This is a genomic window from Micromonospora sp. CPCC 206061 (assembly GCF_036906915.1).
Taxonomy (GTDB): domain Bacteria; phylum Actinomycetota; class Actinomycetes; order Mycobacteriales; family Micromonosporaceae; genus Phytohabitans.
The window spans coordinates 1-57,671 of sequence record NZ_JBAKHX010000001.1; the positions used below are offsets into that span (position 1 = coordinate 1).

At 71.7% G+C, this 57,671-nt stretch carries 50 protein-coding genes and 2 pseudogenes (1 of these 52 running past the window's edge); 15 read left to right on the plus strand and 37 right to left on the minus strand.

From position 1 onward, the window contains the following. Window positions 1-92: 92 nt before the first annotated feature. Window positions 93-665, minus strand: coding sequence for an HAD family acid phosphatase (locus V6V89_RS00005; protein ID WP_334616730.1), 573 nt, complete (start codon window positions 663-665; stop codon window positions 93-95). Between the two features lie 82 nt (window positions 666-747). After that, window positions 748-909: a GNAT family N-acetyltransferase gene (locus V6V89_RS00010; protein ID WP_334616731.1), complete on the minus strand. Its 162-nt coding sequence runs from the start codon at window positions 907-909 to the stop codon at window positions 748-750. A gap of 173 nt (window positions 910-1,082) precedes the next feature. On the opposite strand from V6V89_RS00010, the gene V6V89_RS00015 reads away from it, so the two are divergent. The 3 genes from V6V89_RS00015 to V6V89_RS00025 all read left to right on the plus strand — a co-directional run bounded on the left by V6V89_RS00015 (window position 1,083) and on the right by V6V89_RS00025 (window position 2,595). Further along, entirely contained in the window at window positions 1,083-1,517 is a 435-nt protein-coding gene (locus V6V89_RS00015) for a DUF1707 SHOCT-like domain-containing protein (RefSeq protein ID WP_334616732.1), read from the plus strand. Further along, on the plus strand, window positions 1,496-1,813 hold the full coding sequence (locus V6V89_RS00020) for a hypothetical protein (protein ID WP_334616733.1): 318 nt from the start codon (window positions 1,496-1,498) through the stop codon (window positions 1,811-1,813). Before V6V89_RS00015 ends, V6V89_RS00020 begins: the two co-directional genes overlap by 22 nt. 134 nt (window positions 1,814-1,947) lie before the next feature. Then, window positions 1,948-2,595 (plus strand): hypothetical protein, encoded by a 648-nt coding sequence (locus tag V6V89_RS00025; protein ID WP_334616734.1) that lies wholly within the window; start codon window positions 1,948-1,950, stop codon window positions 2,593-2,595. Here the strand turns inward: V6V89_RS00025 and V6V89_RS00030 are convergent. After that, complete coding sequence (locus V6V89_RS00030; RefSeq protein ID WP_334616735.1) at window positions 2,584-3,150, minus strand: hypothetical protein; 567 nt, start codon at window positions 3,148-3,150, stop codon at window positions 2,584-2,586. The two genes, V6V89_RS00025 and V6V89_RS00030, sit on opposite strands and share 12 nt — an antisense overlap. Window positions 3,151-3,291: 141 nt before the next feature. On the opposite strand from V6V89_RS00030, the gene V6V89_RS00035 reads away from it, so the two are divergent. Next, on the plus strand, window positions 3,292-4,437 hold the full coding sequence (locus V6V89_RS00035; RefSeq protein WP_334616736.1) for an ATP-binding protein: 1,146 nt from the start codon (window positions 3,292-3,294) through the stop codon (window positions 4,435-4,437). Between the two features lie 119 nt (window positions 4,438-4,556). Here V6V89_RS00035 and V6V89_RS00040 read toward each other — a convergent pair whose 3' ends face one another. Together V6V89_RS00040 and V6V89_RS00045 are read right to left on the minus strand one after the other, a co-directional pair. Beyond that, on the minus strand, window positions 4,557-5,180 hold the full coding sequence (locus V6V89_RS00040) for a response regulator transcription factor (RefSeq protein WP_334616737.1): 624 nt from the start codon (window positions 5,178-5,180) through the stop codon (window positions 4,557-4,559). A gap of 681 nt (window positions 5,181-5,861) precedes the next feature. Next, window positions 5,862-9,533 carry an AfsR/SARP family transcriptional regulator gene (locus V6V89_RS00045; protein WP_334616738.1) on the minus strand — a complete coding sequence of 1,224 codons (3,672 nt, stop codon included), beginning with the start codon at window positions 9,531-9,533 and terminating at the stop codon, window positions 5,862-5,864. Window positions 9,534-9,717: 184 nt separating this feature from the next. Between V6V89_RS00045 and V6V89_RS00050 the strand changes: the two genes are divergently transcribed. Then, window positions 9,718-11,964, plus strand: a complete 2,247-nt coding sequence (locus V6V89_RS00050; protein WP_334616739.1) for an ATP-binding protein — start codon at window positions 9,718-9,720, stop codon at window positions 11,962-11,964. A gap of 30 nt (window positions 11,965-11,994) precedes the next feature. On the opposite strand, the gene V6V89_RS00055 is transcribed toward V6V89_RS00050, so the two are convergent. The 3 genes from V6V89_RS00055 to V6V89_RS00065 form a co-directional block, all read right to left on the minus strand. Continuing rightward, complete coding sequence (locus tag V6V89_RS00055; protein ID WP_334616740.1) at window positions 11,995-13,347, minus strand: alginate lyase family protein; 1,353 nt, start codon at window positions 13,345-13,347, stop codon at window positions 11,995-11,997. Window positions 13,348-13,425: 78 nt separating this feature from the next. Then, window positions 13,426-14,595, minus strand: a complete 1,170-nt coding sequence (locus tag V6V89_RS00060) for a CPBP family intramembrane glutamic endopeptidase (protein WP_334616741.1) — start codon at window positions 14,593-14,595, stop codon at window positions 13,426-13,428. Window positions 14,596-14,616: 21 nt separating this feature from the next. Further along, complete coding sequence (locus V6V89_RS00065) at window positions 14,617-14,883, minus strand: dihydrofolate reductase family protein (protein WP_334617195.1); 267 nt, start codon at window positions 14,881-14,883, stop codon at window positions 14,617-14,619. 26 nt (window positions 14,884-14,909) lie between these two features. On the opposite strand from V6V89_RS00065, the pseudogene V6V89_RS00070 reads away from it, so the two are divergent. After that, window positions 14,910-15,320, plus strand: a pseudogene (locus V6V89_RS00070) (AAA family ATPase); the annotation flags it as partial. 1,018 nt (window positions 15,321-16,338) lie between these two features. Beyond that, entirely contained in the window at window positions 16,339-17,649 is a 1,311-nt protein-coding gene (locus V6V89_RS00075; protein ID WP_334616742.1) for a helix-turn-helix transcriptional regulator, read from the plus strand. An 18-nt stretch (window positions 17,650-17,667) separates the two neighbouring features. Here V6V89_RS00075 and V6V89_RS00080 read toward each other — a convergent pair whose 3' ends face one another. Both V6V89_RS00080 and V6V89_RS00085 read right to left on the minus strand, forming a co-directional pair. Then, a complete protein-coding gene (locus V6V89_RS00080) occupies window positions 17,668-18,582 on the minus strand; it encodes an SMP-30/gluconolactonase/LRE family protein (protein WP_334616743.1) in 915 nt (304 codons plus the stop codon). A 72-nt stretch (window positions 18,583-18,654) separates the two neighbouring features. Continuing rightward, window positions 18,655-19,050 (minus strand): VOC family protein, encoded by a 396-nt coding sequence (locus V6V89_RS00085; RefSeq protein WP_334616744.1) that lies wholly within the window; start codon window positions 19,048-19,050, stop codon window positions 18,655-18,657. Window positions 19,051-19,175: 125 nt separating this feature from the next. Between V6V89_RS00085 and V6V89_RS00090 the strand changes: the two genes are divergently transcribed. After that, on the plus strand, window positions 19,176-20,072 hold the full coding sequence (locus V6V89_RS00090) for an alpha/beta hydrolase family esterase (protein WP_334616745.1): 897 nt from the start codon (window positions 19,176-19,178) through the stop codon (window positions 20,070-20,072). Window positions 20,073-20,262: 190 nt separating this feature from the next. Here V6V89_RS00090 and V6V89_RS00095 read toward each other — a convergent pair whose 3' ends face one another. Then, window positions 20,263-21,552 (minus strand): SPFH domain-containing protein, encoded by a 1,290-nt coding sequence (locus tag V6V89_RS00095; RefSeq protein ID WP_334616746.1) that lies wholly within the window; start codon window positions 21,550-21,552, stop codon window positions 20,263-20,265. Beyond that, window positions 21,549-23,159 carry an SPFH domain-containing protein gene (locus V6V89_RS00100; protein ID WP_334616747.1) on the minus strand — a complete coding sequence of 537 codons (1,611 nt, stop codon included), beginning with the start codon at window positions 23,157-23,159 and terminating at the stop codon, window positions 21,549-21,551. Before V6V89_RS00100 ends, V6V89_RS00095 begins: the two co-directional genes overlap by 4 nt. Window positions 23,160-23,634: 475 nt before the next feature. Between V6V89_RS00100 and V6V89_RS00105 the strand changes: the two genes are divergently transcribed. Continuing rightward, window positions 23,635-23,898: a hypothetical protein gene (locus V6V89_RS00105; protein ID WP_334616748.1), complete on the plus strand. Its 264-nt coding sequence runs from the start codon at window positions 23,635-23,637 to the stop codon at window positions 23,896-23,898. 145 nt (window positions 23,899-24,043) lie between these two features. Here the strand turns inward: V6V89_RS00105 and V6V89_RS00110 are convergent, their stop codons facing one another. The 4 genes from V6V89_RS00110 to V6V89_RS00125 are packed head-to-tail and all read right to left on the minus strand — an operon-like array spanning window position 24,044 to window position 28,916. Next, the gene (locus tag V6V89_RS00110) at window positions 24,044-25,015 is read right to left on the minus strand and encodes an ABC transporter substrate-binding protein (RefSeq protein WP_334616749.1); all 972 of its coding nucleotides are present in this window, start codon (window positions 25,013-25,015) and stop codon (window positions 24,044-24,046) included. 34 nt (window positions 25,016-25,049) lie between these two features. Further along, complete coding sequence (locus tag V6V89_RS00115) at window positions 25,050-26,051, minus strand: ABC transporter permease (RefSeq protein WP_334616750.1); 1,002 nt, start codon at window positions 26,049-26,051, stop codon at window positions 25,050-25,052. Between the two features lies 1 nt (window position 26,052). After that, window positions 26,053-27,624 (minus strand): sugar ABC transporter ATP-binding protein, encoded by a 1,572-nt coding sequence (locus V6V89_RS00120; protein ID WP_334616751.1) that lies wholly within the window; start codon window positions 27,622-27,624, stop codon window positions 26,053-26,055. Then, entirely contained in the window at window positions 27,621-28,916 is a 1,296-nt protein-coding gene (locus V6V89_RS00125) for an enolase C-terminal domain-like protein (protein ID WP_334616752.1), read from the minus strand. The genes V6V89_RS00120 and V6V89_RS00125 overlap by 4 nt, the downstream gene beginning before the upstream one ends. A gap of 374 nt (window positions 28,917-29,290) precedes the next feature. Between V6V89_RS00125 and cpt the strand changes: the two genes are divergently transcribed. Continuing rightward, the gene (cpt, locus tag V6V89_RS00130; RefSeq protein WP_334616753.1) at window positions 29,291-29,824 is read left to right on the plus strand and encodes a chloramphenicol phosphotransferase CPT; all 534 of its coding nucleotides are present in this window, start codon (window positions 29,291-29,293) and stop codon (window positions 29,822-29,824) included. 206 nt (window positions 29,825-30,030) lie between these two features. Continuing rightward, window positions 30,031-30,303: a hypothetical protein gene (locus tag V6V89_RS00135; RefSeq protein ID WP_334616754.1), complete on the plus strand. Its 273-nt coding sequence runs from the start codon at window positions 30,031-30,033 to the stop codon at window positions 30,301-30,303. On the opposite strand, the gene V6V89_RS00140 is transcribed toward V6V89_RS00135, so the two are convergent. Beyond that, window positions 30,300-31,127, minus strand: coding sequence for an alpha/beta fold hydrolase (locus V6V89_RS00140; RefSeq protein WP_334616755.1), 828 nt, complete (start codon window positions 31,125-31,127; stop codon window positions 30,300-30,302). The two genes, V6V89_RS00135 and V6V89_RS00140, sit on opposite strands and share 4 nt — an antisense overlap. A 68-nt stretch (window positions 31,128-31,195) precedes the next feature. Here V6V89_RS00140 and V6V89_RS00145 point away from each other — a divergent pair, with 68 nt between their 5' ends. Continuing rightward, window positions 31,196-31,768 (plus strand): hypothetical protein, encoded by a 573-nt coding sequence (locus V6V89_RS00145; RefSeq protein ID WP_334616756.1) that lies wholly within the window; start codon window positions 31,196-31,198, stop codon window positions 31,766-31,768. Between the two features lie 11 nt (window positions 31,769-31,779). On the opposite strand, the gene V6V89_RS00150 is transcribed toward V6V89_RS00145, so the two are convergent. The 13 genes and pseudogenes from V6V89_RS00150 to V6V89_RS00210 all read right to left on the minus strand — a co-directional run bounded on the left by V6V89_RS00150 (window position 31,780) and on the right by V6V89_RS00210 (window position 45,086). Further along, window positions 31,780-32,145, minus strand: coding sequence for a PH domain-containing protein (locus V6V89_RS00150; RefSeq protein WP_334617196.1), 366 nt, complete (start codon window positions 32,143-32,145; stop codon window positions 31,780-31,782). Between the two features lie 135 nt (window positions 32,146-32,280). Beyond that, a pseudogene (locus V6V89_RS00155) lies at window positions 32,281-32,532 on the minus strand (FGGY-family carbohydrate kinase); the annotation flags it as partial. Beyond that, complete coding sequence (locus V6V89_RS00160) at window positions 32,525-33,502, minus strand: 2-hydroxyacid dehydrogenase (RefSeq protein WP_334616757.1); 978 nt, start codon at window positions 33,500-33,502, stop codon at window positions 32,525-32,527. The pseudogene V6V89_RS00155 and the gene V6V89_RS00160, both read right to left, overlap by 8 nt. A gap of 76 nt (window positions 33,503-33,578) precedes the next feature. Further along, window positions 33,579-34,367: an IclR family transcriptional regulator gene (locus tag V6V89_RS00165; RefSeq protein WP_334616758.1), complete on the minus strand. Its 789-nt coding sequence runs from the start codon at window positions 34,365-34,367 to the stop codon at window positions 33,579-33,581. 42 nt (window positions 34,368-34,409) lie between these two features. Beyond that, entirely contained in the window at window positions 34,410-35,459 is a 1,050-nt protein-coding gene (locus tag V6V89_RS00170) for an L-idonate 5-dehydrogenase (RefSeq protein WP_334616759.1), read from the minus strand. 1 nt (window position 35,460) lies between these two features. After that, complete coding sequence (locus tag V6V89_RS00175) at window positions 35,461-36,213, minus strand: SDR family oxidoreductase (protein ID WP_334616760.1); 753 nt, start codon at window positions 36,211-36,213, stop codon at window positions 35,461-35,463. After that, a complete protein-coding gene (locus V6V89_RS00180) occupies window positions 36,210-37,091 on the minus strand; it encodes an NAD(P)-dependent oxidoreductase (RefSeq protein WP_334616761.1) in 882 nt (293 codons plus the stop codon). Before V6V89_RS00180 ends, V6V89_RS00175 begins: the two co-directional genes overlap by 4 nt. Then, window positions 37,088-37,960 carry an NAD(P)-dependent oxidoreductase gene (locus tag V6V89_RS00185; protein WP_334616762.1) on the minus strand — a complete coding sequence of 291 codons (873 nt, stop codon included), beginning with the start codon at window positions 37,958-37,960 and terminating at the stop codon, window positions 37,088-37,090. Before V6V89_RS00185 ends, V6V89_RS00180 begins: the two co-directional genes overlap by 4 nt. Then, the gene (locus V6V89_RS00190; RefSeq protein ID WP_334616763.1) at window positions 37,957-39,132 is read right to left on the minus strand and encodes a substrate-binding domain-containing protein; all 1,176 of its coding nucleotides are present in this window, start codon (window positions 39,130-39,132) and stop codon (window positions 37,957-37,959) included. The genes V6V89_RS00185 and V6V89_RS00190 overlap by 4 nt, the downstream gene beginning before the upstream one ends. Beyond that, window positions 39,129-40,217: an ABC transporter permease gene (locus V6V89_RS00195; RefSeq protein ID WP_334616764.1), complete on the minus strand. Its 1,089-nt coding sequence runs from the start codon at window positions 40,215-40,217 to the stop codon at window positions 39,129-39,131. The genes V6V89_RS00190 and V6V89_RS00195 overlap by 4 nt, the downstream gene beginning before the upstream one ends. Before the next feature lie 17 nt (window positions 40,218-40,234). Continuing rightward, a complete protein-coding gene (locus tag V6V89_RS00200; protein ID WP_334616765.1) occupies window positions 40,235-41,698 on the minus strand; it encodes a sugar ABC transporter ATP-binding protein in 1,464 nt (487 codons plus the stop codon). Further along, window positions 41,695-42,585, minus strand: a complete 891-nt coding sequence (locus V6V89_RS00205) for an SMP-30/gluconolactonase/LRE family protein (protein WP_334616766.1) — start codon at window positions 42,583-42,585, stop codon at window positions 41,695-41,697. The genes V6V89_RS00200 and V6V89_RS00205 overlap by 4 nt, the downstream gene beginning before the upstream one ends. A 230-nt stretch (window positions 42,586-42,815) precedes the next feature. Then, window positions 42,816-45,086: a rhamnogalacturonan lyase family protein gene (locus tag V6V89_RS00210; RefSeq protein ID WP_334616767.1), complete on the minus strand. Its 2,271-nt coding sequence runs from the start codon at window positions 45,084-45,086 to the stop codon at window positions 42,816-42,818. Between the two features lie 147 nt (window positions 45,087-45,233). Here V6V89_RS00210 and V6V89_RS00215 point away from each other — a divergent pair, with 147 nt between their 5' ends. Next, a complete protein-coding gene (locus tag V6V89_RS00215) occupies window positions 45,234-46,175 on the plus strand; it encodes an alpha/beta hydrolase (protein WP_334616768.1) in 942 nt (313 codons plus the stop codon). A gap of 70 nt (window positions 46,176-46,245) precedes the next feature. On the opposite strand, the gene V6V89_RS00220 is transcribed toward V6V89_RS00215, so the two are convergent. Beyond that, window positions 46,246-47,157 carry an NAD(P)/FAD-dependent oxidoreductase gene (locus V6V89_RS00220; protein WP_334616769.1) on the minus strand — a complete coding sequence of 304 codons (912 nt, stop codon included), beginning with the start codon at window positions 47,155-47,157 and terminating at the stop codon, window positions 46,246-46,248. A 78-nt stretch (window positions 47,158-47,235) separates the two neighbouring features. Between V6V89_RS00220 and V6V89_RS00225 the strand changes: the two genes are divergently transcribed. Then, window positions 47,236-47,820, plus strand: coding sequence for a helix-turn-helix domain-containing protein (locus V6V89_RS00225; RefSeq protein WP_334616770.1), 585 nt, complete (start codon window positions 47,236-47,238; stop codon window positions 47,818-47,820). A gap of 12 nt (window positions 47,821-47,832) precedes the next feature. Here the strand turns inward: V6V89_RS00225 and V6V89_RS00230 are convergent, their stop codons facing one another. From V6V89_RS00230 to V6V89_RS00245, 4 genes are all read right to left on the minus strand, one after another. After that, window positions 47,833-48,474 (minus strand): hypothetical protein, encoded by a 642-nt coding sequence (locus V6V89_RS00230; RefSeq protein ID WP_334616771.1) that lies wholly within the window; start codon window positions 48,472-48,474, stop codon window positions 47,833-47,835. A 29-nt stretch (window positions 48,475-48,503) separates the two neighbouring features. After that, entirely contained in the window at window positions 48,504-48,881 is a 378-nt protein-coding gene (locus tag V6V89_RS00235; protein WP_334616772.1) for a VOC family protein, read from the minus strand. Window positions 48,882-48,985: 104 nt separating this feature from the next. Continuing rightward, window positions 48,986-50,005, minus strand: a complete 1,020-nt coding sequence (locus V6V89_RS00240; protein WP_334616773.1) for a 1-aminocyclopropane-1-carboxylate deaminase — start codon at window positions 50,003-50,005, stop codon at window positions 48,986-48,988. Beyond that, window positions 50,002-50,655, minus strand: coding sequence for a GntR family transcriptional regulator (locus V6V89_RS00245; RefSeq protein WP_334616774.1), 654 nt, complete (start codon window positions 50,653-50,655; stop codon window positions 50,002-50,004). The genes V6V89_RS00240 and V6V89_RS00245 overlap by 4 nt, the downstream gene beginning before the upstream one ends. A 116-nt stretch (window positions 50,656-50,771) precedes the next feature. On the opposite strand from V6V89_RS00245, the gene V6V89_RS00250 reads away from it, so the two are divergent. Continuing rightward, the gene (locus tag V6V89_RS00250) at window positions 50,772-55,970 is read left to right on the plus strand and encodes a fibronectin type III domain-containing protein (RefSeq protein ID WP_334616775.1); all 5,199 of its coding nucleotides are present in this window, start codon (window positions 50,772-50,774) and stop codon (window positions 55,968-55,970) included. Window positions 55,971-55,974: 4 nt separating this feature from the next. On the opposite strand, the gene V6V89_RS00255 is transcribed toward V6V89_RS00250, so the two are convergent. Both V6V89_RS00255 and V6V89_RS00260 read right to left on the minus strand, forming a co-directional pair. After that, window positions 55,975-57,237, minus strand: coding sequence for a WD40 repeat domain-containing protein (locus V6V89_RS00255; protein WP_334616776.1), 1,263 nt, complete (start codon window positions 57,235-57,237; stop codon window positions 55,975-55,977). Window positions 57,238-57,260: 23 nt separating this feature from the next. Next, a protein-coding gene (locus V6V89_RS00260) for a MarR family winged helix-turn-helix transcriptional regulator (RefSeq protein ID WP_334616777.1) crosses the window boundary here: on the minus strand, window positions 57,261-57,671 show its 3' portion. It continues 63 nt past the right edge of the window; only the last 411 of its 474 coding nucleotides appear in the window; its start codon lies off the right edge, out of view; it ends in the stop codon at window positions 57,261-57,263.

The window sequence follows — 57,671 nt, forward strand, 5'->3', positions numbered from 1 at the left end:
AGCGACGCCACCACGAGTTTCACCCACCTGCGGGTGGCCCGAAGGGCCAGGGTTTCTTGATCGACGCTACGGGGGACGACACGCCCACCGCGCTACGAGAGTTGGCCGTTGTAGTCGGGGAGTTTGAAGGTGCGCTCGGCGTGGCCGCCCACGAGGTCGGTGTCGTTGTTGCCGATATTCGCCACGATCGTGTAGCCGCGCTGCTCGATGGCGGTCCGGGCGCTGGTCTTCAGGCTCTGGACGGGCCGGAAGTCGAACGTGGGCCGCGTGTACAGCCCGTCGACCGGATACTCGGCCTCGTCCAGGTTGTACTCCGTCCAGGGCTCGATGATCTCCGGCCGGTTGGTTACGAAGAACACCGCCGCACCGGCCGCCTTGGCCTGCCGCGCGACCTCCAGGATCGGCGTGGTCGCCGGGAGGAGCAGTCTGTCCGAGTACTCGTCGACGAGCGCGGTGTTGTCGATGTCCAGCACGATCGCGGCGCGTACGCGGGGATCGGGTAGGCGCGTGGCCAGGTACGACTCGGCGGTGTCGGCGACCACCGTGACGTCCGCGATCCACGTCTCGTACGACGGCAGGGCCGCGGCTTGGGCGGCGGTGGCGGGCGTCACCAGGGTCAGGATCGCGGCGACGACCACCGCGCCACGGCGAAGTCCAGAGCGCATCACATGTCCCCTCTCCACACTCAGAAAAGCGAGTGTTTCTCATTATTGGCGGGAACGTGCTCGCTGTCGATGAGCGGGCCGATCAGATTTCGCCGCGCGGCACGCTGTAGAGCAGCGTGTCGTCCCACGCGCCGTCACGGAACGCGTGGCCGCGCATGACGCCCTCACGCTGGAAGCCGACCTTCTCCAGCGAACGCTGCTCGGCGATGTTCGCCACGTCGATGGCGGCCTCGATCCGGTGCACCTGCGCGTGCGCGAACTGGTAGGGGCCCGCGACATCGGGCTCCGAGAGAAAACCGCTCGATCACCTTCAGATCGCCTCGGGCACCGACCGCAGCTCGACCTCGTCGCCCATCACGCCACACGGTAGCCGCCCGCCAGTACCATCCTCAGCCATCCGACTACTCCCGCGATCCGGTGCGGCGCGGGCCAGCGGCCCTGCTGGCGCGCGCCTTCGCCGCCGGAAGACTCGATCACGCGGAGTACGAGGATCGCCTGACGGCCACCCGCGACGATGGCCGGCTGGGCGTGGCCGAGTACGCCGAGCGCGCGCAGCGAGCAGCCGAGGCGAAGACAGACGAGGAACTCGCCGGGCTGGTCGCCAACCTGCGGCGGCCTTCGTCCGCGCGTACCGGACGGCGCGAGGCCCGCGCGTCGGCGCAGGACCGACAGGACACCGCCGACGGGCTCAAGCAGGCGCTCCATGACGGGCAGCTCGACCTGGACGAGTTTGACGAGCGGGTACGCGCCGCTCACGGCGCCCACACGCTGGCCGACCTGGCGCTCCGGTGCGAACGTCCTCCCTGCCGGAGTCCTCCACTGTGGATGTCGTGGACCGCCTCAGCGACCTGACCCGCTGGGGCAAGGTCGACACGCTGGGGCGCCGGGATCGACCGGCCTCCGCGCCGGTCGAGGCGCTGCTGACCAAACGAGTGTGGCGTGCCGGCATGCTGCTGCTGTGGGGGTTGCCCGCGGCCGCGTTGGTGGCGCTGTGCGCGGCGGGCCAGGGTGCGCTGGTGCTCGTCGGCGCCGCCGTGCCGTTCCTCATGCTCGGCGCGCTCTACACCGAGGCGACGGTGCGCCGTGAGATCCTGCGCCGTGAGGGCCGGATACCGGGCTTTACCCGCCGGGTACACCCGGCCGGATGACGATAGCTAGATCCATTGGCGCAGATCTATATTAGCTGTTAGCCTGGCGCCCCGTAAGGCACCGACGCCGCCCGTCCCGACACGGGGGTGGAAGGGTCGGGCAGCGCGACGAACCTCTCGCAGGGAGTCCGCTCGTGTCACATCAACGCCGGCTACGCCTCACCCTCGTCATCGCGGGCGCCGTCCTAGCGGCGGTCGCGTCTACACAGGTAGGTCCGGCCTTCGCCACCGGAATCGCGAACACCGGTACATCCCCGTCCCCATCACCGACGAAACTGTCCCCGTCTCCGACGAAGGTCTCCCCCTCGCCGACCAAGGTCTCGCCGTCTCCGACCAAGATCTCACCGTCTCCGACCAAGGCCTCACCATCGCCCACGAAACCACCCAACAAGCCACCGGTCTGCACCGCGGTGACGGTCAGTCCTGACACGCTGTGGCCGCCGAACCACAAGTTCGTCGTGGTCACGCTCGCCGGCGCCACCGACCCGGACGGCGACAAGACCACCCTCACCGTCACCGGCGTCACACAGGACGAGCCGCTCGACGGCCTGGGCGACGGCGACACCGCACCCGACGCGGTACGGGTAACCGGCCGCTCCGACCAGGTACAGCTACGCGCCGAGCGCAGCGGCACCGGCGACGGCCGGGTCTACCGGATCTCCTTCACGGTCTCCGACGGCAAGGACAGCTGCACAGGCACCGTGTACGTAGCCGTGCCACATGACCAGTCCGGTGACCCAGCGGTCGACACCTCCTCCGTCGTGGTCAACTCATTCGGATAGCCCTCGCATCGATAAATCGGGGCCGGCGGCGCGCAAGCACCGCCGGCCGCGGGTCTGAACTTCACCACCAACAGCTACTCGGTCTCGTTCAGCTGATCCTCGCCGCCACCAACCCGCGGGCTGGCGGTCGGGGTCGTCGACGGGCTCGGGCCCGGTGACGGCAAGGTGGTTCGCTCGGGGTGCGGCCCGGTGGGCGCCGGCTGCGTCGGCCGGGCCGTGGCCCGAGTGGTGATGTCCGGTGACGGCACGACCGGCGCGGGCGGCGCCGGTTCGGGTGCCGCGGCGTTGCCGACGTCGGTCCGGCCAAGGTGGGCCGCCGGCGGGAACGTACCCCCGCTCCCCCGCGTAGTAGCCGCGCACCGCGCCCGTCGACGGCTGCACGGCCACGGCCGCCGCGCCCGGTGTGGAGGTCGCCCGGTCAGCGGCGCTCACGGCGGCGCGGGACTGTGCCACGAGCTCGCGCTGTACGCCCGCGTCGATCGTGGTGACGACGCGCAGCCCGCTCGTATGCAGCTGCTGCGCGGTGACGCCGAGCAGGCTCAGCTCATGCTCCACCCTGGCGACGACGGCGCCGGTCGGCCCTCCCACGCCTGGCCAACGAGCGGCACCGCCGGCGTTGACGGCCGTGTCATGCTGTCGACACCGACATCGATCGGGGTCCTCCCAACGAGGGCTTGATTTCGGGAGAATCGACGAGTGCCGCTAGAGCAGGATCAAGGCGCCGCCGTCGAGCGGGCCCGCCGCGGGGTGCGGGCGTGGGTGCGCAGTGCCGGGCGGCAGGCGGGCCGCACCACGCCCTACACCGTCCTGGCCCTGCTCGTGGCGGCCGCCGTCGCACCGGTCGCCGCCGTGACGCTGGGCGCCAGCGCGGCGTACACGGCGCTGCTCGGGCAGATCGGCGCGATGGGCGCGGGGCACTTCGGCGCGATGCTGTCCGAGACCGCCAACCGCTTGCGGCGCCGCACACCGCAGCCGTCCGACGAGCAGTGGCGAGAGGCGGTCGCGGAGGCGCTGGCGCCGTTGCTCGCCGCCAACGACGAGCGGGCGCATGCGCTGCGCGCCGAGGTGGGCCAGGTGCTGCGCGGCGTCGACGCGGTCGCGGTGGCCTTCGCCGAGTCCGGTGAGGACAGCCAGGAGCTGCGGCAACAGCTTGCCGCGGCGGTGGCGGTGCTCGGCGTCGAGATCGACGAGCTGCGGTGGATGGTCCGCGACGCGGTGACGGCGCTCGACGGACTCCAGGAGGACGTCGCGGTACAGAACAGCGTGCACCGCGAGCAGGTCGACCTGACCCGCCGGGTGTACGTCGCCGTCACGCAGCTGCGGCAGGAGGTGCTGCGCGCACCGGTCGTCGCCACCTCCGAGACGCTGGCCCTGCCGTCCACCGTCGACGTGCCCCCCGACCCGCTGGCTGCTTCGCCGTTCCCCGGCCTGGCCAGCTTCCAGCCCGAAGACGAGGAGTGGTTCTTCGGGCGGGACAGGTCCACAGCGGAGCTGCTGGCCCGCCTGGCCGAGCAGGTGACGGGAGGCGCGCCACTCGTCGTCACCGGTGCCTCCGGCGTCGGCAAGTCCTCCTTGGTACGCGCCGGCCTGTTGCCGGCTGTGGCGCGCGGCGGGCTGCCGGTGGCCGGTTCGCAGTCGTGGCCGTGGCTGCTCATGACGCCCGGCGCGAAACCCTTGACGGAGCTGGCCGCGCGCACGGCGGCGCTCGCCGGCTCGGCAGACAAGCACATGCGCACGGAGACGCGCGACATCGCCGAGGCGATACGTTTCCTCGAAGAGTTCCTCGCTGGAGCGGAAACCTGGAGACGCCGTCATGTATGGCAACCGTTGACACCGCAGTAGCGCACTGCGGCACGACCGGGACCTCGCCTTATTGCTGTCACTCTAGGTAGCGCCGCTGCTCGACGTCCACATCGCCTCCCAGTCGCCCCTCTGACCCTCACCACCGGCCGATGGTGAGGTCAGGGCTGGAACTTGTAGCCGACGCCGCGCACGGTGAGCAGGTGGCGAGGCCGTGCCGGCTCGGGCTCGATCCTGCCGCGCAGGCGTTTGACGTGCGTGTCGACCGTTTTGCTGTCACCCACATAGGACGGTGACCACACCCGGTCGATCAACTGGCGGCGTGTCAACACCCGGCCGGAGTTGCGCACCAGCAGCTGCAGCAACTCGAACTCCTTCAACGGCAGCGTGACGGCACGGTCGCGGACGGACACGGTGTGCCGGTCCAGGTCCGTCCGGACCGGCCCTGCGACCAGCGTCGTATCCGCAGGTGCCGGCGCTGCCGCACGCCGCCGCCGCATCACGGCCCGGACGCGGGCCAGCAGTTCCCGTGGCGAGTACGGCTTGGTGACGTAGTCGTCGGCGCCTACCTCGAAGCCGACCACTTTGTCAATTTCGCTGTCACGGTCCGTCACCATGATGATCGGGACCTCGGACCTGTTCCGCATCTCGCGGCACACCTCGGTGCCCGGGATCTCGGCCAGGACCGCGTCGAGCAGCACCAGGTCGGCGCCGGTCGTACCGAACAGGTCCAGGCCGCACGCACCGGTCGGCGCCACCGACACCTCGAACCGTTCATGGCACACCTTGTTCTTAACCTCTGACGCTGGGCGCCGTTCGCATGATCCTTTGTGGACTCGGCGTGTCGGCGAAACAGTGGACGGTCACCGTCTGATGATCCTTCGGTTTCCTGCAAGGACGCGAAGAACAGGACGGTGGCCGTACGGGTGAGCACGACGCGGCGGCGTCGGGTCATGCCGGTTTGCCAGGACGGACGCGCAGGAACAACGCCGCGATGACGACCGAACCAGCCGCGCCGAGCAGGCTGCCGATGCCGATCGGTCGTCTACCGCGTACGAGGCGGCGGCGGTGACGAGCACCCCGCCGGAGAAGCAGTAGGCGGCCAGGAGCGCCGAGACGGCGATCCGTCCTGGCAATGCGGCGGCGACGAGCAGCGCCGCGCAGAGGATCAGGTCCGGGACGAGGAAGAGGTTGTCGGCGTGCCACAAGTCCGTGGGGAACAGGAACCCGAACTACGCACCGCGATCTCCGAACTGCCCGGCGCGCTACCCGACGACGCCCTGCCCGTCACTGGGTCCGCTGACCAGTTCGCATATGGGCTCCGGCTACTTATCGCCGGCGTCCGAGCCGAAGCGGCAAGCCGTGGCTCGGGCGGCGGCCTCAGCGGACGGGGTAGTAGTTGGCGGCAAACGCGATCATGAAGTCACCGTAGAGCGGCCGGCTCTCACCGGCGTGACAGCTGCCTTTCAGTCATCGGTGCGGGACCGGTGCGCGGCCTGGCGGAGCGTCAGCGCGGTGCGCGCCTCGGCCAGCCGCCGCCCCGCCTCCCGATGAGTGCGCAACGCCGCCGTGGCGTCTTCGACGGCCTGCCGCACCCGCCCGAGCCCGAGGGCGGAAAGCGCCCGGGCCTGGCGGGCGTCGGCGACCGCGATCGGCGAGCCGGCCCGCTCGGCGATCGCGAGAGCCTGCTCGGCGTGACGGTGGGCGGTCTCGTACTCGCGCTGCTCGCAGTGCGCCTCCGCGAGGGCGAGCTCCACGTCCAGGTGGCCGCGGTAGTACCCACCCTGGCCGGCCAGCCGGCGCGCGGCGTCGAGCCGGACTATCGCGTGGGCCACCCGGCCCGCGCGCAGGTCGACGACCGCCAGGCGGGTGTCGGCGACGGCTCGCAGGCGGCCCTCGCCGAGCGCCACGGCGAGGGCCAGCGCGTCGGTCAGCGCCGCCGTCGCCTCCGCGTACCGGCCGGCCTCGCCGTGCACGACACCGATCTCCAGCAGCGCCGCGGCCTCTTGATGGCGCGACCCGCTCTCCCGAGCGATGGCCAGCGACCGGTCGAGCAGCTCCAGCGCCTCGTCGAGGCGGCCCTGCTCGCGGCGGATGATGCCGAGGTTCTCCAGCGCGATCGCCGCGCCGTGGCGCTGGCCGTTCTCGTACAGCAGCGGCAGCGCCTGCTCGTGGAAGTGCGCCGCCCGGGTGAGCTCGCCGAGCTCCTGATGGACGGCGGCGAGGTTGTTGAGGCTGGCCGCCTCGCCGTGCCGGTGGCCGATCCGCCGGTCGAGGGCCAGCGACTCCTGCAGCCGGTCGATCGCCTCCCGCGGCTGGCCCATGGTGATCAGGGTGACGGCGAGGCTGCGCAGCACGGACGCCTCGCCCTGCTCCCACGGGATCCGGCGGTACAGGTCGAGCGCCCGCTCGTACTCCGAAAGGGAGGTCCGGTAGTCGGCCATGCGCCAACGGGCGAGCCCCAGGCAGAACCGCATCGCCGCCTCGGCCCGCGCGTCGCCGTGCTGGCAGGCGGCGGCGAGCCCGCGCTCGGTGACCGCCAGCCACTGCGACGCGGTCCCGCGCAGGTACATGGGGCCGCGCAGCGCGTCGGCAAGGTGCCAGGCCGCGTCGGCGGGGCCGCAGCGGGCCGCGTACTCGACCGCGGCGGTCAAATTGTCCCACTCGGCGGTGGTCCACGCCGTCGCCTCGGCCGCGTCACCCAGCGCGATCTGCGGCACGCCCGGCACCGGCGGCGGCCGCGTCAGCAGCACGGTCGGCGAAAGCATCACGGCGGCGGCGCGATCGGTGGCGGACACGTAGTGGTCAAGCAGGCGCCGCACGGCGGCGGCACGCTCCGCGGGCGGGTCCTCCTCGGCTGCCAGCTCGACGCCGTACTCCCCCAGCAGGTCGTGGCTGCTGAACCGGCCGGGAGTGCGGTCGCGGACCAGGTGCACGCGGGCGAGCGTGTCGAGCAGGCGGCCGGCGTCCGCCACGGAGGTCGCCGCCAGTGCGGCGGCCGCCGCACTGGTCAGCCCGGCGGGGCTCGGCACGAGGCTGAGCAGCCGGAACAGGCGGCGCGCCGGCTCCGGCAGGGCACGGTACGACAGGTCGAACGCGCCGCGCACGGTCGCCCGGTGGTCGCCCGCGAACTGGAGCCCGTCCATCCGGCCGTGCCGCAACTCGTCGACGTGCTGGCGGATGGTGTGGTGCTCCCGGTCCGACAGCCGCGCACTGGCGATCCGTAGCGCCAGCGGCAGGTACCCGCACAGCCGGGCGAGCTCCTCGGCGGCGTCCAGCTCGGCGTCGAGCTGCGCGGCGCCGGCCTGCCGGAGTACGTCGATCGCGGCATCCGGCGCCAGCACGTCGAGCGTGACGCGGCGCGCCCCGTCCAGCGCGACGAGGCCGCCGAGCCGGTCACGGCTGGTGGCAAGGACGAGGCAGCCCGGCTCACCGGGCAGCAGCGGGCGGACCTGCTCGGGGTCGGCGACGTCGTCGAGCACCACCAGGATCCGCCGCCCCGCGACGAGGGACCGGTAGCGGGCCACCTGCCGTTCCAGGTCGACCGGGATGTCACCGGCCGGCACCCCGAGGCCGTACAGCAGCTGCGGCAGCGCCTCGGCCGCGGACGCCGGCGGCCCGTGGTCGAACCCGCGCATCTTCAGGAAGAGCTGGCCGTCCGGGAAGTCCCGAGCCCAGCGGTGCGCACACTCGGTGACCAGCGCGGTCTTGCCGACCCCCGCGGTGCCGACCACGAGCAGCAGGCGGTCGGGTCCGGCGCGGAGCTCCTCCAGCGCCGCGAGCTCCGCGCCGCGCCCCACGACCCGGCCGGACGCGGCCGGCAGCGAACGCGGCGCCGGGCTCGCGGCCGGCGCAGGCTCGCCGGCGAGGTCGCGCAGGCGCTGGCGGCGCTCCGCGGCCGCCGACCGCAGCCCCTCCAAACGGGCGGCCTCCGCGGTGGCGAAGGAGCCTCGGGTACCGGCCAGAGCCGCACCGCCCCACAGCGCGAGCGCCTCGTCGTAGTGGGTGAGCGCGACGCCCGGCCGCCCATCCCTCGCCGCCTGCTCGGCCTGGTCGACGTGGCGCTGGAAGACCTCCAGGTCGAGCTGGCCGGGCTCCAGCCGCAGCCGGTAGCCCGATCGGTCGGTGGTGATCAGCCGAGGCGAGCCCAGCGCTTTGCGCAGCGCGGCGACCAGCGTGCGGACACGCGCCTCGTACGCGGCCGGCAGCGGCTCGCCCCACAGCGCCGCGGCCAGGCAGCCGGCCGTCATCGGGTGGTGCGCGTTGAGCAGCAGCACGGCCAGCAGCGCCCGCTGCAACGGGCTGAGCCGCACCGGCTGGTGGCCGGCCAGCGCCTCGACGGGCCCCAGCAGGCGGAACCGCACCGCCGACGCCGGCTCGTCCGCAGTGGACACTTCCACTCGGCCGGCATCCGGCGAGGCCTCACTCAGCAGCAGGTCCTGGTGCAGCCGTTGCAGCTCGGATCCGGGAAGCACGCCGAGGTGCTCCCGAAAGCGCCGGTACGCGTCGCGGTACTCGCGCAGCGCGTCGACCCGGCGGCCGGCCCGGTCCAGGCACACCATCAGCTGGTGGATGAAGCGCTCCCGGAAGGGGAACTCGACCACCAGGCTGCGCAGGTCGCCGACCAGGTCGGCGGCCTGGCCCCGGTCGATGAGCAGGTCGCTTCGCCGCTCCACGGCGAGTAGCCGCAGCTCGGTCAGGCGGGTCCGCTCGGCGTGCACGGCGTCGGTCGTCGGGATGTCGGCCAGAGCGGGGCCTTCCCAGAGCGCCAGCGCGGTGCCGAGGCGGCGTTCGGCGTCGGCACTGGACATCCGCTCGACACCCGCGACCAGGTCTTCGAACCAGAGCGCGTCGACCGAGGCCCGGTCGACCTCCCACACGTAGGCGCCGGTCAGCGTGCGGATGGGCGGCATGCCGGCGAGGTTGCGGCGCAGCCGGCTCACGTGGGTGCGGATGGCCGCCTCGGGACTGTCGGGCAGGTGGTCGTCCCACAGCCAGGCCGCGATCTGCCCGGTCGTCACCGCACGACCGGCATGGAGTGCCAGGCCAGCCAGAAGGGCGCGCGGTCGTGGCTGGAGCGGCTCGGCCGGGCCGGCACCGAGGCCGAACGTCCCCAGCAACCGCACGGTGACGTCCACGCGCAAAGCCTAGTAGCGCCAACTCCCTACACCGTAGGTGAGGTCCGGCGGATCACCGGCCCCCGTGTCCCGGAGATCCGCCGGACGCCACCTAGGATTCATCCTGGCGAATGCTGGTGCCCCAGACCAGGAACGGCACCGGTACTTTGGCGGTACTTGGTGCCGCAGGGGTGGGAGGCCCGGGGTGTTCGGTCGGCTGCTGCGCGGGCATCGCCGCCGGCACGGCTGGACCCAGGAGGACATGGCCGCCAAGGCGGGGCTGAGCGTCCGGGCGATCGGCAAGCTGGAAGCCGGCCGGATCGCGGCGCCCCGGCCGCAGACCGTCAACCTGCTCGCCGCGGCGCTCGGTCTGACCGGCGCCGACCGCGACGAGTTCCTCGCCGCCGCCACGCTGAGCGTCGACCAGCCGCCGGCCGCCGGCGCACCCGCGCAGTTGCCGCCCGACGTCAGCGCGTTCGCCGGGCGGGAGGCGCAGCTGGCAAGGCTCGACGCGCTGCTCGACGGCCCGACCGGCCGGGCCGTCGCCGTCGCCGTGCTGTCCGGCACCCCGGGCGTCGGCAAGACCGCCCTCGCGATCCACTGGGCACACCGCGCCGCCCGTCACTTCCCCGACGGCCAGCTCTATGTCAACCTGCGCGGGTTCGACCCGGGCGGGCGGCTGACGCCACCGACCGAGGCGGTGCGCGGCTTGCTCGACGCGCTGGGCGTGCCGCCCGACGCCGTCCCGGCCGGTCTCGACAGCCAGGTCGGCCTGTACCGCAGCAGGGTCGCCGGCAAGCGGATGCTGATCGTCCTGGACAACGCCCGCGACGCCGACCAGATCCGGCCGCTCCTGCCCGGTACCCCATCCGCGGTCGTGGTGGTGACCAGCCGCGACCGCCTCACGGGCCTGGTCGCCGGCGTCGGCGCCGAGCCGGTCATGCTCGACCCGCTCTCCACGGTGGAGTCCCGCGACCTGCTCGCCCAGCGACTCGGCCCCGACCAGGTCGCCGGCGATCCCGACGCGGTCAGTCGGATCATCGCCGCCTGCGCGCGGCTGCCGCTCGCGCTGACGATCGCGGCGGCGCGGGTGCGGCAGTCCGGGTTCGCGCTGCACGACGTCGCCGACGAGCTGAACGAGGCCGGGCAGCGCCTGGACGTCCTGGACACCGCCGACCGGACCAGCCAGGTGCGCGCGGTGTTCTCCTGGTCGTACGCGTCGCTCAGCCCGCCCGCGGCGCGGTTGTTCCGCCTGCTAGGCCTGCACCCCGGGCCAGAGGTGTCGGTGCCCGCGGCGGCGAGCCTCGCCGGCCACCCGCCGTCCGCGATCCGTCCCCTGCTGCTGGAGCTGGTCCAGGCGAACCTGCTGGCCGAGCAGGCACCCGGCCGGTACGTCCGGCACGACCTGCTGGGCGTCTACGCCGCCGAGCGGTGCCGGGTCGAGGACGGCGACGGCGAGCGCGCCACCGCCGTACGGCGGATGCTCGACCACTACACGCACAGCGCGTACCACGCCGACCGGGTCGTGTACCCGCTGCGCGACCCCATACGGCTCGCGCTCGACCCGCCAGCGCCGGGCACCACCCCGGAGCGGCCGGCCAGCGAGGACCAGGCGCTGGCCTGGTTCGACACCGAGCACGCCGTGCTGCTCGCCGTACAGCGCCGGGCCGCCGAGGACGGCTTCGACGTGCCGGTGTTGCAGCTCGCGTGGGCGCTGCGCACGTTCCATGTCTACCGTGGACACCGGGCCGCGATGGCCACGGTGTGGCGGACCGCCATCCCCGCCGCGCGGCGGATCGGGCGGCTGGACGAGGAGGCCGAGGCGCACCGCTGCGTCGGCCTCGCCGCCACCTACGTCGACGACCACGCCGAGGCGCTCGCGAACTACCAGCGCGCGCTGCGGCTGTTCGCCGAGGCGGGCGACGATGTCGGCCAGGGCTACACCCACCAGAGCCTCGCGCTGCTGGGCGAGCGCCGCGACGACCCGCGGGGCGCGCTGCACCACGCCGAGCGAGCGGTCGCCGGCTTCCGGTCCGGCGGCCACGACCGCGGACGGGCCAAGGCGCTCAACGCGGTCGGCTGGTACCACGCCCTGCTGGGCGAGCACGACCAGGCGCTCGTCCACTGTGAGCAGGCGCTGGCGCTGCTGGAGCGGTTCGCCGACCCGTACGGGCAGGCGCACACCTGGGACAGCCTCGGGTACATCCACCACCGCGCGGGCCACGCCGACCGGGCCGTCGAGTGCTACCAGCGGGCGGTCGCGCTGTTCGACGAGGTCGGCGACCGCGGCGATGGCGCGCTGACCCTGGTACGCCTCGGCGACTCGCACGAGGCCGCGGGCGACCGGGAGGCGGCCGTGGCGGCGTGGCGGCAGGCCCTGGACGTCTTCACCGCCCTTGGCCACCCCGAAGCCACCGCCGTGGCCGCCAAGCTCGCACTCCCCCCGCCCTGACCCCCCGTACCCCGCGCGGCGGCGGGTCTCTTAGCGGGTGTAGGCCAAGGTGCCGAAGCCGAGGGCGTCGTAGCCGCCGCTGTTGGGGCCGTAGTCTCCGCCGCCGCCCTCCGGGCCAACGCGCCTGGCGTACGCCTCGATGCTGGGCACGCGCAGGCCCTGCCGCACCCCGTAGTGGTTGTAGAGCAGCGCCCACACCGGTGTGTTGATGCCCCGGCCGGCCTCCGACACCACGGTCTGCTCCCGCCCCGCGCAGTTCTGGCCGGTGCCCCACCGGTACGTCGTGAACGGCACCTGCTGGCCCAGGTTGTACCGGGCGACGTACTCCGCGGTCTTCATGAAGCGGTTGTCGGCGTACCCGAAAAGGTCGTGCCCCTGGTTCCACGCCATCTGGCAGATCGCGCCCAGCTGGCCTATACCCATCAGGGTGTGCCCCTGGTCGCGCCCGCTCTCCTGCCACTGGCCGAGCCCACCGGGGTGCAGGAACGGCACCGCGTGCATGATGGAGCCGTTGCCGGCGCCTGTCTTGACATAGGTGACGGCCTGGTCGATCTTCTTCTGGTCGTCGCAGAAGATGCCGATGGCGAGCACGGACGCCACCGTGCACAGGTCCCAGTTGGCCCAGTAGTTCGTGATGCAGGCGCCGTTGTGCTTGGCGAGGAACTGGTTGTTGATCGGGTAGAAGACGCCGGTCAGCATCGCCGCGAAACGCTCCTGGGCGAAGCCGGGATACCCCCGCATGATCTCGCCGGCGTTGGCCAGCTGCCACCCCTGCAAACCCGCGAGCAGGAACCGGTCGGCGTTGCCAGCGAGCGCCTTCAACGTGGCCGACCACGCGTTCAGGATGTCGCGCGCCTTGTCGCCGTGCTCCTGGCTGCCGGCGATCTTCCAGCGCAGGGCGTTCTGGTACGCGGCGGCCGCGTCCTTGAACAGCAGCGCGTAGTTCTGCCCGGTGCCGCCCCGGACGACGGTCGCCACCGGACGCGGCTGGTATCCGCTCTGCGCGTGCGGGTTGGCGACGAGGCGGTCCCAGCCGGCCTTCCACGGCTGCGCGCCGGCCTTCACCTTGGCGGCCATGCGGTCGAAGTCGGCCTTGGTATGCAGCGCGCCCGGGTGGTTGATGCCCGCGCGCCTGGTGGCTGAGACCGTGGGCGTGAGCGATGACGACGGGGATGGGAACGGGGATGGGGATGGAGAGGGCCCGGGCGTAGCGGGAGCGGATGTGGTCGGCGGGCGCCGTAGGAACGCACCCGGCCGCCCGTCACGCATGCCCGCGAGCGCGGCGGCCGACCCGCCCACCACGCTCAACGTGCCCGCGCCGAGCACCGCCGCCGTCAGCAGCCGCCGCCGGTTGATCGCCTTGCCGTCCTTCTGCGATGACACTCCGTGATCTCCTTGATCTCTGTGTCCACCCGCATAGGAGGCGGCGCTGGCATCGCGCCGATAACGCTTTTCCGATTCCTACCCGATGACGAGTGCCATCACGATCGCGACCACCACCACGCTCTGGGCGGAGTGGATCGCGATGCCCATCCACGCGCTGCGGAACCGGCGGGTCGGGTAGGCGAACAGCAGCCCCGCTATCACCGCGCCGGGAATCGACCACGGCATGTGCACGTGGTACAGCCCGAACAGCACGCCGTTGGCCACCCAGTCCGCGCGGCCGAAGGCGCCCCTCATCCGGGGCAGCAGCAGGCCGCGGAAGAGCAACTCCTCACCCACGACCGTGTTCGCCAACTGCCCGAGAACCACCAGCGCCAGCAGCCCCCACGCGCCAGGCAGCGCCTCCCGTGCCGCATCGGAGGTGAGGAACTCGCCGAAGCTGTGCCCGCTCGGCGCCGGCAACTCGACCGGCAGGACCTGGAGCACTCCGTACGCCACGAGGAACGGGACGAGCCACCACCAGAGCCTGCCCCGGCGCCGGCCGGCCCGGTCGACCGGTGCCCGCAGCCACAGCGCGTCCCGCACTCGCAGGTCCGGGGCGGCGCGGCGCTCCCACGCCACCAGCGCGAGCGCGAGTACCCCCTGCCACAGCAGTCCGGCGACCTCCACCGCGAACAGCGCCAGCGGAAATCGGGGGCTCGACGGCGAGCCCACCGCCGGCGCGACCACCCAGGCCAGCAGCGCCATCGGGGCCGCGGCGGCAACCCAGATCCCCAGCACGGTGCGGCGCCGGTACTGCCTCACCCGCCCACCGTGACACACGTGGGCCGGGCCCGCAGGCAACGGACGCCGTGCGGGTGTGAGCTCGGCGTCCAGGACGCGCACCAGCGCCGCCACGGCCGCGCCGGCTGGCCCGACGCCGTCGTCCAGCACGAGCACCAGCCCGCTGCCCTGCCGGGCCATGAGCCGCGCCGCGATTGTGGCGCCGATGCACGCCGAGGCGAGCCGCGCCACGACCGGGCGCACGACGTCGGCCACGGTGGCGTCGACCAGCCGGACGCCGTCGACGTCTTCGCGGACCGGCACGACGACAGCGATGTCGACTCCGCCGGCCGCGGCGGCCACGCCGTCCATCTCCGCCTGGACAGAGGCCTCGTCCAGCAGGTCGCCGGCAGCGCGGTACACCCGCACGCCGGCGCCCTCCAGCGTCGCGGCCCAGGCGCCAGCGGCTTCACCGGTTCCGTGCACGACCGCCGTGTGCCGCATCGGTCAGCGGCGGTCGTAGCGCAGCGCGATCGCGCCGCCGGGAAACGTGGTCAGCGAGCCGGTCTGCCACTTCGACGCCGGCAGGTCGTCGGAGAACAGCCGCAGCTCGTCACCGCCGATGACGGCCGGCACGATGGTCAGCCGCAGCTCGTCGACCAGCTCGGCGCGCAGCAGTGCCTGGATGACGCTGATGCTGGCCAGGACGATGATGTGACCGCCGCCGGCGGCCTTGAGCGCGCGTACCTCGTCCGCCGGCTCCCGCTCGGCGATCCGGGAGTTCTCCCAGGTCGTCGCGCGTGCCGCGGGGGCGCGCCGCGGAGCAGGCGACCGTCGAGGCGCTGCTGGCCGGGGCGGCCGGTGGCGCCAGCGCCGCCCTGGTCGTACGCGGTGAGCCGGGCATCGGCAAGACCGCCCTGCTCGACGACGCGGCGGCCCGCGCCGCGGCCATGGGCGGCTTGCGGGTGCTGCGCGCCGCCGGGGTCGAGTCGGAGGCGCGGCTGCCGTTCGCGGGCCTGCACCTGGTGCTCGGCCCGGCCCTTGACGGCCTGCCGGCGCTGCCCCGGCCGCAGCGGCACGCCCTGTCGGCGGCGCTCGGGCTGGCGGAGGCCGAGCGGGCCCGCGACCGGTTCGTCGTGGGTGCCGCGGTGCTGTCCCTGCTGGCCGAGGCGGCGCCCCTGCTGTGCCTGGTCGACGACGCGCACTGGCTGGATCGCGAGTCGGCCGAGGCGCTGCTGTTCGCCGCGCGCCGGCTGGCCCGGGAGGGCGTCGTCATGCTGTTCGCCGCCCGCGACCACCCCGTGCCGTTCGGGCAGGCGGAGCTGCCCGAGCTGCGGCTGGCCGGGCTCGACGCCGCCAGCGCCGCCGCGCTCCTCGACGACGGCGGCGCCGCGCTGAGCCCCGCCGAGCGCGACCGGCTGATCGCCGAGACGGGCGGCAACCCGCTGGCGCTGCGGGAGCTGCCATCCCTGGCCGCGAACCGCCGCTCGCAGCTCGACCCGCTGCCGTTGACCAGCCGTGTACTCGACGCGTACCACGGCCAGGTCCGGGCGCTGCCCGCCCGGACGCAGACCCCGCTGCTCCTGGCGGGCGCCGACGACGCGGCGGACCTGGCCTTGCTGGTTCGGGCGGGCGCGCGGGTCGGCGCCGGCCTCGACGACGTGCGACCGGCGGAGGTGGCCGGGCTCGTGGCGGCGCGCGGTCACAGCCTCGCCTTCCGGCACCCGCTGGTGCGGGCCGCCGCCTACCAGGGCGCGCCGCTGACCGACCGGATCGCCGCGCACGCGGCCTGGGCGGCCGCGCACGGAGAGCGCGGCGACGCCGACCGGCGCGCTTGGCACCTGGCCGCCGCCGCGCTCGGCCCCGACGAGGCGGTCGCCCGTGAGTTGGAGCAGGCGGCCGCACGGGCGACGGGGCGGGCCGGTCACGCGGCCGCGACCGCGGCCTACGAACGGGCCGCCCAGCTCAGCGAGGACCCCGCTGACGCCGTACGCCGGCAGGTGCTGGCGTGCGAGGCGGCGGTCGCGGGCGGCCAGCTGCCCTGGGCCGCCGCGCGGGCACGCCGGGTGGCCGCCGACGTGACCGACCCCCGGCTGCGGGCGCGGCTGACCGAGGTGCGGGCAGCGGCCGGCTTCGCCCAGGGGGGAACTGCGCGACGCGTACACGCTGCTGACGGGCGACGCGACGCTGGTGTCCCGGACGGCGCCCGAGCGCGGGTTCTGGATGCTCATGCGGGCCTTTCACGCGGTGTGGGCCGCGCCGACCGACCGGCCGCTGATGCTCGACGCCGTCAACCGGTTCGACGCCCTCGACCTCGACCCCGGCGGCGCCCTGGCGGCGCTGCGCACGCTCGTGCGCTGGTGCGCCGCGACCGGCCTCGGCCTCTCCGTGGCGGGGCTGCCGCCGGTCGACGAGGTCCTGCCGCGCGCGGTCGCCGCCGGGCGCGAGCTCGGCCCGCAGGCGCTGGTCGAGGTGGCCAGCCGGGCGCTGGTACTCGGCCGCGAGAGCGTCACCGCGGAGGTGGCCGCCGAGCTTGTCGCACGGGCCCGCGAGGAGGGCACCGTGGGCGCGCTGCCCGCAGGGCTCGGGTTCCTGACCATGGCGCAGGCGCTGCTCGGCCGGCACCGCGACGCCCGCGTCAGCGGGGCCGAGGCGGCGCGGATCGCCCGCGACACCGGCCAGCCGCTGTGGGTCAGTTACGCCGCCGGCGCCCTGGCGTACGTGGCCGCAGCCGAGGGAGACGAGCGGGAGTGCCGTGCCCGCGTCGCCGATGCCCTGCTGGAGGGCGACGCCGATGCGCCGGCCGCGTCGCTGGCCGGTGCGACGACCGCGCAGACCGCGCTGGCCTTGCTGGACCTCGGGCACGGCCGCGTCCAGGCGGCGTTCGACCGCCTGCTGGGCGTCGCCCGCGGCCCCACCGGCCACCAGAGCGCGGTTGTCCGATGTGTACCGGACCTCGTCGAGGCGGCCGTGCGCCTGGGCCGGGCCGGCGAGGTCGCGGAGCCGCTCGCCGCGTACACGGTCTGGGGTCGCACCCTGCGCCAGCCGTGGATCGACGCGCTGCTGGCCCGCTGCCAGGCCCTGATCGCACCCGACGAGCAGGCCGAGCAGCACTACAAGGACGCGCTGGCGCGGCACGACGAGCTCGCGCGCCCGTTCGAGCGGGCCCGCACGGAGTTGCTCTACGGCGAGTGGCTGCGGCGGGTCCGGCGGCGAATCGACGCGCGCGGCCACCTCGAAGCGGCCCAGCGGGCCTTTCGGGCCATAGGGTGTACGCCGTGGGCCGACCGGGCCGGCGCGGAGCTGGGCGCGACCGGCGCGAGCGCGAGTGCCCGCTCCGATGTGGAGCTTGCTGCCGCGCTCACGCCGCAGGAACTTCAGATCAGCCGGCTGGCCGCACAGGGACTGTCCAATCGCGATATCGCCGCCCAGCTCTACCTGAGCCCGCGGACGGTCGCGTACCACCTTTACAAGGCGTACCCGAAACTCGGCATCGCCTCGCGCGGCGAGCTGGCCGGTGTGCTGCGCCCCGCGCGCTGAGCGCGGGGCGCAGCCTGGCTACGCGTCGACGACGACCACCTCGTACGTGGGCGAGGTCGGCGGGAAGCCGGTGTCGAAGTGCGCGTTGACCGCCGCGAGCCGGTGGCCGAAGAGCGCCGCCGTCGTCGGGATGGCGAAGTGCGGGCTGGTGATGACCTTCTTGAGCGTGCCCTCGCTCAGGTCGCCGCTGAGCTGGAACCGTGAGATCTGGTTGTTGAAGTTCTGCACCGCCCACAGTCGACGGCCATCGAGCACGATGCCGTCCACATTGGGCACCTCGACGCCCTCGATCACCGCGCTGGCGCCGGTCACCGGGTCGACCGTGAAGATCCGCGCCGCGGCCGAGTGCGCGACGAGCAGGGTACGGCCGTCCGCCGTGGCCGCGATGCCGTTCAGGTTGAACTCGCCGCTGGTGTCGGCGGCCGGGCCGGTGAGGGTAAGCGTGCGCAGCGGACCCGGCTTGCCGTATCCGTCGACCGGCACGAAGAACAGCTTCCCCTGCGCGGAGTCCGTGAACCACGCGCCGCGGCGGGTGACCGCCACGTCGTTGATGAGGGTGCCGTTCGGGATCTGGTACGTGGCCACGGTCGCGCCGGTCCGCAGGTGGTACACGTACGCCTGGCCGGTGGCCCCGCCCGCGACGAAGAGCAGGTTGTGGCGGAGGTCGGCTCTCAGGCCGACCGCGTTCCGGCCCGCCGGCGCGTCGATGAAGAGCTCCGCGGTGCCGCGCCGGACATCGCCGCGGAAGATGTCACCGGCGAACAGGTCACCGGCGTAGAACGTCGATCCGGCGCCCGCGGCGATGCCCTCGGCAGAGGTGGCGCCCGGCAGCACGATGACCTTGTCTGCTCTGGGCTCCGCGGTGGCCGGTGCCGCGCCAACGCCGAGCATTCCCAGCGCGAGCAGCGGCACAGCCAGCCGTTTCAAAATCATGTTAGGCAATTTCCCTCCTATCGGCGGTCTCTGCCCGATTGTGCCGTATCGGCGCCGCGTTCCGGATCGCTTCTAGGATTCCGACGTTGCGAAGAACTCGATGGCGATGTTGTCGGGGTCCTTGGCGTTGAGGTGCGCGCCGAGCTGGTCCTCGACGATCGCCGAGTGCAGCACGCCCTGCTCGTCCAGGCGCCGCCGCCAGTCCTCCAACTCCGCGCGTGACTCGACGTGGATGCCGATGTGGTCGAGCCCGACGCGCGCGGGGTCGAACTCGTCCTTATCGTCGGTCGCCTGATGGGTGCGGAACCCGACCATGAGCACCGGCCCCGCGCACACCGCGAGCGGCCCGGTCTCGTCGCTGGCGGACACGAGCGTCTGCCCGTCCAGCAAGCGGTTGTAGAAGTCGGCGCTGCGCCCGACGTCGGTGACCGTCAGCATGATGTGCCCGATTCCCTGCGCCGATGGCATAGAGAACACCTCCCGACTAAAGGTGACAAAGTACCAAAATCGACGCTACGCTCGGGCGGCCTGGCTGTCCATGTCCGCATGGACGGCAGCGGAAGCGATCAATCGAAGCATGTAGCGTCGCTGGTATGACGGCTCGACGAGGGCTCCTCGCGGCGCTGGTCCTGTGCCTGCTCGCGGCGTGCGGCGACACGCGAGACGAGCCCGAGCCCGCCACCACCGTCACGCTGACCGTCGACGACCGACCGTTCCGGTTGTACGTGCCCGGCGGGTACGACTCCGCGCGTGAGGCACCCCTCGTCGTGGTGCTGCACGGCTTCGAGACCGACGCCGCGATGCAGGAGAACTACTTCAAGCTCACCGCCGAGTCCGAACGCTGGGGATTCCTGTACGCGATGCCGGAAGGCACCAAGAACCGGGCCGGCGACCGGTTCTGGAACGCGGCCGACGCGTGCTGCGACTTCGACCGCAGCGGGGTCGACGACTCGGGATACCTTCGCAAGGTGATCGACGCGGTCGAGCGGGCATACGCGATCGACGACCGGCGGGTCTACATCATCGGGTTCTCCAACGGCGGGTACATGGCGCACCGGATGGCCTGCGAGCATTCGACCAAGATCGCCGCGATCGTCTCGCTGGCCGGAGCCGCGACCAACGACCCGTCGCGGTGCACACCCCGTCGGGCGGTCAGCGTCCTGCAGATCCACGGCACCGCCGACCGGATCGTCCGCTACGAGGGCGGCCAGAACACGACCGGGTCGTACCCCTCGGTGGCCGAAACGATCGGCCTCTGGCGGCGCCTGAACGGCTGCACCGACCAGGCCGACACGTCCAACCCACCCGTCGACCTCGACTCCGGCCTGCCCGGCGCCGAGACGGTGGTGACGGCCTACGCCACAGGGTGCCGGGACGGCACGCGTGTGGAGCTGTGGTCCATCAAGGACGGTGGCCACATTCCCGCGCTCACGGGCGACTTCGGACCCGCCGTGGTCGACTTCATGCTCGCCCGCGTCGCTCCGGCTTAGGCCACGCCGTGCAGGCGGGCGTCGTCAAGGTGAACCGCCCTACCAGCGGCCTGGACCTGAACGTGCCGTTCGGCCGCGTGAAGGACTCGTCCACCAACACGTTCCGCGAGCAGGGCAGCGTGGCACCGACTTCTACACCTGGACGAAGGCGCCGTCTACATCGAGGCCCGGCCGCGATGTAGACGGCGCCTTACTGCTGCGCGCCGGTCGTGCCGGTGGTGCCGGCGGGCAACTGTGGCAGCAGTTGCGCCGCGAGCAATGTGGACAGTGCTGACGTGTCACCGCTCCCGCTGTCGGTACGGACCACGACCGGCTGCGGGGCCTTCTCCGCCAGCGCCGCTCCGACGTCGAGGCGGCGCAGGGCCAACTCGTACTGGAGCACCGCGCGGTTGTCGCGGTACGCCTGAGCGAGATGCCGCTGGGCGCGGGCCTCGTTCTCGGCCGCGATGAGGCCACTGCGTCCACGGGTCTCGATCTCGAACCGTACCCGCTGGGCGTTGGTCTCCTGCTGCTCAAGCAACTGGGCCACCTGCTCGCGCGCCTGGTTCAGCGCGGCCTTCACCTCGACGAAGCGCGCGTCGCGCACCTTCTTCGCCCGCTCGATGTCCATCTGGAGGCTGTCGATGCGGCGCTTGCGGGTCAGGCCCCACTCCTGCTCGTAGGCGGCGTGCTCCTTGGCGACACGCTCGCGCGTCGCGAGGTGCTGCTGGTACTGCGCGGGCAGTTGCACGTCGGGAATGTTGCAGCCGGTGATGCGCACCCCGTAACGGGACAGTTGGCGGTTGAGCAACTCCTGCATGTCGGCGACGTCCGAGCCGCGCAGGTCGTACGCCCGCTCGGTCTGCACCCGGCGGGCCCGCTGCCGGATCGCGTCCTGCACGGCGCTGGACAGCACCAGGTCGAAGTTGCCGGCGCCGATGGTGCGCACGAACAGCACCGCGTCGGTGATGCGCAGCTTCAGGAAGAACTCGATCGAGCGTAGCGGCACATTTTCCCGGGTCGGGCACGCCATGACCGGTGCCGAGTACGGGATCTCGGTCGCCACGTCCACCACGAAGGCCACCCGGGACCACGGATGCCACAGATAGTGACGGCCGGGATCAAGCGTGCGGGTGACCGCTCCATAGCGGGTCAGGACGCCGTGCGTACCCTGTTCGATCTCCACGATCGAGGAACGCCACCACCACAGCGCCCCGATCAGCAGCAGGAAGCCGCCGAAGGTGTAGCTGAGCGCGGCCATCGCGGTGGCGGCGGCGCCGAGCGCGCCGTCCGAATCCCGCACGCTGAACATCACGCCGGTCAGCACGGCGAGCAGGCCGAGCCACAGCGGCAGCATCCACCACACCCTGCGCCGGTGACGGGGAATGATGACCGGTATCAGGGTGCCCGCGTCGCCGCCCCGCAGGAGGCGAGCGATGTCACTCCACGGCGCCACCGACTCCGAGATGACGGACCTGTATCCCATGCGTGGGTTGCTCACCGTGCGGCCTCCTTCGACTCGCCGGCCGCGCCGTCCGAAGCGGCCGAGACGGTCGGTCTCTCGGCCGCCAACAGATTCCTGATGTCCGCCTCTCGTTCGGCGATGCGCTGGGAGAGCTCCGCGAGCCGGGTACGCACGGCGGCCATGTCGGCCTCGGTGAACAGGTCGACGCCCCGCTCCCCCACCAGCTCCTGAGCGAGCCGGAGCAGGTCAACCCCTACGGCGCCGTCGTCCGAGCCGCCGATCCGGATCAGCCGCGGTAGGTGGTCGGCCACCTCCTCCAGCGTGTCCAGCACCGCCCGCTGGTAGCGGAACTCCAGGATCTCCGGCGCTTCCGCGGCGCTCACCGCGCGAATGTCCAGAGCCTGCGCCTCCAGCAGCGCCGCGTTGGCGCGGGCCTCCGACTCCGCCATCACGTACCGCTCAGCCGCCAGCGCCTTGGCCCGGTTGGTCTCGCGCTCCACAGCCGTGTCCATCTGAGCCTGGTACTGGGCGATCTCGGCCTGGATCGCGGTGAGCGCCTCGTGCAGCGTCGCCAGCTCCTTGGTCAGGTCGCCCTCGTCCTGCTCCTTGCGCAGCTGCAGCGCGTACTCGTGGGTGTACGCCTCCTTGGCCACCCGCACCATCTCCGGTGCGGCCAGGTCCATCCGGTACCGCCGGTCGGAGGGCTCGGCGTGCGTGATGTTCGCGTTGGTCAGCTCCACCGCCGGCTGGAACTGCTGGTTGAGCTGATCGAGCAGCCGGCCGGTGTCCTCGCCCACCATGTTGTAGATCTCGGCGGCCTCCTGCTCATAGATGAGGCTCCGGATCGTCTCACTGACCGCGTTGCTCAACTTCTCCTCGAAGCCGCGCACTGCGCCCAGCGTGTACACGAACTCCACCGGGTCGCTGATCCGGAACTGGATGAACAGATCGATCGACGCCTTGACGCCGCTCTTGGTCGGCGCTTCACGCACCGGCGCGTTGAACGGGTACTCGCGCGTGGTGTTGAGGATGTACGACACCCGCTTCCACGGGTTGAGCAGGATCACCCGGCCCGACCCGACCACCTGCTCCAGTTTCCCGAAACGGGTGATCAGAGCCTGGCAGCCGTCGGGAACCATCACCATCCCCTGCCGCCACCACACGAAGCCGACCGCGAGCAGCGCCAGCACCCAGTAATGGACACCGAAGAACGGGTTGGTCAACACGCTGCCATCGCTGGCGGCCGCGACCACGACGGTGCCCAGGGCGCCGACCACGAGCAGCAGCGACACCGGAAGCATGCTCACGAGGGATCGGCCGCGCGGGATGACCATCGGACAGATGACGTGCACCTGCTCGCCGTCCACGCGTCGCTGTTCGCTGGTGCCCAGCGCCTCGCCGGCGTCGTCGAGCGGTACGGCGCGCTGCTCCATGACCGTGTCGACGCTGCCACCGAGGTCCCGGGCCGCCGGAAAGTCGACCGGGTCCATCCCGCCGTCCTGCGGCGCGGAGCCCTCGCCGGACGGCCTGTCGCCCGTAAGCCCCGCTCGCCTCCGCATCCCCTCCCTGACCATCGCCTGCGGATCGGCCCCCTCGGCCACGGCCTGGGCGACTCTCCGTAGTCCCTGCTGCACGCGCGCCACGCTGCACTCCCTAACCTTGTCAGGCTCGCAAACATTAGACCGCAGCCGCGCCACAGCCGGGACATCGGCACCGGCCCGCCCGCCGGCAGGGTGGCCGGGGGTTCCCGGTCCTTGGCGGGGCATGGCACGATCTTCGCCGTGCCCCTCACCCACCCCGCGCCATGACTGAGGCCGCTGCGGGCCTGGGGACCGGTCCTGGTCCTCTCCGTGGTGGTGATCGTGGCGGCCGTGGTCATCGCTGCCGGGCTGCGGGCGTCGCCGAGCTCGCCCGCCCGACCGGTACTGGTCTCGAGCGGCTCGTGGGCGCCGTACGTCGGCCCCGACCTGCCCGGCGGCGGGCCGGTCACGACGCTCGTCACCGAGTTGCTGCGGCGGGCGGGGTACGCCCCCGAGGTCAGCTACACGTCGTGGGCGCTCGCCGAGAGCCAGGTGGCTTCCGGCGCCAGCGTCGCGGTGTTTCACGCTGACCCCGGGCGTGCAGAGCGGGCTGGTCGAGCTGCGCGACCGCGACGGCGCGCCGGTGCTGCTGGCGCCCCAGGGCACGCGGGCGAGGGTGCTGGCCTGGCCCGCGGAGTTCGTCGGCGCCGCCAGCGAGCCCCTCGGCCGCATCCTCGTACAGGTGAAGGTCACCACCGGTCCGGCGCAGGGACGGGCGTTCGCGTTCGGGGTCTGGGCCGGCGTCGGCGTGATACTGCTGGGCATGGCCGTGCTCGGCATCCGCCGGATGCGCCCGCGCTGACCGGCGATGTGCGGTGGCGCGGGCCCGCGTGTACGCCATCTGCGCCCGCCGACGCCGCTGGAAGGCGCACCAAGGGGTCCAGCTGTCCGGTGCGGGTCCTCGACCGTGTCGAGGGCCCGCCCGTCCAGCGGTTCCGGGTGATGGGTTACTTGTAGAGGACCGCCTGGATCTCCGGCGAGTCGATGTTCGTCTTGTCGTACCAGTAGAAGCCGGTGTCGATGGTCTTCGGCAGGGTCTGGCCATTGATGGCCTCGACCGCCGCCTTCACCACAGCGGCGCCCATGCCGACCGGGTTCTGCGTGATGGCGCCCGCCTCGGTGCCGTTCTTGATGGCGTCGATCTGGGCCTGACCGGAGTCGAAGCCGACGACCACGACGCCCGACTTGCCGGCCTCCTCGATGCCCTTGATCACGCCGATGGCCGAACCCTCGTTGGCACCGTAGATCCCCTTGATGTCGGGGTTGGCGCGCAGGATCGACTTGGTGATGTCGGCCGACTTGGCCTGGTCACCGCCGCCGTACTGGGCCGGCAGCACCTGGATGCCCGGCGCGTTGGTCTTCATCCAGTCCAGGAAGCCGTCGCGCCGGTCCCGGCCGGTGACGCTGGTCTGGTCGTGCACGACGAGGGCCACCTTGCCTGAGCCGCCGATCAGCTCGGACAGGTGCTTGGCCGCCTCGCCGGCGGCCGCCTTGTTGTCGGTCGCGGCGGTGGTCAGCGGTACGTCACTGTCCACACCGGAGTCGAAGGCGATCACCGGGATGTTGGCCGACTTCGCCTGCTCCATCAGCGGCGCGGCGGCCTTGCTGTCGAGCGCGGCGAAGCCGATGGCGTCCGGCTTCTTGGCCAGCGCGTTGGTGAGCATCGTCGTCTGCGCCTCGATGTCGGCCTCGGTGGCGGGGCCCTCGAACGTGATGCGTACGCCCTGCTTGGCCGCCTCGTCCTCCGCGCCCTTCTTCACCGCCTGCCAGAACTGGTGCTGGAAGCCCTTGGAGACGATGGCGATGTACTTCTGGTCGCCGCCGCTGCCGGTGCCACCGTCACCGTCGTCTCCACATCCGGAGGCGACGAGCGCGAGAGCGGCGACGGCAATGGTTGCGAGAATTCGATTTCTTTTCATGGTGGGTGCTCCCTTGTATCCGTGGGTCGTCACGTCAGGCTTCCTTCTTGCGCACCATGTCGGCATAGACCGCCACGAGGATGACCAGGCCGAGGATGACGTTCTGCCACTCCTGGGGGATGGACATGATCTGGAGGCCGTTGTTGAGGACCGAGATGATGAGGGCGCCGATCACGGTGCCGATGATCGAGCCCTTGCCGCCAGCCAGCGAGGTGCCGCCGATGACGACGGCCGCGATGGCCTGGAGTTCGTAGCCCATGCCGGTGGCCGGCTGGGCCGAGCCGAGACGCGCAGAGATCATCACGCCGGCGAGGCCGGTGAACAGGCCGGCCAGCGTGTAGATGACGATCTTCCAGCGCCGCACGTCGATGCCGGAAAGCGCGGTCGCGGCCTCGTTGCTGCCGATGGAGTACGTGTACCGGCCGAGCAGGGTCTTGCTCAGCAGGAAGCCGGCGATCACCGCGGCCACGACCAGCACCAGGACGGCGTTGGGGATGTTCAGCGCGGGGATCAGCTCACCGGTCGAGATCTTGATGTAGCCGGGATTGTCGGTGAAGTAGATCGGCGTGCTGTTGGAGATCACCAGGGCGAGGCCCTGCGCCACCAGCATCATGGCCAGGGTGGCGATGAACGGCGGCAGCTTGAACACCGCGACGTTGACGCCGTTGACCAGGCCGATCAGGCCGCCGAACATGATGGCGAGCGGCATGCCGAGGATGACGGGCAGGCCCGCCTCGACGATGAACACACCGGACATGACCGCGCACAGCGCCATGCCGGTGCCGATCGACAGGTCGATGCCGCCGGTGATGATGACGAACGTCGTACCCAGCGCGAGCGTGCCGATCACGACGGTGCTGAACAGGATGTTGATGACGTTGGAGTACGTCGGGAAGGCGGAGTTCGCGATCGAGAAGAACGTGAAGATCACGATGAGGCTCGCGAACGCCAGCAGCTGCTGGAGGCGGTTCTTGGCGGCGGCGATCCAGGTGGCCCGGTCGGTGGCGCCTTCCGCGCGGGAGAGCAGGGACGTCATCTCATACCGCCTTCGGTTCGGTCGAGTCCAGGTCGAGCAGGCCAAGCTCGGCGGCGTCCTCGGGGTTTTCGTTGGGGCGCAGGGTGGCCAGGTGCATGACGCTCTCCTGGGTGGCCTCGTCCGCGGAGAGGATGCCGCTGACCCGTCCCTCGGTCATCACCACGATCCGATGGGACATCCGGAGCACCTCGGGCAGCTCGGAGCTGATCATGATGATCGCCTTGCCCTGCTGGGCCAGGCTGCCCAGCAGGGCATAGATCTCTTCCTTGGCGCCGACGTCGATCCCGCGCGTCGGCTCGTCGAAGATGAGGATGTCGCAGTCCTTGACCAGCCACTTCGCGATGACGACCTTCTGCTGGTTGCCCCCGGAGAGGAACTTCGTGGTCTGCCGCACCGACGGCGTCTTGATGCTCAGCCGGCCGGCCACCTCCTTGGCGGCGCGCCGCGCGACAAGCTTGTCGACCAGGCCCCACCGGCTGAACCGCTCACGCAGCGACGGCAGCGTGATGTTGTCGCTCACGTCGTGTTCGAGCAGCAGGCCGAGCTGCTTGCGGTCCTCCGACAGGTACCCGATGCGCAGCTCGGCGGCCTCGGCCGGCGTGTGGATCCTCACCTGCTGCCCGTGTACGCGGATCGTGCCACCGCTCGCCTTGTCGGCACCGACCAGCGCGCGGGCGACCTCGGTGCGCCCGGCGCCCATGAGCCCGGCGAAGCCGAGGATCTCTCCCTTGCCGAGCGTGAAGCTGACGTCCCGCAACAGCTCCTTTGTGGACAGACCCTGGACGTCGAGCACGGTCTCGCGCCCGTCTCGTACGTCCACCGGGCGCGCGTCGCTGGTGAGCGTGCGCCCGACCATCAGGGTGATGACCTCCCGCATGCCAGTCTTCGCGGTGTCCAGCGTGCCGACGTACCGGCCGTCCCGGATGACGGTGATGCGGTCGGCGATCGCCTTCAACTCGTCCATCCGATGCGAGATGTAGATGACGCCCGTGTCTTCGCGGATGAAACGGCGGATCAGCCCGTGCAGGGTGCGCACCTCGGCGTCGTTCAGCGCCGCGGTGGGCTCATCCATGATCAGTACCCGGGCGTCGTAGGACAGCGCCTTGGCGATCTCGACCATCTGCTGGTTGGCGACCGTCAGGTCGCTGACCGTGGCCCGGATGTCGAGCGGCAGCCCCAGCCGGTCGACCAGCTCAGCCGCGCGGCGGTTGAGTGCCCGGTCGGACAGCATCAGGCCGCGCCGAGGCTCGCGGCCGATGAAGATGTTCTGCGCGACCGTCAGGTGCGGCATCAGGTTGAACTCCTGATGGATGATGCTGATGCCGGACTCCAGGGCGTGCTTGGGGCTCTCCGGCTTGAACGGCTGGCCCCGCAGCCGAAACGAGCCCGCGTCCGGCACGTAGATACCCGACAGCAGCTTCATCAGCGTCGACTTGCCGGCGCCGTTCTCACCGACCAGGGCCAGCACCTCGCCGAACCGCAGGTTGATGTGCATGTCGTCGAGCGCCTGCACGCCCGGAAACGCCTTCCGTACGCCCTCGACCTCGAGCAGGTAGCCGTTCGCTTCGTTCACCCCGCCGCCCTCCCCTCGGCGTACCGGTAGCGTTCGATCGACTCCGGCAGCATCTCCGCCCCCGCGCCCGGTGAAACCGGCGTCACGTAGTTGCCGTCCCGGATCACCACCGGGTCGACGAAGTGCTCGTGCAGGTGGTCCACATACTCGATCATGCGGTCGTGGAGGGTGCCGGAGACGGCCACATAGTCGAACATCGACAGGTGCTGGACCAGCTCACACAGGCCGACGCCGCCGGCGTGCGGGCACACCCGCACCCCGAACTTCGCGGCCAGCAGGAGCATCGCGATGTTCTCGTTCACCCCGGACACCCGCGTGGCGTCGATCTGTAGCACGCCGAGCGCCCGCGCCTGCAGGAACTGCTTGGCCAGTACCCGATTGGCCATGTGCTCGCCGGTCGCCACCGGCACCGGCGCGATCGCCCGCGCGATCGCCGCGTGCGCCAGCACGTCGTCGGGGCTGGTGGGCTCCTCGACCCAGGCCAGGTCGTACGGCGCGAGCGCGCCGATCCAGTCGATCGCCTCGGCCACGTCCCAGCGCTGGTTGGCGTCCACCGCGATCCGCACGTCCGGCCCGACGACCTCGCGGGCGATCCGCAGCCGGCGGATGTCGTCGTCGCGGTCGCCGCCCACCTTGAGCTTGATCTGGCCGAACCCGCTCTCGACCGCCTCCCGGCACAGCCGCGCGAGCTTGTCGTCGTCGTACCCGAGCCAGCCCGGCGTGGTGGTGTAGGCCGGATACCCGGCGCGCAGCAGCTCAGCCTCGCGCGCCTCCCGGCCCTCCCGGGCGTCTTCGAGGATCTTCAGCGCCTCGTCCGGGGTGAGGGCGTCGCTGAGGTACCGGAAGTCGACCAGCGCGACGATCTCGGCCGGCGCCATCCTAGCCAGGAGCTGCCACAACGGCAGGCCGGCCCGCTTGGCTCTCAGGTCCCACAGCGCGTTGACGACGGCGCCGACGGCCATGTGCATCACCCCCTTCTCCGGTCCGAGCCAGCGCAACTGGGAGTCGTGCACCAGCTCGCGCCAGAACCCGCCGAGGTCGTCGAGGACGGCCTCGACGTCGCGGCCGACGAGGTAGGGGGCGAGGCTGCGGATGGCGGCGACCTGCACGTCGTTGCCGCGACCGATGGTGAAGACGAAGCCGTGGCCGGCCAGCCCGTCGTCGGCGTCGGTCCGCAGCCGCACGTAGGCGGCCGAATAGTCCGGATCAGGGTTCATCGCGTCCGAGCCATCCAATGACTGGGACGTGGGAAACCGAACGTCGTCGGTCTCCAGGGCGATGATGTGGCTCACCAGGCGGCTCCTCCCGCGAGAACGCGGTGATGTTGCGGGACGCTAGACATCGGATGTCTGTCATGTCAAGATACCGAACCAAAGTTGTTACGCGGCTGTTGAACTGGGTTGACGAACGAGGGGTCGGATGTCTCCCGTTAACCCGGCACCGATATGGCAGCTCTTCGCGCTGTACATCAACTAGGGAGAATCCCGACCATACCGCCATAGCGCCGATAGGTCGGATGTTCGACGCCCGCGCTCTTCGCGTTCTTCCCGTCGAGACCTTCCCTGATCGGTGCGGTCGACGGAGGCGGGCCAGACGCTGCGCGTCCCTCGCCGTACTCACGGGGTGCTCCGGCTCGACGGCCGCGCGCGCCCTCTAAAGTGGCGTCGTGACGACTCAGGTGATCATGCTCAATGGAGGATCCAGCTCGGGCAAGTCGGGGATCGTCCGGTGCCTGCAGGCCGTCCTGCCGGATCCGTGGCTCGCCCTCGGGGTCGACACGCTCGTCGAGGCGATGCCCGCGTCCATGCGAACCTCGGATGCGGGCATCGAGTTCGCCGCCGACGGCGGCGTGAACGTCGGGCCCCGGTTCCGCTCGCTGCAAGTGGCGTGGCAGGCGGGAGTCGCCGCGATGGTCCGCGCGGGCGCCCGGGTCATCATCGACGACGTCTTCCTCGGCGGCGCGGGCTCCCAGCGGGATTGGCAGAGGGCGCTCGCCGGACTGGACGTGCTGTGGGTCGGTGTCCGGTGCGACGCCAAGGTCGCCGAGGGCCGCGAGGTCGCCCGCGGAGACCGGGTGCGGGGAATGGCGGTGTCACAGGCGGACCTGGTCCACCAGCTCGTGGCCTACGACCTGGAGGTGGATACCACGCACACCGAGGCGCTGGCCTGCGCGCAGATCATCGCCGCCCAGCTCGACTGACCCCTCCCCCATCACCGGCACCCCTCTCTGCGCCGATCAAGGGCAACCGCACGTGGTGTGATCTCATTTCCGCGTGCATTTGCCCTTGATCGATGCGATGTCCCTTGATCGGCGGCCGGGCTACGCGACCTCCTCGAAGCCCGACCCGAAGCGCGGATGGCTTTCCCGCTCTCGGCCCCACGATCCCCTCTGAGAGCATGACGGGCGTGAGATGGTCTGTACTCGTCTCGCCGCTGCACCGCGTCGCGGCCGACGGCGGGCTGGAGTGGGCCGCCACGGTGAGTTTCGCCTACGTGGTGCCCGACCAGGCGCCAGCCTCGCGGGAGCTCCCATCGGTCGCGGACGTCCTGGCCGCCTTCCGGGCGGCCCGGTGTCCCGGCACCGCGTGGTTCGCCGTGGAGGACCTGGACGCCGCCGCGTGGCTGCCGCCGTGCAAGCGCGGCGGCCAACTCCTCGGCAACGGCATCCGCGTCCGCTAGGCGAGGAACGTCGTGGTGGTGGCTACGAAGTGGGCGGGGTCGTCTAGCCAGGGGTAGTGGCCGGCTCCGGATTGCACGATGAACGTGGCGTTCGCGAAGAGGCGCGCGAACTCGGCCGTCGTCTCAGGAGGGCTGTTCACGTCGTACTCGCCGGTGAGCAGCAGTACGGGTGCCTGGAAGCCTGCGAGCGCCGCGCGCGTGGCCGGGGGGTCGAAGGCGCCCTCGGCGCCGAAGAGCGCGACGGCCTCCATGTTGCTGGGCCGGCTGGCCGCGTGGTGCCTCTGTGCCGCGGCGTCCCACCGGCCCCAGAAGAACGGAGCTATGGCCTCCGGGCTGCCGCCCCTGCCATCGGTCAGCGCCTCCAAGGCAGCGAACGCTTCCGGGAACCATGGTTCGTCCTTGCGAAGCCGAGCGACCTCGCGCCGTGTTTCCCCGGTGATCTCGATGCCGACCGCCCTGGTACTGGGGCCGATCAGGGCGAGCTTGCGGACGCGCTGGGGGTGCCGGGCCGCGTACTGTGTCGCGACGTTCACGCTCCCCGAGTGAGCGAGCAGGTCGATGCTGGCGAGTCGGAGGTGTTCGCGCAGCGCCTCGACGTCGTCGACCAGGCGGTCGCAGCGGTACGTGGAGGGATCGTCGGGAATCGCGGACCGACCGGTGCCGCGAAAGTCCAGGACGGTGAGCTGGCGGTGTGCGGCCAGGCCGCCGAGGTCACCGAGGTAGGTGGAGTCGGCGGAGCCTCCCGGGACGCAGATGACGGGGTCGCCGTCTCCGTGTACGCGGTAGGCGAGCCGGGTGCCGTCGGGCGCGGAGAAGGTGGGCATGACAGGGATCCTGTCACTTATAACCCAGTTATACAACTCGGTTATAGCCGCTGGTGTATAACCAGCATGTGGCAAGCGAGGAGCTGACGGAGAAACAGGCGGCGCGGATGCTCGCCGGCATGAATGAGGTCATCCGTGCCGGCGAGGAGATGCGCAAGCTGCGCGCCGAGATGATCCAGATCTTCGTCGGCCTCGGCTGGACCCAGGACAGGATCGCCCGGCTGACCGACATGAGTCAGCCCGCCGTGTCCAAGCAGGTGGCGAAGTACAGGACGAGCGACGCGCCGCCCCCGATGGAGCTCTCCCTCGATCAGGGCGACATCCCCTGGCTCGAAGGGCGCCTCTGGGGTCTCGCCGAGGAAATCTCCGAGACCCTCGACGGCACGGCACGCTGCACCCGCTACGTCGACTCCCTCGCCAGGGGAAAGAAGCGCTTCACGCCCCAGAACGTCGACGAGCTGCGGCGCCTCGTCGAAGAGGACCTGAGACTGCGCGAGGCGGAGATGCCTGGCGGCTACCGGCGCGCGTACGACCAGATCAGTCGCGGTCTCGACGTCCCCGCGAAGACCACCACCACCGCATCGGCCTCCGCGCGTCGCGCCCTCGCCTACCAGATCCAGCGAGACCACCTACGAGGCTGACGCGGAAGGGCTCACGAGATGTAGTGCAGGATCACGTTGTGCGCGTGGTGGGTCTTCTGCGCGCCTCGGAACTCCACCTCGTAGGTGTGCGTGCCCACGTTGATGGCGATGGTGCCGGTGGAGAAGAACTCGCCGCCCCACGACTTGTTGCTCACCACGCTCACGCTCGTGATCTTCGAATACGGGATGCTCGTGATGGCGACCTTCTTGCCCAGAAACGACTTGTCCTGGATGATCACGCGCCGAGTCGTCAGGCCGATGAAGCCCGTCCCGGCCCCGACCGCGTCGTAGACGGCGATGATGTCCTCACCGTCCAGCAGGCCGCTCTGGATCTGTCGAAGCTGTTCGCGCCGGTCGTGGACCACCTGCTTTGCCATGCGATCGACGGTAGCCGCTAGCCGCCAGCGCGCTGAGGCCATGCGCTGGGCGGCGTCTGGATCGGGTACGACGGTGCGGGCGGGTCGGGACGGTGCCAGTTCTGCCAGTGAGCCGGCGCCGAGCGCCCGCCACCCGAGGGCGGCGGCGCCGAGACCGGAGCCCGCGTTGTCGTCGACGACCTGGATCGGGGTCTCCAGCGCGGCGGCGAGCACGTCCGTCCACACAGGAGCGCGCAGTGCGCCGCCGGTCGCGCGGATGGCCTCGATGGTGGCGCCGGCCGCGCGCGTCGAGTCGCGTACGAGGGCCAACTGCTGGGCGACGCCTTCGACGTTGGTGGCGCTGGTGCCCAGGTCGACGCCGAGCACCACGGCACGGTGATCAGCCACGGCGGGCCGGGGTGCCGGGCAGCGGCGTGAGGGCGGCCTGCCCGTCCAGTACGGCGAGGATGTTGCGGGCGGCCAGGTCGACCATGGCGGCGCGGGTGGCCTCGGTGGCGGAGCCGACGTGCGGCAGTACGACCAGGTGCGGCTCGTGGAAGAGCGGGTCGGCCGGGTCGGCGCGCGGCTCGTCGACCACGACGTCGAGGCCGGCGGAGTGCAGGGCGCCGGTGCGCAGCGCGGCGCGCAGGGCGCCCTCGTCGACGATGCCGCCGCGAGAGGTGTTGACCAGGGTCGCGGTCGGCTTCATCCGGGCTAGTTCGGCGGGGCCGATGAGGCCGCGGGTGCGCGGGGTCAGCGGTACGTGCAGGGAGATGACGTCGCTGGTGCGCAGCAGTCCGTCGAAGTCGACCGCGCGGGAACCGCCGTGGTCGTCCGGCTTGGACGGGTCGTGGTGCTGGACGCGCATGCCGAGGCCGGCGGCGCGGCGGCCCAGCGCCTGCCCGATCTGGCCGTACCCGACCAGGCCGAGGGTCGCGCCGTGCACGTCGAGGCCCAGGAAGCCGTTCATGCGGAACGTGCTCCACCCGCCGCCGCGCATGCTGTCGACGGCGGCGCCGAGCCGGCGGCGGGCCATGAGGATGAGCGCGAGTGCGAGGTCGGCGGTGGTCTCGGCGAGGACGTTGGGGGTGTGCGTGACCAGTACGCCGCGGCCGGTCACGGCGGCCACGTCGACCGCGTCGTACCCCATGGAGGCGAGCGCGACGACACGGAGCCGGGAGCCGGCGTCGAGCAGGGCGGCGTCGACCTTGTCGGTGCCGAGCACGAGGGCGGCGTCGCAGTCGCTGACCAGGTCGGCTAGTTGCGCGGGTGCGGGTGGCGCGTCGTCTTCCCAGACCTCGAGGTCGCACCGGTCGGCCAGCAGGCGCAGGCCCGGCCCGGGCAGGTCGCGCCGGGAGACGGCGACACGAGGCGACATGGTCAACTCCGTTCAGTATGTGGAACAGTGTTCCAAAAGCAGTGCATGAGTTGGCCACGAAAGCGACCGCAAGGGGTTACGAACCGGCCAGCCTGGACAGGTCCTTGGCGAGCGTGGTCAGGTCTTTGGCGAGCGAGTCCCGCAGCTCCGGTGTCACCCGGGCGGTGAGCATGGTGGCACTGACCGCGGTCGGGGTGTCAGGCGTGCCGGGCAGGGCGACGCCGACACAGGTGATGCCCTCGGTGTTCTGCTCGTCGTCGAGGGAGTAGCCGCGCTGGCGGATCTCGTCGAGATCGGCGCGCAGCTCAGCCATCGTGCGGTGCGACCGCGCCGTGTACACCGGCAGGTCGTCGACGGCGGCGAGCCGGCGGTCGAGCTCGGCGGGCGGCAGGCTGGCGAGCATCGCCTTACCCAGCGCGGTCACCACTGCCGGCAGCCGGCGGCCGATGTCGCTGGCCAGCCGCACGGGCTGGTTGCCGTCGTGGCGCGCCAGGTAGACGACGTCGAGATCGTCGAGGACGGCCAGCAGCAGGGTCTCCTGCGCCGCCACCGGCAGCACGGTCGCCGCACGGCGAAACTCCGCGACCAGGTCCGTGCCGGCGAGGAAGCCCTGGCCCAGCTCGACCACCTTGTATCCCAGCGCCCACCGCTGGTCCATCCGCCGGATGAGGTGGCTGTCTTCGAGCGCGGCACAGAGGTTGGCGACTGTGGACTTCGCCAGGTCGAGCGATCGGGCCAGCTCGGTCAGCGACAGCGGGCCGCGCCGGGCCAGCTCCTCCAGCAAAGCCACGGCCCGGGTCACCGCGGGGGCCCGGCTGTCGACGTCGCGAAGCGAGCGCGGTGCCGACTGCCTGATCTGGGTCACGGGGACTCCTTCACTCATGCGCACTGCCCGCCATCTTCGCAGTCACGGCGTACCCGCCGCGAAGTCGAGCAGCACCTTGCACGACCGGGCCGGATCGCCGGCCAACGGGAACGCGTCGGCCACCGCGTCCAGCGGTACGACCTGGGTGATGACGGGGTCAACGGCGAGCCGGCCATCCGAAAGGGCGTCCAGCACGTCGGTGGGCTCCCGGTCGAACCGGAAGGACCCGACGACCCGCAGTTCGCGGGTGACGATCAGGTTCGCGGCGATCGGACTGTCGCCGGGCGGCAGCAGGCCGAGGCCGACGACCAGGCCGCCGCGGTCGACCGCGCGCAGGCAGGTGTTGAACCCCGCCGGGCTGCCCGACGACTCGATGGCGGCATCGGCGGCCAGGGCGTCCTCACCCGTGCCGACCAGCACGGTGCGGGTCGCGCCGAGCGAGGCGGCGACCGCCAGCGGCCGCGGGTGGACGTCGGTCACCACGATCTCGGCGGCACCCGCCGCGTGCAGCGCCGACACCACGAGGCAGCCGATAGGCCCGGCGCCGGTGACCAGTACGCGTAAACCTCGCGCGTCGCCGAGCTGCCGGACGGCGTGCCATGCGACGGACGCCGGCTCGACCACCGCGGCCCGGCGCAGGTCGAGCCCGGGCGGCAGCGCGATCACCTGGTCGGCGCGCACCACCAGCACGTCGGCGAAGCCGCCCTGCACGTGCGGGAACCGGGCCGCGCTGCCCAGGTAGCGGGCGTTGGGGCAGATGTTGGGGCGACCGCCGAGGCACTGCCGGCAGGCCCCGCACGGGGTCGCGGGGTGAACTGTGACCGGCGCACCGACCGCGACGGACTCGACGCCGTCGCCGAGCGCGTGGACCGTGCCGGCGACCTCGTGCCCGAGCACGAGCGGCTCGCGCACCCGGAACTCCCCCACCGCGCCGTGCCGCCAGTAGTGCAGGTCGGAGCCGCAGATGCCGCCGTAGCGGACGGCGACCGCCACCTCGCCCGGGCCCGGCGCGGGCATCTCCCGGTGCTCCAGCCGCAGGTCACCGGCGCCGTGTACGACGACAGCGCGCACGCCCCTGTCAAGCACCGCCATCTCAGATCACCGCCGTGATGCCGCCGTCGACGGCGACGACCTGGCCGTTGACGAAGTCGGAGGCCGGCGCGGCCAGCCAGATCAGGGTGCCGACCAGATCTTCGGGCGTGGCCCAGCGGCCGGCCGGGGTACGCCCGCGGATCCACGCGTCGAACGCGGGGTCGTCGACGAGTGGCTGGGTCAGCTCGGTGACCACGTATCCGGGGGCGAGGCCGTTGGCGGTCACGCCGTGCTGGGCCCACTCGGCGCACATCGCCCGGGTCAGCATGGCGAGCGCGCCCTTGGACGCGGTGTACGCGGCGATGCCCGGACGGGCCAGCCAGGTCTGCACCGAGCACACGTTAACGATCTTGCCGTGGCCGCGCTCGATCATGCCGGCGGCGACCGCGCGGCCGACGAGGAACGCGCTGGTGACGTTGGTGTCCAGCACCCGGCGGAAGGTGTCGACGCCGACGTCGAGCATGGGCTCGCGGTGCTGCACGCCGGTGTTGTTCACGAGGATGTCGATCGGGCCGAGCCGCGCGATGCCCTCCTGGACGGCGGCGGCGTCGGTGACGTCGAAGGCCGACGCCCGCACGGGGGCGCCGGTGCGCTCGGCCAGGTCGTGCTGGGCCCGCTCCAGCGCCGCCTCGTCGCGCCCGTTGAGCACCACCTCAGCGCCGGCCTGCGCGAGACCGGTGGCCAGAGCGGCACCGATCCCCCGGCTGGACCCGGTGACCAGCGCCGTGCGGCCCGTGAGGTCGAACAGCTTCAAGAGGTCCCCTCCTCGATGACGGTGATGACGGCGCAGTGGTCCAGGTCCGGGTCGCGCGCGGCGAGCCGGTCGACGACCTCGCCGGCCGCTTCGAGCACCGGCGTACCGAGCGCCGCGTCGCCGGCCAGCTGGCGGATGATGCCCACGTCCTTGGCCAGCAGGCCGGCCTTGCCTCGCCCTTCGAAGTCGCGACTCAGCATCCGCTCCCCCTGCAGCTCCAGTACCCGGGAAGCGGCGTACCCGCCCAGCAGCGCGGTGCGGACCACGGCCGGGTCGATGCCGCTGCGCCGGGCGAGGGCGAGAGCCTCGGCGACCGCCACGAGGGTACCGGCGACGACGAGCTGGTTGCACGCCTTGGCCACCTGTCCCGCTCCTGGCGGACCACAGTGGACGACCATGCCGAGGTGGGCGAGGACCAGCTCGGCGTCTTCCAGGTCACCCGGTACCGCACCGGCCATGATGGACAGTGTGCCGGTGCTGGCGCCCGTGGGACCGCCGGAGACGGGCGCGTCGACCGCGCGGTGCCCGGCGGCGCGGAGGCGCTCGTGCAGGTCGGCCGCCTCGGCGGGCGCGGTGGTGCTCAGGTCGACCAGCAGCAGCGACCGCCCCGGTGGCAGGCCGCCGATCAGGTCGGCGGCAACGGATGTCACCTCGGCACCGCTGGGCAGGCTCGTCAACACCAGTACCGGATCCGCCGCCGCGACGTCTGCCGGCGTACACAGGACGACGAGCCCCGGCACCGCGGCCGCCGTGGCCTCGCGCGTCGCTGGCGTGCGGGAGGTGGCGACCAGCGGAAAGCCGGCCGCGACCAGGCGCGCGGCGATCGCCCGGCCCATGACGCCGAGGCCGACGAGTCCGACAGGTCCGCGCAGCGTCACGCCTCCGCACCGCCCGTGTAGTACAGCATCAGCGCCGCGTTGTCCGAGGCGCCGTGGTCCCGCGCCACCAGCCAGCGGTGCAGCTCGGACACCGCGGTGGTCATCGGCAGCGGCACGTTGCGGGTGCGGGCGAAGTCCCGGGCGATCTCCAGGTCCTTGACCATGTTGGCCACCCGGCCGGTCGGCGACAGGTCGACGGTGGCGAACTTGGTGAAGAACTCCTGCAGCAGCGCCGAATCCGCGCGCCCGCCGGTCAGCGCGGCCAGGATCTGCTCGGCGGGCAGGCCGGCCGCGCGCACCAGCGCGGCCGCCTCGGCCAGCGCCGCGAACCCGCACCCGACGAGCACCTGGTTGACGAGCTTGCCAAGCTGTCCGGAGCCGACCGGCCCGAGGTGTGTGGTGCGGGAGGCGAGCAGCCGCAGCGCTGGCAACGCGCGGGCCACATCCTCGTCCCGGCCGCCCAGCATGAGGGTCAGCTCGCCGCGCAGGGCGGCGGGCGCACCGCCGGACAGCGGGGCGTCCACCCACGCGGCACCGTGGCGCTCCGCGCGCTCGGCGAGATCCCGTGTGCTGGCCGGGTCGATGCTGGACATGTCGACGAACAGGGTGCCGCGACCGCCGTTGGAGAGCACGCCATCGCGCCCGAACACCGCTCGCTCCACGATGGTGGCGCTGTTGAGCGACAGCACCACCGGCACGTGGCGGGCCAGGTCGGCCGGGCGGGTGGCGGCCACCGCGCCCTCGGCTTCGAGCTCGTCGACGGCCTCGGGGCGAACGTCGTACACGCGGGGCCGGTGCCCGGCGGCCAGCAGCCGCCGGGCGATGGCCGAGCCCATCACGCCGAGCCCGATGACTCCGACCTCGGTCACTGGCCGGACCAGATCTTCTTGTAGACGTCGCGGTACCCGGACGGCGGGTCGAAGACGTCGCCGGAGGGCACGTTCTGCTTGGTGATCAGCGCTGGCATCGGCACGAATCCGGAGGGCTGCTGCCCGGCGATGGCCCGGTTGAGCTCGTCGACCAGCTGCCAGCCCTGCAACGGCATCGGCTCGGCGACGGTGGCCGCCTGGTAGTCGACGCTGCGGATGCGCTGGAACTCGGCCGCGTCGCCGTCACCGGCCGCGACCGCCCACGGTGGACCCGCGCCGCCCTTGCCGGCGTCACGCAGCGCGCCCTTGGCGCCGCCGAAGTAGTTGCCATTGATACCGAGCAGGAACGTGAGTTTGTCGCCGTTCTGCTGGAGCAGAGACGAGATGAGGGCCGGCATGCGGGAGTCGGCCTCGGCGATCGGCGCGTCCTCATAGGACAGCACCGAGCAGCCCGAGCACAGCTTGACGTAGTCGCGCATCGCGTCGGCCTTGCGCACCGCGATCTGGTACTGGGAGTCGGTGAAGATGGCAACGCCCGCGGTGCCCTCGGAGTTGGCGACGGCGTACGCGGCGGCCAGCCACGAGACCTGCAACGGGTCGGTGGTCACGTTGGTGAACAGCCCGGCCGAGGCGATCGGGCCGGACTCGGCGCCGGCGTGCCAGCCGACGACCGGGATCGACAGGTCGGCGGCCTGCTTGATGGTGGCGGCCTGCTCGGTGGCGTCGAACCCGCCGAGGATGATGCCGACCGGCTTGAGCGCGATCGCCTGGTTGAGCGCGTTGGTGCGGCCCTGGGCGCTGCCCTTGCCGTCGATGACGTTGACCTTCCAGCCGATCGCGGCGCCGGCCTCGGTGACCGCCTTGGCGACCGTGTTGACGCCGCCGTTGGTCAGGTCGGCCGCCACGTACGCGATCGTGCTGCCCTTCTTCTGCGCCGCCGGGCCGGTGCTGGGCGGGGTGAAGCCGGCCGAGCCGGAGAGGCTGTCGGCGACCCGCTTCTTGGCGTCGGCGAGGACGTCCGTGATGCCCTCCGGCACGAGCGCCTGCGCGGCGGCCGACGGGGACGAACTGGTTGTGGTGCTGCCGGACTGCTGGGCGGCGGTCTCGCTGGCGCAGCCGGCGAAGGCCAGCAGTATGGCGGCGGCGGTCGCTGCCGCCCGGAAGGTTCTCATACGGAGCTCCCAATAGGTGTCGAGGGGGAAGTGTCGGTTGTGGACGGTGCGGCCACCTGGTGTCGTTCGGCGCTGGCGAGCCGCTTGCGGCTGGCGAGGCTGGCGATGGTGATGGCGGCGACCAGGGTGAGCCCGTTGAAGAGCGGGTCTAGGTAGAACCGGCCGGGCAGCAGCTGTTGCAGGCCGGAGATGCCGATGGTGGTGATGACGACGCCGAGCACGGTGCCCCAGGCGTTCACCCGTCCCGGCCGGATCGTCGTCGAGCCGAGGAATGCCGCGGCGAGAGCCGGCAGCAGGAAGTCGGGCCCGATGTTGGCCTGGGCGACGCCGCCCTGGCGGGCCGAGAGCAGGATGCCACCGATCGCGCACAGCACGCCGGAGGTGACCATCGAGCCGACCACGTACCGGCGGCGCCGGATGCCGGTCAACTCCGCCGCGCGAGGGTTTGCTCCGACCGCGTACAGGTAGCGGCCCACGGGCAGGAACTCCAGTACCGCCCACAGCGCCACGGCGAGCACGACGGCGATGACGAACGGGCCGGGCACCGGGCCGAGCGACCAGGTGGCGAGGGAGTCGAAATTGGCCGCGCGCCGGCCGTCGGTGTCGACGACCTGCCGGCCGCCGGTGTGCCAGTACGTGATCGCGAAGATGACCTGGCCGGTGGCGAGCGTGGCGATGAACGCGTCCACCTGGGCCAGCTCGACGAGTGCCGCGTTGACCAGGCCGACGACCGCGCCGCCGACCAGTACCAGCAGGATGACCAGCCGGTAGTCGAGGCCGCCCAGCTGCCAGGAGAGCGCGAGCACCTGCCACAGCCCGAGCGCGTACCCGACCGACAGGTCGATCTTTCCGGCGACCATCGGCACCGTCACCGCGAGCGCGAGGATCAGCGGCACCGCGTTGCCGGCGGTGAGCAGCTTGAAGTTCAGCAGCGTCGGGAACGTGTCCGGCTTCAGCGCCGCGAACAGCCCGAAAAGCGCCACCGTCAGCAGCACCATGCCGTAGACGGTGAGCAGCCGCCGCGACGCGGACCCGCCCTTGCGCGGCTCCAGCGCGGTCGAGCGCACGGACGTGTGCAGAGCCATCTGTTCTCCTCGGGGGCTTAGATGCCGGTCGCGGCGCTCATCAGGGCGGTCACGGTCAGGTCGGCGCCGGCCAGTTCGCGGCACACGCGGCCGCGGTGGAAGACCAGGGCGCGGTGGCAGATCGCGGCGACCTCTTCGAGGTCGGTGGAGACCACGAGCGCGGCGGTGCCGCGCTCGCCGGCCTGGCGCAGCAGCGCGTAGATGTCGCTCTTGGCGCCGACGTCGACGCCCATGGTGGGTTCTTCGAGTACCGCCACCGCGCGGCCGACACCGAACCAGCGCGCGACGATCACCTTCTGCTGGTTGCCGCCGGAGAGCGTGTCGATCGGCCGCTCAGGATCGGCGGGCCGCACGTCGAACTCCCGCACCAGCCGCGCCGCCCGGGCCCGTTCCGCGCGGGTGGTGCCGGGAGCCAGCAGCCGGCGCCCCCACACCGACGGGTTCATGAAGAGGTTCTCGCGCACCGACAGGCCGGGCGCGATGCCGTCGGTCTCCCGGTTCGAGGTCGCGAACCCGACGCCGGCCTTCACTGCCATACCGGTGTGCCGGGGCGCGAACGGCGTACCGTCAAGGCTCATGGACCCGCCGCGGGCCGGAAGCACGCCCGCGACCGCGCGCCCGATCTCTTCCTGGCCGGCGCCGCGCAGGCCGACCAGCCCGACCACCTCGCCGGCGCGGACCCGCAGGTCCACCGGGCCGACGTCGCCGACCCTGACCCCGTCCAGTTCCAGCCGCACCCGGTCGCCGACCGTGCCGGGCGAGCCCGGCCGGGTCTCGCGGCCGACGATCAGCCGGACCAGCTCCGTCGGGCTGAACTCGGTGGTCGGCGCGGCGCCGACCACGCGGCCGTTGCGCATCACTACCACGTCGTCGGCGATCTGGAAGATCTCGTCGAGGCGGTGCGACACGTAGATCATGCCGACGCCGGACTCCCTGAGCCTGCGCAGGACCGCGAAAAGCCGCTCCACGTCGGCGGCCGGCAGGCTCGCGGTGGGTTCATCGAGTACCAGCAGCCGCGCACCGCCCACCAGAGCGCGCGCGATGGCCAGCAGCGACCGTTCGGTGCGCGGCAGGTCGAAGATCCGGGCGTCCGGGTCGATGCCGCCGCCGACCAGCGCGAGCGTCTGCTCGGCCTGCCGGCGCACCGCACGATGAGAGATCGGCCGGCGGCGCCCCCCGGGGAAGCCGCTGACCAGCGCGATGTTCTCCGCGACCGTCATCCAGTCGACCAGGCCCAGGTCCTGGTGGATGAACGAGATGCCCTCGGGTTTGGTGATCTCGCGCCCATCGAGCAGGATCTGGCCGGCGTCGCGGTGGTACACGCCGGCGAGCATCTTGATGACCGTGGACTTGCCGGCGCCGTTCTCGCCGAGCAGCGCCACTACCCGCCCGGCCGGTACGTCGAAGGAGACGTCGTCCACGGCCCGGTTGCCGTAGAAGGACTTGACCAGCCCCCGCACCCGCAGCAGCGAGGCGCTCACGTGGTCGCCCCGCGGGTGCGGGTGGGCAGCCGGTACAGGCCGGTCGTGGCGGCGATGAACAGCACGCTGCCGTCCGGCCCGCCAAAGCACAGGTTGCCGACCACCTCGGGCACCGGGATCCGGCCGAGGTGGGTGCCGTCCGGCGCGTACACCTGCACCGAGTCGGCGCTGGAGGTCCACACGTTGCCCAGGACGTCGACCTTGATGCCGTCGGCGAGGCCGGGGTTGACCTCGGCGAAGACCCGGCCGTTCTTGCACCGCCGGCCGTCGATGACGTCGTAGACCCGGATCCAGTGGTTGCCCGTGCCGTCCCTGCGCAGTGCGGCCGACGTGTCGGTGACGTACAGCAACGACCCGTCCGGCGAGAACGCCAGGCCGTTGGGCTCCTCGATGTCCAGGATCACCGGGGTCAGCTCGCCGGTGGCCGGCTCGAAGCGGAAGACGTAGCAGTCGCCGTACTCCTTGTCGCCCGGATACCCCTCGTGGGGCTGGACGATGCCGTACGGCGGGTCGGTGAACCAGATGGCGCCGTCGGCGGCGACCACGACGTCGTTGGGCGAGTTCAGGCGGGCCGCGCCGTGGTGGTCGACGAGCACCTCGCCGGGGGCGCCCGCGGGGCCGCGCTCGACCGCCCGCCGCCCGTGCGAACACGTCACCACCAGGCCGTTCACGTCGAGGCAGCGGCCATTGGTGAACTCCACAGCGGTACGGTCGACGGTCACGGCGCCGGTGCCGGCGCTCCACCGCAGGATGCGGTTGCCGGGAATGTCCGACCAGATGACGGCGTTCTCGGCGGGCAGCCACAGCGGCCCTTCGCTCCAGGTCGCGTCGCCGCCCAGCCGCTCGGGTCGCGCGGTCGGGTCGACCACGTCGGCCAGCTTCACCATGTGACCTCCCTAGGTGGTGCCACATAGTGAACGCTGTACCACATGTGGAACGCAAGTGGGCCACCAACATTTTCTCAACGCGCCGGAACCGGACCAGCGTCACACGACCAGCACGAACCGTCACACGTCGTGCCCGCCCCCTTTCCCGTCGATCAAGGGCAAACGCACGCGGAAAAGAGATCCAACCGCGTGCGTTTGCCCTTGATCGACGGGAAAGGTGGTGGGTGGGTCTAACGGACGTAGATGGCGGGTTGGGGTGGGGTGGACATGCCGTCGCCGATGAAGAAGCTCGGGTGCGGCGGCTGGTTGTAGGCGGTGTTCTGCCAGGCCAGCGCGACACGGTACTGCGCGTCGTGCGCCAGCGTGAAGATCTTGGTGGTGGTCGGGGTCGGGGTGCTGTAGATCCGCAGCGCGCTGTTGTCGGACGTGCGCCAGATGACCTCTTCCCGCCAGTCACCGAGGATGTCGCCGGACAGAGCGGGGGTGGCCTTGGTGCCGTTGTTCGACGCCACGCCGCTGCCGGTGAGCAGGCGAGTGTCGCCACCGGTGCCGTACTTGTCGATCCGGGTCTGGTCGAGCAACTCGCGGACCGGGTCGGCGTCCCACCAGATCACGAAGTTCGCCGAAGACGGGGTGCGGCCGACACTGGCGCCGCTGGCGTTGTAGAGGTTGCTCATCTGGGTGCCGGCGCCCCAGAACTCGGCGCCCGGGCTGCCGGCGTACACGTCAGCCGCGACACCGCGACCGGGTCCTTCGGCGCCGCCGTTGCCCGGCCGCTGCCAGATGATCTGCCCGGTGCGCCCGTCGTGGACGTCCGCGGCGGGTGCGCTGCTGGACTCGTGGATGGTGAACACCTCGATGCCGGACCGGGCCGGGATCAGGTCGCCGACGTGCATGGCGTCGCCGTGCCCGAAGCCGGTGCGGTACATGAGCGCGCCGTTGTCGTCGATGGTGGCCGACCCGTACACGATCTCCTGCCGGCCGTCGTTGTCGACGTCGGCGACGGACAGGTTGTGGTTGCCCTGGCCGTAAGCGCCGGTGTTGCTGTTGCCCGAGTCGTAGGTCCACCGCCGGACCAGGCTGCCGTTGCGGAAGTCCCACGCCACGACGACCGCCCGGGTGTAGTAGCCGCGGGCCATGATGAGCGAGGGGCGCTGGCCGTCAAGGTACGCCGTCGCCGCAAGGAACCGGTCGACGCGGTTGCCGTACGAGTCGCCCCACGACGACACCGTGCCGCGCGGCGGCTCGTAGTTCACTGTGGACAGCACCGCGCCGTCGGTGCCCCGGAACATCGTGAGGAACTCGGGGCCAGCCAGGATGTAGCCGTCGGCGTTGCGATGGTTGGCCGACGCGTTGCCGACCACCTGACCGGTGCCCGACCGGGTGCCGTCGGCCGTCTTCATGGCCACCTCGGCCCGGCCGTCACCGTCGTAGTCGTACACCTGGAACTGTGTGTAGTGCGCGCCGGCGCGGATATTGACGCCCAGATCGATCCGCCACAGCCGCGTCCCGTTGAGCCGGTAGGCGTCCACGAACACATTGCCGGTCACCCCGGCCTGCGAATTGTCCTTCGCGTTGTCCGGGTCCCACTTGAGCACGATCTCGTACTGGCCGTCGCCGTCCAGGTCGCCCACGGAGGCGTCGTTGGCCACGTACCCGCCGCCGGGGGCCGAGATCGGCACGTCGAGGTGACCGCCGCCGGTGAAGCGCAGCGAGGACTCCGAGGCGCCCTGTTCGGCGCCGTTCACCACGGCCCGCACCGTGTACGACGCGTCAGCCGCCGCCCCGCTGTCGAGGTAGTTGGTGGAGTTGGTGATCGGCGTGGCGTTGACCTTGGTGCTGCCGCGGTACACGTTGAACGCGGTTGACGCGGCCTCGTACCCGAACAGCCGCCAGGAGACCAGGTTCCCCGAGCCGGACCGCACGCTGATCAGGCCCCGGTTGAGGTCTTCCATCTGCTTGCCGTTGCCGGAGGTGGGCGGCGGCGAGGTCGGCGGGAGCGTGGTCGGCGGCGCGGACGTGGGCGCCGACGAGGTCGGTGGGGCGGAGGTCGGCGCGCCGGTGGTCGCCCCGACCGAACCGGTGCACGCGGTGCCGTTCAGCGTGAAGGTCGCCGGCACCGGGTTGCTGCTGTTGTTCCACGACCCGTTGAAGCCGAAGGCGACGTTGGCGTTGGTGGCGATCGCGCCGTTGTAGCTGGCGTTCGTCGCGGTCACCTGGCTGGCGCTCTGCGTGACGGTCGCGTTCCACGCCTGCGTCACCGTCTGGCCGGCCGTGTACGCCCACGTGAGCGTCCAGCCGTTGATGGGGTCGCCGAGGTTGGTGATGGTGACGTTCGCACCGAACCCGCCCGACCATTGGCTGCTGATCGCGTAGTCGACCCGGCACCCGGCGGCCGCCGAGGCGGGGAGAACGACGGCGATGACGCCGGCGGAACCGGCCACGACGGCGGCGATCGTGGTGGACAGCAGCGCGGCGCGCCGCCTTCTTCGAGAGAGCATGACGTGGCTCCTATTGCCCAGTGGGACACCTCTGCCCGGAGGCGTCCTGAAAGCTTTCAATGCCCGGACAACTGCACAGCCCTCGTCGCCCACCAGACTTTACTCAAGAGCATCGATATTAACAAGCTAGTCGTAAGGTCTATGACCATGCCGGTACACCCCACGGTCGCCGCCAAGCTGGCCCCGCTCGCCGACCTGCCGTCCTGGCGCGAGGCGATGGCCGACCCAGCCCTGCGGCCACGCCTCGACGAGTTCCGCGACTGGCCGCCAGCCGCCGGCCTGCCCACCGTGGACACCAAGGACGACGCCGCGCCGGGACCGCACGGCCCGGTGCCGGTCCGCGTCTACCGGGGTAGGCCGGAGCCGCACCGGCCGGCGCTGGTGTGGATGCACGGCGGCGGCTTCGTCTTCGGCGACCTCGACATGGCGGAGGCCGACTGGACCGCGCGCGAGGTGGCCGCCCGCGCCGGCGCGGTGGTGGTCAGCGTCGACTACCGGCTCGCGGTCGGCGGCGTGCGGTACCCGGTGCCGCACGACGACGTCGTGGCCGCGATCCGCTGGGTGCGCGACAACGCCGAGGCGCTCGGCATCGATCCGGCCCGCATCACGGTCGCCGGTGCCAGCGCGGGCGGCAACCTCGCCACCGGCGCGGTGCTGCGGCTGCGCGACGATGACGGCTGGCTGCCCGCCCGGCTCGTGCCGGTGTACGCCACGCTGCACGCGGCGGTCCCGACACCGTCGCCCAGTCTGGCGGCCGCCCTGACCGAGCTGCCGCCGGTGGCCCGGTTCACGCCGGAGGAGCGCGCCAAGCTGGTCGCCGACTACGTCGGGCCCGACCGGGAGCCCGACGGGTACGCCATGCCGGCGCAGGCGGAGCTGGCCGGCCTGTGCCCCACGCTGCTGATCAACGCGGAGTACGACCTCCTGCGCGCCTCCGCCGAGGCGTTCGCGAAGGCCCTCGCGCGGTCCGATGTGGACTCCGAGGTGGTGACGATCGCCTCGATGCTGCACGGCTTCCTCAGCCTGCCCGCCTCTGTTTCCCCGGTCGACGAGACGCTCACCCTCCTGGCGGAGACGATCCTTCGGTAGCTATGACGACTGTGCGCAGGCGGCGCCGGGCCTTGACGCGCGGCCAGATCGCCTAGCTCAACGGCGTTGATCAAGGAGATCTGCGTCGATCAGCGGCGGCGGAGAACGCCGCGATGTCGTCCTCCACCAGGTCGGCGTTGATGGCCATCGCGGCGGTCGAGCCCGCACCCGCCGCGGTGATGAGCGCGGCACGCGGGTCGACGGCGTTGCCCGCCGCCCATACGCCGGGCACGCTGGTACGCCCGGCGGGGTCGACGACCACCCAACCGTCTTCGTCCACCGCGCACCCCAGGCCGGTGAGCAGGCCGCTGTTGGGCACGAAGCGAGGGCCTACGAACACAGCCGCGCGCGCCACGAACGCGCCGCCGTCCAGCTCGACGCCGCGCAACCGGTCGCCCTCCACCACCATCCGCGCCACCTTCCCCTCCACGACGCGGATGCCGCGCGCGTCGAGCCGTTCGCGGTCGTCGGGGGTGACGGTGGCGGTGTGCGGAAACAGGATCACGTTCGCCGACCATTGCCGCACCAGCAGCGCGTGGTGAACGTTCGCCACCACACCCAGCGGCTGGTCACGCACCTCGTACCCGTGGCAGTACGGGCAGTGCAGCACGTCCCGGCCGAACCGCTCGGCGACGCCCGGGATGTCGGGCAGCTCATCGCGTAGTCCGGTGGTCACCAGGACCTGGCGGGCGGCCAGCGACGACCCACCGGCCAGCCGCACCCGGAAGCCGGGCTCGATCGCCACCACCGTGTCGTCGACCAGCTGACCGCCGTACCCGGTCACCTCGGCCCGCCCGGCGGCGAGCAGGTCGCGCGGCGCCGCGCCGTCGCGGGACAGGAAACCATGAAGGTGCGCGGCGGGGGCGTTGCGCGGGGCACCGGCGTCGACCACCGCCACCCGACGCCAGGCCCGCGCCAGCACCAGGGCCGCGCTCAAACCGGCGGCACCGCCGCCCACAACCAAGACGTCGTACTCGTTCATGCCGCCCACGCTCCACCGGTGGCGCGACCCTGACAACTATTGTTGCCGTTTCCGGGAAAGGTGCGCTGAGATGGGTGGGTGGACAACGCACCCGCGATCGCCGCCGCCCTGGCCGACGTCGGCCTCCGGCTCAAGCGCCTGCGCACCCAGCGCGGCGTCACGCTGGCCGCGCTCTCCGATGCCACCGGCATCTCCAAGAGCACCCTGTCGCGCCTCGAGGCCGGCCAGCGCCGCCCCAGCCTCGAGCTGCTGCTCCCCATCGCGCAGGCTCACCAGGTGCCGCTGGACGAGCTGGTCGGCGCACCCGAGGTCGGCGACCCTCGGGTACGCCTCCAGCCGCGCCAGGCGCACGGCCGCACCGTGCTCCCGCTGACCCGCCAGCCGGGCGCCCTCCAGGCCTGGAAGATCATCATCCCGGCGAACCAGGACGAGCCGGATCCCCGGGTCCACGAGGGCTACGAGTGGCTGTACGTCCTGTCTGGACAGTTGCGCCTCGTCCTCGGCGAGCACGACCTGGTGCTGGACGCCGGGGAGGCGGCCGAGTTCGACACCCGCGTGCCGCATTGGTTCGGCAGTGCCAGCGGGCGGCCCGTGGAGATCCTGAGCCTCTTCGGCCGTCAGGGCGAACGCATGCACGTCCGCGCCCGCCCCCGCAAGTCCTAGGGGACCCGGGCCCTAGTGCCGAAGTCGCAGGCCCCGACGCAGCAGGCCCGCGAACGTCCCGGTGTCATCGGGGGCGACGGTGCGCGCCCAGTGTTCGACCTGATCGACGAACTCGTCGAGTGCGCGCTCGGCGTCGCCCAACATGCCGGCGAGGGCCGCCGTCGTGGTGTCGATGTGCGCGGACTTCACGGTGTCGCTGCCCGCCCAGACCCGTAGCGTCCCATCTGGACGGTGCTCGATCCACGGATCGGGCGAGTGCCCCAGCCACGGAGACTCACCCGCCGGCACACGTGCCCATTCGCGCCAGGACTCCAGCCCGAAGCAGCAGCCGGGCTCGATCCGGATCCCCGCCCCCGCGTCGACAAGGGCGAGCCCACCGGGGACCGCCAGCGCCTCGGCCTCGGGTATGGACTCGACGAAGGCGGCCAGCACCGAAGGAGCATCGGCGGCCTTCAGCGCGTCACCGCCCGCGTACTCGACCATCACGGCGACCGCGAGACCAAGCTCATCGCGGTCGAGCGCGCCCGACAACGGCAACAACCGGTCTGGTACGACCGACGACCGACCGGGCAACGACGGCATCGACCGGTTGTCGGCCATCGGCCATGGTGCGGCCAGGCCGGCCGAGCCGACCTCGAGCACCGGAATCAGCATCCCATTTCTTCTTCCGTCGATATCGCTGGTCAGGCTGGCTGGCGCTCGGCCTCACCGCGCTCGACGCAGAACTCGTTGCCCTCGGGATCGGTCAGCGTGACCCATCCGCGCCCGTCGGCGACGCGGTGGTCCTGGTACAGCTTCGCGCCGAGGGCGATGACGCGCTCGACCTCCTCGTCGCGGGTCCGCTCGGTCGGCATCCAGTCGAAGTGGATCCGGTTCTTCGCCGTCTTGCCCTCGGGCACCCGGATGAACAGCAGGCCAGGCAGCGGCGAGGGCGCCTCGAGGAGGACCTCGGGGTCACCCGGCTCGTCCTCTCCGGAGACCGACCACCCCGTTACCTCACTCCAGAACGTTGCCAGCTCGTACGGTTCGGCGCAGTCGATCGTGACGTGGCGAAGGATCATGCGGCAACCATAGCCGCAGCCGCCGTCGGTCCGCGTTTCACGCCCACGGGCGGGTGCCGCTCTCGGCCACGCCGTGATGACCACGCGACGTCGCGGGCGGAGGCTCAGGAGAACAGGGCGCTGTAGCCGTTGAGCGCTGGCTGGCCGCCGAGGTGGGCGTAGAGCACAGTGGACTCTCGGCCGATCTCGCCGGTGCTGACGAGATCGATGAGGCCGGCCATAGACTTCCCCTCGTACACCGGGTCGGTGATCATGCCCTCGGTGCGCGCGGCCACGCGCATGGCGTCCAGCGTCCGCTCGTCCGGGATGCCGTAGATGCCGGCGTGGTACCGCTCGTCCAGGATGATCTCGTCATCGTCCAGCGGGCTCTCGACGCCGATCAGCGCGGCCGTGTTACGGGCGATCCTCGCGACCTGAGCCCAGGTCTCCTTCGGCTTGGCGGAGCCGTCGATGCCGATGATCCGGCGCGGTTGGCCGCCGGCCACGCGCAGGGCGGCACAGCCGGCGATCATGCCGGCCTGGGTGCTGCCGGTGACGGAACACACGATGATCGTGTCGAAGAAGACGTCGAGTTCGCGCTCCTGGTCGGCGACCTCGTACGCCCAGCGGGCGAACCCAAGGCCGCCGAGGCGGTGGTCGGAGGCGCCGGCCGGGATCGCGTACGGCTTGCCGCCGCTCTCCTCGATCTCGCGCAGCGCCTGCTGCCAGCTCTCCTTGAACCCGATGCCGAACCCGGCCCGCACCAGCCGCACGTCGGCGCCGGCCAGGCGGGAGAGCAGGATGTTGCCGACCTTGTCGTAGACCGAGTCGGGCCAGTCCACCCAGCTCTCCTGGACGAGGACGCAGCGCAGCCCGGCCCGGGCGGCGACCGCGGCGACCTGCCGGGTGTGGTTGGACTGCACGCCGCCGATCGAGACGAGCGTGTCGCAGCCCTGCGCCAGCGCTTCGGCGACAAGGTACTCCAGCTTGCGCGTCTTGTTGCCACCGAACGCGATGCCGGAGTTGCAGTCTTCGCGCTTCGCCCACAGCCGCGCCCCGCCCAGGTGCGCGGTGAGCCGCTCCAGGGGGTGCACGGGTGACGGGCCGAACAGCAGCGGATACCGGTCGAACGATTCCAGGCTCATGACGCCTCCTTGGGTGGTTCTGAGGATTCGAGGCTCGACCAGATCGTGCTGGTGATCGCGGCCGCCGCCTCCGCGTCGCCGGCCGCGCACGCCTGGATCAGCTCTTCGTGCCGGACCACCGACCGCTGTGCGGGCAGGGTGGCGAACCGCTGCCGTTCCAGCCTGCGGATCAGCGGCGTGTACCGGTCGATCGTGGCGGCGACGGCGCGGTTGTCGCAGGCCGCCACCAGTACGTCGTGGAGGGCGTCGTCGGCGCGCAGAGCGCGCTCGACGTCGCCGGAGCGCACGGCGTCCGCGAACTCGTCGTTCGCGGCGCGCATCCAGTCGACGTCCGTCGCGGTCAGCCGGGGTACCGCCGCGCGAGCGGCCGCCTCGTGCATGGCGCGCACCACGACGAGGGCGTCGTGCACGTCCCGCAGGATCAGCGGCGTGACCCGGGTGTGGCTCTGCGGCTTGGACTCGACGAGGCCCTCGTCGGCGAGCCGGGAGAGCGCGTCGCGCACCGGCGCGCGGGAGAAGCCGAGCTGCTCGGCCAGTTCGCGGTCTTTCACCACCTGGCCGGGCGCGAGCACACCCGCGACGATCGCGTCCTTGAGGGCGCGGTACGCCTGGTCACGCAGGAGCGTTCGCCCTACCGGCTTAAGATCCACACTGACATGTTACATGTCAGAGCTTTAGCTGGTCGTGGCCGCATGAGGACAGGACGTTGCGCGGTCGCGCCAACCCCTGCCAACATCAGCGCCACTTGCTGACCACGGGGGTTGCCATGGCGAGGCGCAACCGCGCGATACCGGTCCTGCTCTTCTTCACGCTACTGCTGGTCGCGGCGGGCCTGCCCGCGTCGCGCCCGGTCGCCAGCGGCGGAGTCCTGGTCAACGCCGATGTCGCCGGCGCGGTGCCCGACGAGTTCCTGGTGGGGCTCAAGGACTCCGTCCCCCGCGAGCAGGTGGCCGCGAACGCGACGCGCCTGACGAGGCAGCACGGCGGCGAGGTGGCCTTCGTGTTCACCGCCGCCCTGCACGGGTTCTCGCTCTCCGCGCGCGACCCGCAGGCAGTGCGGATCGCGCGCGACCCGGCCGTGGCGTTCGTCCAGCGCAACCAGCGAGCGGTCCAGTACGACACCCAGCCGACACCGGCCTCGCTGTGGCACCTGGATCGCGTCGACCAGCGCACCGCCGCCCTGGATGGCAAGCTCAACCACGGCGCCACCAGCGCGCGGGTCTACGTCCTCGACGACGGTGTTCGCACCACGCACGCCGAGTTCGAAGGCCGCGCCACGTTGGGGTTCAGCGCCTTCAACGGCACCGGAGACTGCGGCGGGCACGGCACCCGGGTGGCCGCCCTCGTGGCCGGCAAGACGTACGGGGTGGCCAAGCAGTCACCGGTCGTCTCGGTGAAAGTGGCCGACTGCGCGACCGCCACCACCGACTCCGTCACCCGCGGCATCGACTACGTGCGGCAGAACGGTGCCGCGCCGGCCGTGGTGAACATGAGCGTCGGGTTCGCCGCCGCCGACCCGGTCGTCGACCAGGCCGTCAAGGACGCGATCGGCGCCGGGTTCACGTTCGTGCTCGCGGCTGGCAACGGCAACCGCGACGCCTGTACCGTCTCGCCCGCCCGCCTCGGCGCGACCGTGCCGGGCGCCATCGTGGTCAGCGCGACCGACCGTGCTGACGCCCGCCACGGCGACGCCAACCACGGCGCCTGCGTGAGCCTCTTCGCACCCGGCGTTGACGTGGTGTCGGCGTCGAAAGACAGCGACACGGCCGCCGCGCCCGCGGCGACCGGCACCTCGTACGCGGCACCGCTGGTGTCGGGCCTGGCGGCGAACATCCTCGCCGCCCACCCGGCGTACACGCCGGCTCAGGTGCGCGCGGCGATCCTCGCCGACGCCACCGCCGGCGTCGTCACGAACTCCGCCAGCCCCGCCGCCGCCAACCGCCTGGCGTACCTGCCGCCGCCCGACCAGCCGGCGACCTCCGTGCCGAACACCGCACTCAACACCATGTTCAACGCGTACGGCAACCAGGGCGGGCACTGGACCGGCGGCGACGAGACGGTGTCGGTGCCGCTGCCCGACGGGCGGGTCGCGTGGCTGTTCGGCGACACGATGCTCGGCACGGTCAACGCGGACGGCTCGCGACCGCCCGGCCAGCCGATGGTGCACAACTCCATCGTGGTCCAGCAGGGCGCCGCCATCACACAAACCCTGGTCGGCGGCACCGCCGCGGCGCCGAAGTCCCTGGTCGGCTCGGAGACCGACGGCAACGCGGGCGACCTGGGATGGTGGCCGGGCGAGGGCCGGGTGGTCGGCAACGAGCTGCAGGTGTTCTACACCCACGTCGGTGACGGCGGTGGCGGCGCACTGTCCTTTGTGACCCTCGGCCGCGCCGTCGCGCGCTTCTCGCTGCCAGCGCTGGCCCTGCAGAGCCTGACGCCGATCTCGCTGAGCACGAACGCGCGGATCAACTGGGGCGCGGCCATGGTTGACGGTCAGGACGGGTACACCTACATCTACGGCATGGAGATGATCGAGAAGACCAACCATCTCTACATCGCCCGGGTGTCCAACAGCGCTTCGGGTGGGCTGAACGCACCGTGGGAGTTCTGGACCGGCGCGTCCAACGGGGCCAGCCAGTGGTCGGGCAACGACACCCACGCGCGACCGGTGATGACCGGGGTCGGCGCCGGCTTTAGCGTGAAGTACATCGGCGGCCGGTTCGTGCTGGTCACCATGGACCTGAGCCTGCCGTTCACCAACCGGGTGCTGGCGTTCTCGGCCGGCGCGCCGACCGGGCCGTTCCGGCACCCGACCCTGCTCTACAACGCGCCGGAGACGAGCGAGTCGGACGCGTGGGTCTACAACGCCCGGCTGCACCCGGAGCAGACAGCGTCCGGTGTGGACTTCGTCGTCACGTACAACGTCAACAGCTTCGACGCGGACGCCGTCAACGCCGACGTCGACCTATACCGCCCCAAGTTCATCAACGTCAGGCTGCCCGCCACGGTCGACGCGAGCGCGCTGCCCGCCGCTCCGACCGCCGTGACCGCCACGTCGCCGGCGTTCGGCGAGGTGCGGCTCAATTGGACGCCGCCGGCCGGATCCAACCTCCAGTACTGGGTGTACGAACGCAACGCGGGCAGCGGCGCGACGCAGTTCACCCGGGCGCAGAGCGCTACCGCTGGCGCGCCGGTCAGCATCGGCGTGTTCACGCCGGGCCGGTACGAGTACCGGATCTCGGCGCAGAACGGCGTCGGCGAAGGTCCACAGTCGACCGTCGCCGCGGTCACCGTCACGCTGCCGCCGCCACCGACCGCACCGACCGGGCTCACCGCTGCCCAGGAACCGGGCGGCGGGGTCCGGCTCAGCTGGCAGCCGGTATCAGCGGCCGGCTGGGTCAGCTACCGCGTGTACCAGCGCGACGTCACCGCCGGCGAGACCGCGTTCGCCGAGTCACGCAGCGTCACGATGGAGGGCACGAGCGCGCTGGTCGGCGGGCTCACCCACGACCACACGTACGCCTTCCGCCTCGTCGCGTTCAACGGCGGCGGCGACGGCCCACCATCGAACCCGGTGCAGATCGTCGCCCGGGTCGCCCCGCCGCCGGCACCGGGCAACCTGGTCGCCACGCAGAACGACGACGGCACCATCGGCCTGTCGTGGACCAGCTCCGGCGACGGCATCTGGTACTGGGTCTACAGCCGCGACGTCACCGCTGGTGAGGCGTTCAGCCGGTCGCAGTACCCGGTCGCGAGCGGCACCACGCACACCTCCGCGTACCTGACGCTCGGGCACACGTACGCCTACTACGTGACCGCGATCGGCCAGCAGGGCGTGGAAAGCGCGCCCTCCAACACCGCGCAGGCAGTCGCCGCGATCGCGCCACCGCCGGCACCCGGCAGCCTGACCGCCACGCAGAACGACGACGGCACCATCGGCCTGTCGTGGACCAGCTCCGGCGACGGCATCTGGTACTACGTCTACAGCCGCGACGTCACCGCCGGTGGCTCGTTCACCCGCTCGCAGTACCCCATCTCCAGCGGCACCACGCACACCGCCGGATACCTCGTCAACGGCCACACCTACGCGTTCTACGTGCGGGCGATCGGCCACGGCGACACCGAGAGCGCGCCGTCGAACACCGTGCAGGCGGCCGCCCGCATCGGGCCGCCACCACCACCGACCAACCTGACCGCGACGGCCAAGGGCAACGGCGACATCGAGCTGTCCTGGGACCCGTCCGGCCCGGATTACTGGTATTACGTGTACAGCCGCGACGTCACCGCCGGCGGCTCGTTCACCCGCTCGCAGTACCCCATCTCCAGCGGCACCACGCACACCGCGGGATTCCTGACCGCCGGGCACACGTACGCCTTCTACGTCACCACGATCGGCGACGGCGGCGTGGAGAGCGCACCGTCGAACACCACGCAGGCCGCGTCGTACGTGCCGCCGCCGGCCGCGCCGGGCAATCTCACGGCAAGCGCCGGCAACGGCCAGGTGTCGCTCTCGTGGAGCAGTTCCGGTGCCGGCATCTGGTACTGGGTCTACACCCGCGACGTCACCGAGGGTGGCTCGTTCACCCGGTCGCAGTACCCGGTCACCAGCGGCACGACGCACACAGCCACGATGCTGACCAACGGGCACACGTACGCCTTCTACGTCACCGCGATCGGCGAGGGGGCCGAGAGCGCGCCGTCCAACACGGTGCAGGCCCGGCCGCGCGTGCCGCTGCCGCCCGCGCCGACCAACCTCACCGCCACGTCGCGCGACGACGGCACGATCCGCCTGTCCTGGACCGGCTCCGGTGCCGGCATCTGGTACTGGGTCTACAGCCGGAACGCCACCGCCGGCGGCTCGTTCACCCGGTCGCAGCACCCGGTGAGCAACGGCACCACGTTCACCGCCGCATACCTGTCCATCGGGGACACCTACGAGTTCTACGTGACCGCCTTCAACGACGGCGGCGAGACCGCGCGCACGAACATCGCCCGCGCCAAGTCGACGATCCCACCGCCGCCCGCACCGACCGGCCTGGCGGCGCTCGCGCTGGAAGACGGGACGATCCGGGTGCACTGGCAGAGCTCCGGCGCCAGCATCTGGTACTGGGTCTACAGCCGCGACGCCACCGCCGGCGGTGAGTTCAGGCGCTCGAAGTACCCGGTGACCAACGGCACCGCGTTCCACTCCACGTACCTCAAGCTGGGCCACCGGTACGAGTACTACGTCACCGCGTTCAACGTCGGCGGCGAGAGCGCCCGTTCGAACATCGGCTCCGCGGTGTCCCAGGTCGCACCGCCGCGGGCCCCCCAGAACGTGAAGGCCGTGCCGCTGATCAACACCCGAGTGATCAGGGTGGGTTGGGACCCGGTGGAAAACGCGACCGGATACATGGTGCTCGCCCGCTCGTGCGGATCGACGACTTGGCCACGCTACGGGCCGATGCTCGGCCCCAGGGTCTACCTGGACTGGGAGTACGGCGGCTGCTGGGAGTTCCGGGTCGAGGCGAACCGGTGGGGCGTCGCCGGCCCGCTGAGCGGATCGGCCAAGGCCTACCAGCCCCGCAACGACTACCCATTTACCGGCGGATTCAACTGGCAACCCGAGGAACTTGGGTTCAACAGGAGGCAGTGCACGTCGTTCGCCGCCTGGCGGATTCGCCAGCACCACGTGCCTAACTTCAATTGGCTCTGGCGCATGTCCTACCCGTACTTCTGGTCCCACGCACGTATGTGGGACGGTCTGGCGCAGATGGCGGGCGTGAGCGTGACCAGCGTCCCGACCCCGGGCTCCATCTACCAGTCGGACGACGGCGAATACGGACATGTGGCTTTCGTCGCGGGCGTCAACGGGGACTACGTGATCATCGAGGAGTACAACGGCGCGGTGCCTCATGGCTACTCGGTTCAACAGAAGAAGTGGAGGGGCACGCAACTGCAGTTCCTGAACTTCCAGTGGGAGTAGCTCGTCAGGGCTCGTGGAGGATGGCGGTGTCGCCGGCCAGCTGGAGAAGTTCGCCGCTGGCCGGGTGGTGCCGGATCGGGACGAAACCGGGGATGCGGCCCAGCCGTTCACCGGTACCCGGATCCCAGAACTCCGCGCCACCGGGCGCCGCCGACACCAGCTTGCCCCCGGCGGCGAACAGCGCGCCTTCCGGCCCAGCGAACGCGCCCTCCTGTTCACCGGTCTCCGGATGGAAGATCCGCACCCCGGGCAGCAGCGGACTGTCTTCCAGGCCGCCGAGGCCGCTGACGACCAGTCGGTCGCCGAGCCAGCACATCGCCAGGTTCCAGTCGGAGCGATCCGCGAGCCGGCGCGCCGACGGCCCGTCCTCGCTCTCGTACGGGTTCTGCCACCAGGCACGCAGATCCCACAGCCGTGGCACGCCCACCGGAGTCCAGACCCAGCCATCGTCGGCCAGCCACCGCCCGTCCGGCGAGACGGCGAGGGCGCCGTGGAAATACTCGAGGTGGTGCTCGGGCAGCCGGCTGCCCTCCGGCACCGGGAAGACCCGGCCGGTCAGGACGCGGCCGGTGGCGGCGTCGGAGACGTCGAGCCGGTTCCAGTCGGTCGCGTGGACGAACCGCTCCAACGAGACGTGGCTGACGAAGGCGAACGGGAAGTACGTGGTGCCTGGATAGTGGCCACCACGGTCAAGTGTGGCCGTGCGCCGGCCGCTGGTCAGGTCGACGACGGCACCGTACCGGTCGAAGTCGACGACGACCGCGCAGTACCGTCCGGAGGGCGACGCGTGCAGGCGCGGCCGTGCCGGCCGGTCCTTGAAGTACCCCTTTCCCGCTCGGGCGGGCATCTTGACCCGCACCCGCCCCACGACCTCGTTCCGGTCGCTGCGCCAGCGCACCACCGCGCCCTTGTCGAGCAGCAGCCAGCGGTGCGGCACGGCTGGGATCGGCGCGATGTCCAGCGGCGCGAACGGCAGCCGGACCCGGCGCAGCGCGCCCGGCACGGGCTCGGGCCGCTCCCTGATCTCGGGCTTGCCGCGGAACCCCTCGCACTCCCACTCGTCCTCGTCGACCCGCGCCACGCAGCCTTCGCACGCCACGACCAGTTCGGGCCCGGACTCCCCGCACGGCGGGCAGCACAGGTCATACTCCACGCCGCGGCCGATGAACAGCCGCACGTACGGCGCCTCGGCGTCCGACTCGGTCAGGTGCCGGCACACGCGCCGTGGTCCGGCAGCGGCGATATGACCGCAGGGCAGCGTCTCCACGCCCCCGATGATGCCCGAACGCCCTAGGGCCTGGGGTTGTGGAGGCCTTCGACGAAGGCGGTGAGCAGGCGGGCGAACTCGGCCCGGTCACGAGCGGGCCACTCCCCCATTACCCGATCGAACCAGTCCCGGCGGAACTGCTCCGCCTCGGTGAGGATCTTGTTGCCGGCCTCGGTGAGTACGAGCACCGACCGCCGACCATCCGCCTGTGACGCGAGCCGCGTGACGTGGCCTCCCTCGATCGCGGCGGCGACGGCCCGGCTCGCGCGCGACGGGTCGATCGCGAGCCGCTGCGCGACTAGTCCCACGGTGACTTCGCCGCAGGTGTCGTCGGCGACGGCGTGGAGCAGGGGTACGACGTCGTTGGGCGGGGTGCCGCACGCCTCCGCGCACTCGCGTGCCAGCGCGCGGGAGTTCATCCGGCGCATGAGGTC

Bases quoted from the DNA above. Each gene is read 5' to 3' on its own strand.
- V6V89_RS00005 (WP_334616730.1), bottom strand. From the start codon at position 665: ATGCGCTCTGGACTTCGCCGTGGCGCGGTGGTCGTCGCCGCGATCCTG.
- V6V89_RS00075 (WP_334616742.1), top strand. From the start codon at position 16,339: ATGCGGGCCTTTCACGCGGTGTGGGCCGCGCCGACCGACCGGCCGCTG.
- V6V89_RS00080 (WP_334616743.1), bottom strand. From the start codon at position 18,582: ATGATTTTGAAACGGCTGGCTGTGCCGCTGCTCGCGCTGGGAATGCTC.
- V6V89_RS00085 (WP_334616744.1), bottom strand. From the start codon at position 19,050: ATGCCATCGGCGCAGGGAATCGGGCACATCATGCTGACGGTCACCGAC.
- V6V89_RS00090 (WP_334616745.1), top strand. From the start codon at position 19,176: ATGACGGCTCGACGAGGGCTCCTCGCGGCGCTGGTCCTGTGCCTGCTC.
- V6V89_RS00110 (WP_334616749.1), bottom strand. From the start codon at position 25,015: ATGAAAAGAAATCGAATTCTCGCAACCATTGCCGTCGCCGCTCTCGCG.
- V6V89_RS00115 (WP_334616750.1), bottom strand. From the start codon at position 26,051: ATGACGTCCCTGCTCTCCCGCGCGGAAGGCGCCACCGACCGGGCCACC.
- V6V89_RS00140 (WP_334616755.1), bottom strand. From the start codon at position 31,127: ATGCCCACCTTCTCCGCGCCCGACGGCACCCGGCTCGCCTACCGCGTA.
- V6V89_RS00150 (WP_334617196.1), bottom strand. From the start codon at position 32,145: ATGGCAAAGCAGGTGGTCCACGACCGGCGCGAACAGCTTCGACAGATC.
- V6V89_RS00160 (WP_334616757.1), bottom strand. From the start codon at position 33,502: ATGTCGCCTCGTGTCGCCGTCTCCCGGCGCGACCTGCCCGGGCCGGGC.
- V6V89_RS00170 (WP_334616759.1), bottom strand. From the start codon at position 35,459: ATGGCGGTGCTTGACAGGGGCGTGCGCGCTGTCGTCGTACACGGCGCC.
- V6V89_RS00190 (WP_334616763.1), bottom strand. From the start codon at position 39,132: ATGAGAACCTTCCGGGCGGCAGCGACCGCCGCCGCCATACTGCTGGCC.
- V6V89_RS00195 (WP_334616764.1), bottom strand. From the start codon at position 40,217: ATGGCTCTGCACACGTCCGTGCGCTCGACCGCGCTGGAGCCGCGCAAG.
- V6V89_RS00205 (WP_334616766.1), bottom strand. From the start codon at position 42,585: ATGGTGAAGCTGGCCGACGTGGTCGACCCGACCGCGCGACCCGAGCGG.
- V6V89_RS00210 (WP_334616767.1), bottom strand. From the start codon at position 45,086: ATGCTCTCTCGAAGAAGGCGGCGCGCCGCGCTGCTGTCCACCACGATC.
- V6V89_RS00215 (WP_334616768.1), top strand. From the start codon at position 45,234: ATGCCGGTACACCCCACGGTCGCCGCCAAGCTGGCCCCGCTCGCCGAC.
- V6V89_RS00220 (WP_334616769.1), bottom strand. From the start codon at position 47,157: ATGAACGAGTACGACGTCTTGGTTGTGGGCGGCGGTGCCGCCGGTTTG.
- V6V89_RS00230 (WP_334616771.1), bottom strand. From the start codon at position 48,474: ATGCTGATTCCGGTGCTCGAGGTCGGCTCGGCCGGCCTGGCCGCACCA.
- V6V89_RS00235 (WP_334616772.1), bottom strand. From the start codon at position 48,881: ATGATCCTTCGCCACGTCACGATCGACTGCGCCGAACCGTACGAGCTG.
- V6V89_RS00240 (WP_334616773.1), bottom strand. From the start codon at position 50,005: ATGAGCCTGGAATCGTTCGACCGGTATCCGCTGCTGTTCGGCCCGTCA.
- V6V89_RS00250 (WP_334616775.1), top strand. From the start codon at position 50,772: ATGGCGAGGCGCAACCGCGCGATACCGGTCCTGCTCTTCTTCACGCTA.